At 73.9% G+C, this 57,671-nt stretch carries 47 protein-coding genes and 2 pseudogenes (1 of these 49 running past the window's edge); 32 read left to right on the forward strand and 17 right to left on the reverse strand.

The features are described from left to right. The 10 genes and pseudogenes from DEF28_RS27445 to DEF28_RS05145 all read left to right on the forward strand — a co-directional run. Positions 1 to 432: pseudogene (locus DEF28_RS27445) on the forward strand (hydrolase); the annotation flags it as partial. Positions 433 to 521: 89 nt separating this feature from the next. Beyond that, the gene (locus DEF28_RS05105) at positions 522 to 1,541 is read left to right on the forward strand and encodes a lysylphosphatidylglycerol synthase domain-containing protein (protein ID WP_181874297.1); all 1,020 of its coding nucleotides are present in this window, start codon (positions 522 to 524) and stop codon (positions 1,539 to 1,541) included. 11 nt (positions 1,542 to 1,552) lie between these two features. Beyond that, positions 1,553 to 2,263 (forward strand): class I SAM-dependent methyltransferase, encoded by a 711-nt coding sequence (locus DEF28_RS05110; protein ID WP_114397883.1) that lies wholly within the window; start codon positions 1,553 to 1,555, stop codon positions 2,261 to 2,263. A gap of 425 nt (positions 2,264 to 2,688) precedes the next feature. Then, positions 2,689 to 3,483 (forward strand): hypothetical protein, encoded by a 795-nt coding sequence (locus DEF28_RS05115; protein ID WP_233515108.1) that lies wholly within the window; start codon positions 2,689 to 2,691, stop codon positions 3,481 to 3,483. Then, positions 3,480 to 4,670, forward strand: coding sequence for a glycosyltransferase family 4 protein (locus DEF28_RS05120; protein WP_114397863.1), 1,191 nt, complete (start codon positions 3,480 to 3,482; stop codon positions 4,668 to 4,670). Before DEF28_RS05115 ends, DEF28_RS05120 begins: the two co-directional genes overlap by 4 nt. Positions 4,671 to 5,059: 389 nt before the next feature. Continuing rightward, the gene (locus tag DEF28_RS05125; protein ID WP_147280119.1) at positions 5,060 to 5,479 is read left to right on the forward strand and encodes a hypothetical protein; all 420 of its coding nucleotides are present in this window, start codon (positions 5,060 to 5,062) and stop codon (positions 5,477 to 5,479) included. Positions 5,480 to 5,640: 161 nt separating this feature from the next. After that, on the forward strand, positions 5,641 to 5,769 hold the full coding sequence (locus DEF28_RS28790; protein WP_258861897.1) for a zinc-binding dehydrogenase: 129 nt from the start codon (positions 5,641 to 5,643) through the stop codon (positions 5,767 to 5,769). A 126-nt stretch (positions 5,770 to 5,895) separates the two neighbouring features. Next, positions 5,896 to 6,762: a hypothetical protein gene (locus DEF28_RS05135; protein ID WP_147280120.1), complete on the forward strand. Its 867-nt coding sequence runs from the start codon at positions 5,896 to 5,898 to the stop codon at positions 6,760 to 6,762. 1 nt (position 6,763) lies between these two features. Then, positions 6,764 to 7,918 (forward strand): glycosyltransferase family 4 protein, encoded by a 1,155-nt coding sequence (locus tag DEF28_RS05140; RefSeq protein WP_114397866.1) that lies wholly within the window; start codon positions 6,764 to 6,766, stop codon positions 7,916 to 7,918. Positions 7,919 to 8,011: 93 nt separating this feature from the next. Next, positions 8,012 to 10,663 (forward strand): bifunctional FO biosynthesis protein CofGH, encoded by a 2,652-nt coding sequence (locus tag DEF28_RS05145; protein WP_114397867.1) that lies wholly within the window; start codon positions 8,012 to 8,014, stop codon positions 10,661 to 10,663. Positions 10,664 to 10,723: 60 nt separating this feature from the next. On the opposite strand, the gene DEF28_RS05150 is transcribed toward DEF28_RS05145, so the two are convergent. The 4 genes from DEF28_RS05150 to cofD all read right to left on the reverse strand — a co-directional run bounded on the left by DEF28_RS05150 (position 10,724) and on the right by cofD (position 15,524). Next, the gene (locus DEF28_RS05150) at positions 10,724 to 11,506 is read right to left on the reverse strand and encodes a DUF1266 domain-containing protein (protein WP_147280121.1); all 783 of its coding nucleotides are present in this window, start codon (positions 11,504 to 11,506) and stop codon (positions 10,724 to 10,726) included. A gap of 112 nt (positions 11,507 to 11,618) precedes the next feature. Then, positions 11,619 to 13,199 carry a Na+/H+ antiporter gene (locus DEF28_RS05155; RefSeq protein ID WP_114397869.1) on the reverse strand — a complete coding sequence of 527 codons (1,581 nt, stop codon included), beginning with the start codon at positions 13,197 to 13,199 and terminating at the stop codon, positions 11,619 to 11,621. Positions 13,200 to 13,281: 82 nt separating this feature from the next. Continuing rightward, the gene (locus DEF28_RS05160) at positions 13,282 to 14,559 is read right to left on the reverse strand and encodes a coenzyme F420-0:L-glutamate ligase (RefSeq protein ID WP_114397870.1); all 1,278 of its coding nucleotides are present in this window, start codon (positions 14,557 to 14,559) and stop codon (positions 13,282 to 13,284) included. Continuing rightward, on the reverse strand, positions 14,556 to 15,524 hold the full coding sequence (gene cofD, locus DEF28_RS05165; RefSeq protein ID WP_114397871.1) for a 2-phospho-L-lactate transferase: 969 nt from the start codon (positions 15,522 to 15,524) through the stop codon (positions 14,556 to 14,558). The genes DEF28_RS05160 and cofD overlap by 4 nt, the downstream gene beginning before the upstream one ends. Positions 15,525 to 15,863: 339 nt before the next feature. On the opposite strand from cofD, the gene DEF28_RS05170 reads away from it, so the two are divergent. The 4 genes from DEF28_RS05170 (at position 15,864) to DEF28_RS05185 (ending at position 22,846) form a co-directional block, all read left to right on the forward strand. Then, positions 15,864 to 17,303, forward strand: a complete 1,440-nt coding sequence (locus DEF28_RS05170; RefSeq protein ID WP_114397872.1) for a hypothetical protein — start codon at positions 15,864 to 15,866, stop codon at positions 17,301 to 17,303. Positions 17,304 to 17,519: 216 nt separating this feature from the next. Beyond that, positions 17,520 to 17,807: a WhiB family transcriptional regulator gene (locus DEF28_RS05175; protein ID WP_114397873.1), complete on the forward strand. Its 288-nt coding sequence runs from the start codon at positions 17,520 to 17,522 to the stop codon at positions 17,805 to 17,807. A gap of 366 nt (positions 17,808 to 18,173) precedes the next feature. Next, complete coding sequence (locus DEF28_RS05180) at positions 18,174 to 21,407, forward strand: glycosyltransferase (RefSeq protein ID WP_374058123.1); 3,234 nt, start codon at positions 18,174 to 18,176, stop codon at positions 21,405 to 21,407. Then, positions 21,404 to 22,846 carry a DUF5719 family protein gene (locus DEF28_RS05185; protein WP_114397875.1) on the forward strand — a complete coding sequence of 481 codons (1,443 nt, stop codon included), beginning with the start codon at positions 21,404 to 21,406 and terminating at the stop codon, positions 22,844 to 22,846. The genes DEF28_RS05180 and DEF28_RS05185 overlap by 4 nt, the downstream gene beginning before the upstream one ends. A 90-nt stretch (positions 22,847 to 22,936) precedes the next feature. On the opposite strand, the gene DEF28_RS05190 is transcribed toward DEF28_RS05185, so the two are convergent. Further along, on the reverse strand, positions 22,937 to 23,332 hold the full coding sequence (locus DEF28_RS05190) for a metallopeptidase family protein (protein WP_181874298.1): 396 nt from the start codon (positions 23,330 to 23,332) through the stop codon (positions 22,937 to 22,939). A 186-nt stretch (positions 23,333 to 23,518) separates the two neighbouring features. Between DEF28_RS05190 and DEF28_RS05195 the strand changes: the two genes are divergently transcribed. The 5 genes from DEF28_RS05195 to DEF28_RS05215 all read left to right on the forward strand — a co-directional run bounded on the left by DEF28_RS05195 (position 23,519) and on the right by DEF28_RS05215 (position 28,322). Continuing rightward, positions 23,519 to 23,917 carry a DUF3499 domain-containing protein gene (locus DEF28_RS05195; RefSeq protein ID WP_114397877.1) on the forward strand — a complete coding sequence of 133 codons (399 nt, stop codon included), beginning with the start codon at positions 23,519 to 23,521 and terminating at the stop codon, positions 23,915 to 23,917. Between the two features lie 149 nt (positions 23,918 to 24,066). Next, positions 24,067 to 25,431: a phosphomannomutase/phosphoglucomutase gene (locus DEF28_RS05200; protein ID WP_114397878.1), complete on the forward strand. Its 1,365-nt coding sequence runs from the start codon at positions 24,067 to 24,069 to the stop codon at positions 25,429 to 25,431. A 44-nt stretch (positions 25,432 to 25,475) separates the two neighbouring features. Continuing rightward, on the forward strand, positions 25,476 to 25,652 hold the full coding sequence (locus tag DEF28_RS05205; RefSeq protein ID WP_114397879.1) for a Trm112 family protein: 177 nt from the start codon (positions 25,476 to 25,478) through the stop codon (positions 25,650 to 25,652). A gap of 166 nt (positions 25,653 to 25,818) precedes the next feature. Continuing rightward, entirely contained in the window at positions 25,819 to 26,934 is a 1,116-nt protein-coding gene (locus DEF28_RS05210; protein WP_114397880.1) for an SIS domain-containing protein, read from the forward strand. Positions 26,935 to 27,014: 80 nt separating this feature from the next. Next, positions 27,015 to 28,322, forward strand: coding sequence for a serine/threonine-protein kinase (locus DEF28_RS05215; protein ID WP_114433201.1), 1,308 nt, complete (start codon positions 27,015 to 27,017; stop codon positions 28,320 to 28,322). 72 nt (positions 28,323 to 28,394) lie between these two features. Here the strand turns inward: DEF28_RS05215 and DEF28_RS05220 are convergent, their stop codons facing one another. Both DEF28_RS05220 and DEF28_RS05230 read right to left on the reverse strand, forming a co-directional pair. Next, the gene (locus DEF28_RS05220) at positions 28,395 to 29,657 is read right to left on the reverse strand and encodes a hypothetical protein (RefSeq protein WP_147281052.1); all 1,263 of its coding nucleotides are present in this window, start codon (positions 29,655 to 29,657) and stop codon (positions 28,395 to 28,397) included. Positions 29,658 to 30,632: 975 nt separating this feature from the next. Continuing rightward, a complete protein-coding gene (locus tag DEF28_RS05230; RefSeq protein ID WP_114398228.1) occupies positions 30,633 to 30,896 on the reverse strand; it encodes a hypothetical protein in 264 nt (87 codons plus the stop codon). A gap of 560 nt (positions 30,897 to 31,456) precedes the next feature. Here DEF28_RS05230 and DEF28_RS05235 point away from each other — a divergent pair. Beyond that, positions 31,457 to 33,544, forward strand: a complete 2,088-nt coding sequence (locus DEF28_RS05235) for an acyltransferase family protein (RefSeq protein WP_374058150.1) — start codon at positions 31,457 to 31,459, stop codon at positions 33,542 to 33,544. A 14-nt stretch (positions 33,545 to 33,558) separates the two neighbouring features. Here the strand turns inward: DEF28_RS05235 and DEF28_RS05240 are convergent, their stop codons facing one another. Further along, the gene (locus DEF28_RS05240; RefSeq protein WP_114398229.1) at positions 33,559 to 33,921 is read right to left on the reverse strand and encodes a MerR family transcriptional regulator; all 363 of its coding nucleotides are present in this window, start codon (positions 33,919 to 33,921) and stop codon (positions 33,559 to 33,561) included. 113 nt (positions 33,922 to 34,034) lie between these two features. On the opposite strand from DEF28_RS05240, the gene ahcY (DEF28_RS05245) reads away from it, so the two are divergent. Further along, the gene (ahcY, locus tag DEF28_RS05245) at positions 34,035 to 35,471 is read left to right on the forward strand and encodes an adenosylhomocysteinase (protein ID WP_114398230.1); all 1,437 of its coding nucleotides are present in this window, start codon (positions 34,035 to 34,037) and stop codon (positions 35,469 to 35,471) included. An 18-nt stretch (positions 35,472 to 35,489) separates the two neighbouring features. Further along, on the forward strand, positions 35,490 to 36,752 hold the full coding sequence (ahcY, locus tag DEF28_RS05250) for an adenosylhomocysteinase (RefSeq protein ID WP_114398231.1): 1,263 nt from the start codon (positions 35,490 to 35,492) through the stop codon (positions 36,750 to 36,752). A gap of 150 nt (positions 36,753 to 36,902) precedes the next feature. Here ahcY (DEF28_RS05250) and DEF28_RS05255 read toward each other — a convergent pair whose 3' ends face one another. Next, the gene (locus DEF28_RS05255; RefSeq protein WP_374058152.1) at positions 36,903 to 37,685 is read right to left on the reverse strand and encodes an RDD family protein; all 783 of its coding nucleotides are present in this window, start codon (positions 37,683 to 37,685) and stop codon (positions 36,903 to 36,905) included. A 136-nt stretch (positions 37,686 to 37,821) separates the two neighbouring features. Between DEF28_RS05255 and DEF28_RS05260 the strand changes: the two genes are divergently transcribed. Genes DEF28_RS05260 through DEF28_RS05270 form a run of 3 tightly spaced genes read left to right on the forward strand, consistent with a single transcriptional unit; the run spans position 37,822 to position 39,544 of the window. Next, on the forward strand, positions 37,822 to 38,817 hold the full coding sequence (locus DEF28_RS05260) for a stage II sporulation protein M (RefSeq protein ID WP_114398233.1): 996 nt from the start codon (positions 37,822 to 37,824) through the stop codon (positions 38,815 to 38,817). A gap of 41 nt (positions 38,818 to 38,858) precedes the next feature. After that, entirely contained in the window at positions 38,859 to 39,167 is a 309-nt protein-coding gene (locus DEF28_RS05265; protein ID WP_147280133.1) for a hypothetical protein, read from the forward strand. Then, a complete protein-coding gene (locus DEF28_RS05270) occupies positions 39,131 to 39,544 on the forward strand; it encodes a PIN domain-containing protein (protein WP_114398235.1) in 414 nt (137 codons plus the stop codon). Before DEF28_RS05265 ends, DEF28_RS05270 begins: the two co-directional genes overlap by 37 nt. Positions 39,545 to 39,880: 336 nt before the next feature. Here the strand turns inward: DEF28_RS05270 and DEF28_RS05280 are convergent, their stop codons facing one another. The 6 genes from DEF28_RS05280 to DEF28_RS05305 form a co-directional block, all read right to left on the reverse strand. After that, positions 39,881 to 40,306, reverse strand: coding sequence for a type II toxin-antitoxin system VapC family toxin (locus DEF28_RS05280; RefSeq protein ID WP_233515109.1), 426 nt, complete (start codon positions 40,304 to 40,306; stop codon positions 39,881 to 39,883). Positions 40,307 to 40,593: 287 nt separating this feature from the next. Next, on the reverse strand, positions 40,594 to 41,895 hold the full coding sequence (locus tag DEF28_RS05285) for a DUF58 domain-containing protein (protein ID WP_114398237.1): 1,302 nt from the start codon (positions 41,893 to 41,895) through the stop codon (positions 40,594 to 40,596). An 85-nt stretch (positions 41,896 to 41,980) separates the two neighbouring features. Further along, positions 41,981 to 42,979 carry an AAA family ATPase gene (locus tag DEF28_RS05290; RefSeq protein WP_114398238.1) on the reverse strand — a complete coding sequence of 333 codons (999 nt, stop codon included), beginning with the start codon at positions 42,977 to 42,979 and terminating at the stop codon, positions 41,981 to 41,983. 90 nt (positions 42,980 to 43,069) lie between these two features. After that, on the reverse strand, positions 43,070 to 44,284 hold the full coding sequence (locus DEF28_RS05295; RefSeq protein ID WP_114398239.1) for a DUF4350 domain-containing protein: 1,215 nt from the start codon (positions 44,282 to 44,284) through the stop codon (positions 43,070 to 43,072). Next, positions 44,281 to 44,934 (reverse strand): DUF4129 domain-containing protein, encoded by a 654-nt coding sequence (locus DEF28_RS05300; RefSeq protein ID WP_233515110.1) that lies wholly within the window; start codon positions 44,932 to 44,934, stop codon positions 44,281 to 44,283. Before DEF28_RS05300 ends, DEF28_RS05295 begins: the two co-directional genes overlap by 4 nt. Then, positions 44,931 to 46,244 (reverse strand): glycerophosphoryl diester phosphodiesterase membrane domain-containing protein, encoded by a 1,314-nt coding sequence (locus DEF28_RS05305; RefSeq protein ID WP_233515111.1) that lies wholly within the window; start codon positions 46,242 to 46,244, stop codon positions 44,931 to 44,933. The genes DEF28_RS05300 and DEF28_RS05305 overlap by 4 nt, the downstream gene beginning before the upstream one ends. Positions 46,245 to 46,724: 480 nt before the next feature. On the opposite strand from DEF28_RS05305, the gene mtrA reads away from it, so the two are divergent. The 6 genes and pseudogenes from mtrA to DEF28_RS28945 all read left to right on the forward strand — a co-directional run bounded on the left by mtrA (position 46,725) and on the right by DEF28_RS28945 (position 54,049). Then, on the forward strand, positions 46,725 to 47,402 hold the full coding sequence (gene mtrA / locus DEF28_RS05310) for an MtrAB system response regulator MtrA (protein ID WP_114398240.1): 678 nt from the start codon (positions 46,725 to 46,727) through the stop codon (positions 47,400 to 47,402). Between the two features lie 20 nt (positions 47,403 to 47,422). Further along, the gene (mtrB, locus tag DEF28_RS05315) at positions 47,423 to 49,159 is read left to right on the forward strand and encodes an MtrAB system histidine kinase MtrB (protein ID WP_114398241.1); all 1,737 of its coding nucleotides are present in this window, start codon (positions 47,423 to 47,425) and stop codon (positions 49,157 to 49,159) included. Beyond that, positions 49,156 to 51,030, forward strand: a complete 1,875-nt coding sequence (locus tag DEF28_RS05320; RefSeq protein WP_114398242.1) for an LpqB family beta-propeller domain-containing protein — start codon at positions 49,156 to 49,158, stop codon at positions 51,028 to 51,030. Before mtrB ends, DEF28_RS05320 begins: the two co-directional genes overlap by 4 nt. Before the next feature lie 114 nt (positions 51,031 to 51,144). Next, positions 51,145 to 51,900, forward strand: a complete 756-nt coding sequence (locus DEF28_RS05325; protein ID WP_114398243.1) for a ComF family protein — start codon at positions 51,145 to 51,147, stop codon at positions 51,898 to 51,900. 841 nt (positions 51,901 to 52,741) lie between these two features. Further along, complete coding sequence (hpf, locus tag DEF28_RS05330) at positions 52,742 to 53,431, forward strand: ribosome hibernation-promoting factor, HPF/YfiA family (protein WP_114398244.1); 690 nt, start codon at positions 52,742 to 52,744, stop codon at positions 53,429 to 53,431. A 224-nt stretch (positions 53,432 to 53,655) separates the two neighbouring features. Continuing rightward, positions 53,656 to 54,049 (forward strand): annotated as a pseudogene (locus DEF28_RS28945) (response regulator transcription factor). Between the two features lie 19 nt (positions 54,050 to 54,068). On the opposite strand, the gene DEF28_RS05340 reads toward DEF28_RS28945, so the two are convergent. Further along, positions 54,069 to 54,413, reverse strand: a complete 345-nt coding sequence (locus DEF28_RS05340) for a hypothetical protein (protein WP_114398245.1) — start codon at positions 54,411 to 54,413, stop codon at positions 54,069 to 54,071. Between the two features lie 218 nt (positions 54,414 to 54,631). On the opposite strand from DEF28_RS05340, the gene secA reads away from it, so the two are divergent. Next, complete coding sequence (secA, locus tag DEF28_RS05345) at positions 54,632 to 57,508, forward strand: preprotein translocase subunit SecA (RefSeq protein ID WP_114398246.1); 2,877 nt, start codon at positions 54,632 to 54,634, stop codon at positions 57,506 to 57,508. A 106-nt stretch (positions 57,509 to 57,614) separates the two neighbouring features. Here secA and DEF28_RS05350 read toward each other — a convergent pair whose 3' ends face one another. Next, a protein-coding gene (locus tag DEF28_RS05350) for a PTS transporter subunit EIIC (protein WP_233515112.1) crosses the window boundary here: on the reverse strand, positions 57,615 to 57,671 show its final stretch. The gene runs 1,332 nt beyond the window's last position; 57 of the gene's 1,389 nt are visible here — the last part of the coding sequence; its start codon lies beyond the right edge, outside the window; it ends in the stop codon at positions 57,615 to 57,617.

The raw sequence follows: 57,671 nt of genomic DNA on the forward strand, positions 1-57,671 counted from the left end.
GAGTACCTGCCCAACGGCGGATGGGGCGAGGCGGGACCGGCGATGTACCTGACCTCCTACGAGACCTACCAGGCCGACCCGTGGGAGGCCGACAATGTCTCCGACGCGGCGCGCGGCTCGTTCGCGGGCTGGCGCGACCTCCTCGTCCAGGTGTCCGGCGGGGTCGTCCGCTACCACGTCGACGGCGAGCTCGTGGCCGAGCACGGCGGCCGCTTCTATCCGGACTCGCCGATGTCGGTCAACTTCAACCAGTGGTTCGTCGACCTCGACGGGCACACCGGCGGGCGCAGCTCCTACACCCAGGACGTGGACTACGTCTACTACGCCGGCGGTGAGGTGCTGACCCCCGCGCAGGCCGCCGACCGGGTGGCGGCGCAGCGCGCGGCGGGGACCGAGCGGACCGACACGGTGGGGGAGGGCTGCGGGGCGTGACGCGCCCCCGCGGACCCGCCGCCCGCGGGCGCGCCGCCGGCCCCGCGGCACCCGGACGCGCCCCGGGCAGCCTCTAGCCTGGGACGACCATGCTGAGTCGTCTCCGTGCCAACCGGTGGCTGCGCGCCGCGATCGTCCTCGTCGTGCTCGGGTGCGCGGCCGTCGCGCTGCACGCCCGCTGGGACGAGGCCAGCGACGCGCTCGCCGCCCTCCCGCCATGGGCGGTCGCCGTCTCGCTGCTCGCCGGCCTGGCCGGACTCGGGGCGCAGATGATGGCCTGGCGGGCGCTGCTCGCCGACCTCGGATCGCCGCTGCCGGTACTGGTCGCGGCGCGGATCATGTTCGTCGGCCAGCTGGGCAAGTACGTGCCCGGATCGGTGTGGGCGTTCGTCGCGCAGGTGGAACTGGCGAAGGATCGCGCCGTCGCGCGCCGGCGGGGGCTCGCCGCCACGGTGCTCGCGGTGCTGGTGACGCTCACCGTCAACCTCGTGGTGGCGGCCGTCACCCTTCCCCTCGCGTCGGGCGCGGCGGCGCGCGAGTGGTGGTGGGCGCTCGCCCTGGCCCCCGTCCTCCTGGCCGCGCTGCACCCGCGGGTCGTGACGCGGGTGCTCGGCCTGCTGTCGCGCTGGTCCCGCCGCGACGGCGGCGCCGAGCCGGAGCGGGTGAGCGGGCGCGGCATGGCCGCCGCCATCGGATGGTCGGCCGTCGCCTGGGTGCCGCTCGCGGTGCACGTCTGGGCGCTCGTGGCGGGGACCGGCGGCGCCGGGTCCGCCGCCCTGCCGGCCGCCGCCGGGGCCTACGCCCTCGCCTGGACGCTCGGCGTCCTCGTGGTGGTGGCTCCCGCCGGGCTGGGCGTCCGCGAACTGGTGCTCGTCGTCGGGCTGGCACCCGTGCTGGAACCGGGTGCGGCGCTCGTGGTCGCCACACTGTCCCGGCTGCTGATGACGGCCGCCGACCTGCTGTGGGCGGGTGCGGCGGTGCTCGGTGCGCGGGACCGGGGCGCTCGCCCCGCTCCGGAGTACGGGGGTGCCGCGGGCCGGGCCCGCGGCGGCCGGCCGGGCCGGTTTTCCCGGGGCGGCCGTCCGGAGCCGCCGGAGTCGCTAGGGTGATCCCCGTGCGGATGCCTGACGTCGTCGCCTTCGCCGGCCACCAGATCCACGTGTGCCGCTACCGCGAGGCGGGAACCCTGTTGAACTGGCTCGGTGCCGACCTGCGAGGCCAGGTGGTACTCGACGTCGCGGGCGGCGACGGCTACTGGGCCGGCCAGGCGCGCCGCCGCGGGGCCCGGGCCGTGTCCGTCGACCTGGCGCGGCACAAGATGCTGCGCGGCCGCCGGCTCCGGCACGCCCCCGCGCTGCTCGAAGGCGACGCCCTGCGGCTGCCGCTGCGCGACGCCTCGGTGGACAAGGTGATGTCGATCTGCGCGATCGAGCACTTCGACGACGGCCCCGCCGCGCTGCGCGAGATGGCCCGGGTGCTCAAGCCCGGCGGCGACCTCGTCATGTCGGCCGACTGCCTGTCCCGCCGGGACGCGTGGCCGGCGCTGTTCGAGGCGCACCGCCGCCGCTACCACGTGCAGGCCACCTACACCCACCGGACGCTGGCCGCCCTGCTCGGCGAATGCGGCCTGGACGTGCGGGAGCACCGCTACCAGTTCCGCTCGCGCGCGGCCGAGCGCGGCTACCTCGCGCTGTCGGCGCACGGCGGCCGGTTCGGCTTCAACGCCGCGGCGCCGCTCATCCCGCTCGTCTCCCTCAGTGACGCCCGCACGCCCAACGACCGCGGCAGCATCGTGCTGCTGAGAGCCCGCAAGCGCGACGGCGGGACGTGACCCGCGCGCCGCACGGCGCGCGCCGGACCGCCGGCCGCGGCCGCTGGGCGGCGCACTTGGCGGCACCGGCGGCGGTCCCGGACGGTGCCGGCCGGATCCGGCCGCTCGCGGAGTGAACCGCCGCGGGCGTCGGTGCGATAGATACCACGGAGGGCCTCGGCGGTCACGCTCCGTCGAACTCGGCCGCCGAAATCTTAACTAGGCTTTAACCGCGGGGCGGTACCGTGCGCACGCATACGGGTTACGGAGGCGACGGCAGACAGCCGTCCGTCCGTGTGCCGCATTCGGAGGACCGTCCCGCTCACGGCCGAAGAGTTCACTGAAGCCCGGGCAGCGGTGCCACCGCCGTTCCACGACGACCACCGCGCGCCCAGACGCATGGGGGGACCGTGCAGGCAGAGTTGAGTCGAATCGACTCTCGGAACGTGTTGCGACTGCGATTCCGGGAGATCCTACCGGACAGATCCGAAGAGGACGCGGCCCGTCTGGCGCTGCGTTCGCGCGGGGACCAGCCGAAGACCGTCCACGTGCCGGGGCTGCGGCGGGAGGGTGACCAGATCCGCGCCGATCTGGCGACGATCCCGTTGCCGGACGGCACCTGGGACGTCATGTGGGTGTCCCGGGACGGCCGGTCCGAGCCCGTGGCGACCCGCGATCCGGGGTTCAGCCTGGCGGAGCGCGCCGCCTACCTCGCCGAACCGCGCGACCGCGAGCTGCGGGTGATCCGCGGTCCGGAGGGGCGGCTGCGGCTGCGCAGCGCGCCCGCCCGCCCCTACGCCGAGGTCGAGTGGGTGGACGTCACCGACTCCCACGTCGCGATCTCGGGAGTGCTCGCCTACGTGCCGCGCACCCCCGGCCGCCAGGAGGCGCGGCTGGTCGCCCGGCAGCGCGAGCTGTCCGGCGTGCTCACCGTCGACGCCGAGGTGGCCGACGGCGCCTTCAGCGTGCGCGTGCCGCTGGCCGACATGGCCGCCGCCCACGAGTCCGCCCGGGCCCACAACGAGTGGGACCTGTGGCTGACCACCCCCGCGGACGGCCGCGAGCTGCGACTGGCCTCGCTCGCCGACGACATCGTCGGCAAGAAGAAGCGCATCAGCTTCCCCTCGACCGTCCTCGCCGGTGCGGCCGGCAGGGTGCGGATCCGGCCGTACTACACGGTGCACGACCACCTCTCGCTGCTCGCCACGGAGGCCGGTGCGAAAGCGGGGGCCGGCCGGTGAAGATCGCCCTGATCATCGCCAACGCCTATGGCATGGGCGGCACGATCCGGACCGTTTTCAATCTGGCCGGCGGGCTGGTGGCCCGGCACGAGGTCGAGGTCGTCAGCCTGATCCAGCACCGGGAGCGGCCGTTCTTCACGGTGCCCGACGGCGTGGCCCTGCGCGCCCTCGCCCCCTCGCGGGAGTGGGCCGCGCGTCCCAAGCAGGGAATGATGGCCCGCTGGCGGGAGTCGCGCCCGTGCCGGGGCGTGCCCACCTCGGAGGCCGCGCGCAACGGCGCCTTCAACGGGCGGACCGAGTACGAGCTGCGCCGCTACCTGCGCGAGACCGACGCCGACGTCGTGGTGGGCACCCGGCCCGGCATCAACATGCTCATCGCGCAGTGGGCGCCGGAGCGGCTGACCACCATCGGCCAGGAGCACGTGCACCTCGGCAACCACAAGCCCGACGTGCGGGCCGCCGTGCGCCGGCTCTACCCCCGGCTGGACGGCCTGACCGTGCTCACCGAGGCCGACCGCACCGCCTACCAGGAGTTCCTGCCGGTCGCGGACGACTGGCTGTGCACGATGCCGAACGCGCTGCCGCCCGGCGACTACCCCCGTTCCACCCAGGAGAACCCGATCATCGCGGCGGCCGGCCGGCTCTCGCCGATCAAGCAGTATCCCAAGCTGCTGGAGGCGTTCGCGGTGGTCGCCCGCGAGCACCCGGAGTGGCGGCTGCGCATCTACGGGGGCGGTGGAAACGAGACCGAGCTGAAGGAGCACATCACCCGGCTCGGGCTGCACAACCAGGCGACCATCATGGGCCGGACCAAGGACCTCACCGGTGAGCTCGCCAAGGCGTCGATCCTCGCGGTGAGCTCGCGCACCGAGGGCTTCGGTATGACGATCATCGAGGCGTTCTCGGTGGGGGTGCCCGTGGTGAGCTTCGACTGCCCGCACGGCCCGCGCGAGATCATCACCTCGGGCCGGGACGGCCTGCTGGTGCCGGACCAGGACGTCGAGGCGCTGGCCGCCGGCCTGCTGCGGCTGGTCCGCGACGGCGACGAGCGCCGCCGCATGGGCGCCGAGGCGGTGCGCTCGGCGCGCCGCTACGACCTCGCGCCGGTCATCGAGCGCTGGGAGGAGTTCCTGAACGGGCGCCTGGCGGCCCGCTCGCGCGGTCGGCTCGCCGACCGGGCCGCCTGATCCCGGCGGCACCGCAGTCGCCCGGCCCGGCGCGCGCGGCCCGCGGGCCGGGACGTGTGCGGCGCCGCCCGTTCCCTCCGGTCGCTGGGTGCCGGCCCACCCGCCACGCGAGGCCGCTCCGGTTGACCGCCCCCAAGGCCGAGGTCGGCCGGGGCCGGATCCGCGGAGGGACGGCACGCGCGTGGTGCGGGCGAGGGCGTTCGGCGGGGCGGAGGTCCTGGAGACGGCCAAGGTCCCGGACCCGGCGGCCGGGCCCGGTGAGGTCGTGATCGGGGAGGCCTTCAGCGACACCCTCTTCGTGGAGACGCAGATCCGCGCGGGGGTGCCCGGCTTCCCGGTCGGGAAGCCGTACGCCCGCCGGTGGCGGGATCGCCGGCACGGTGCTCGCCGTGGGGGACGGGGTGACGCCGTCCTCGATCGGCGCGCGGGTCGTGACCACCCTCGGCTGGAGCGGCGGGTACGCCGAACTGGCGGTGGCCGCGGCCGCCGGGGTGGTCCACGACGCCGGCACCGCCGTCGCCCTCACGGACGCGGTGGCCCCCGGGCGGGGGAGACGGTACCGGTGCTGGGCGCCACCGGCGGCATGGGCGTGCTCCTCGTCCGGCTGGCGCGCTCCGCCGGCGCCCGCGTCCTGGCGGGCGCGCGCGGCGAACGCGAGCTGCGGACCGCGGCCGAGCTCGGCGCCGAACCCGTGGACGTCTCTCCCCCCCCCGGACCGGCCCCGACGGGTGGCCGGGGCCACCGGCGGCGCCGGAGCCGACGCGGTCCTCGACGGGGTCGGCGGCGCCCACGGCTCCGCGGCCGTGTGAGTGACCGCCGAGGGCGGCCGCTTCTCCGCGCCCGGTGCGCCCGCCGGAGGCTTCCCCGGCGTTGACCGGGAGGAGGCGCGCGGCGGCGCAGCATCGACCTGCTCGGCATCACCGACGCGCGGTTCGACCAGCCGACGCGGAAGCGGTGGACGGGCCTCGGGCTGGCCGCGGCGGCGGCCGGCCGGATCCGCCCGGTCATCGGCCAGACCTTCCCGCTGGCACGCGCGGTCGACGCGCACGCCGCCATCGAGGCCCGCACCGTCCTGGGCGAGACGCTGCTGGAGGTCTGACCTTCCCCGCGCCGCACCCGGTCGGGCCCGTCGGCCGCTCCGCGGTCTTGGCGGTCTCTTGACCGGGCGCGGTGGCGTGCCTGACCTGCGGATCACCCCCCGCGACCTAGGCTGACCCTCTATCGGATGCGACCGTCTCACGCCGGTTTCGGGGGGTCCATGCGCGTCCAGATGAGCCGGGTCCGGGTCGACGACATCCTCGAACTGGACCTGGCCGAACCCGCCCGCACGGGGGCCCAGGTGGTGCTGCGGCCCGTCGGCGGCCGGACCGCGCCGCTCCGCGGGCGGCGGATGCGGACCTGGGTCGGCGGGCGCCGGGCTTATGTGGACCTGCGGTGGGAGCCCCTGACCGAGGGCACCTGGGCGGTGCGCTGGTCCGAACCCGGCCGGTCCTCCCGCCAGATGTGGACCGACGACCCCTGCTACGACCTCGCCGCCCGCCGGGAGTACGCTGCGCGGCCCTCCCGCCGGGAGGTCGCCGCGCTGCGCGCCCCGGACGGCCGGCTGCTGGTGCGGGTGCGCCGGGTGCGGCCCTACGCCGAGGTGCGGGAGGTGGAGGTGCGCGACGCGACGGTGCGGATCACCGGGTTCCTCGCGCACACCGCGCCGCCCGACACGAGCACGGCCGCGGAACTGCTGGTCCGCCAGCGCGACCGGGCCACCGCGTTCGCCTTCCCGGCCGGGCTGGCGCAGGAGGTGTTCCGCTGCGCCGTGCCGCTGCCGCCGCTGGCCCGCGCGCACGCCCACGACCGGCCGCACAACGAGTGGGACCTCTGGCTGCGGGTGCCCGGCCGCGAGCGCGGGTACCGGCTTCGCGCGCTGTGCGACGACATCGTCGGCAAGAAGGGCCGCGTCGCGTTCCCGACGACCGCGGTGCGGACGGACTCCGGCGCGGTCGACCTGCGCCCCTACTTCACCGCTGCGGACGGCCTGTCGCTGCTCGGCACCGGAGCCGGGCCGCGCCCTCCGTCCGGTGGCGGCGCGGAGGACTGACGTGCGCATCACCTTCCTCATCGGCGACGTCCACGGAATGGGCGGCACCATCCGCAGCACCGTCAGCCTCGCGGGCGGCCTCGCCCAGCGGCACCGGGTGCAGATCGTCAGCCTGGCCCGCGGCGCCGCCCGCCCGTTCTTCCCGGTGGACCCCCGGGTGCGGCTGCGCTCGCTCACCGACAGCCGCGCCTGGGCGGGCCGGCCGGAGCCCAGTCGGCGGATCCGGGAGCTGGAGCTGCGCCCCGCCACGCTGGTCCCGCCCACCGAGGCGCGCCGGAGCGCGGTGTTCAACGCGGCCACCGAGGAGGCGCTGTGCGCGTTCCTCGCCCGCGCCCGCACCGACGTGGTCGTCGCCACCCGGCCGGGGCTGAACTCGCTGCTCGCGCTGCTCGGCTCCGACCACTACCTGCGTATCGGGCAGGAGCACCTCAACCTGCGGCAGCAGACCGAGGACATCCGCGACCACATCCGGCGGCACCACGCGCGGCTGGACGGCCTGACCGTACTCACCGACGCCGACCGCCGCGACTACGCCGCCCTGCTCGACCGGCCGGAGGGCTGGGCGATCACCATGCCCAACCCGCTGCCGGACGCCCGCTATCCCCGCTCCCGGCTGGTCAACCCGGTGATCGCGACGGCCGGGCGGCTGATCCCGGTCAAGCAGTACCCCGTGCTGGTCCAGGCGTTCGCGCGGGTCGCCGCCGCCCATCCGGAGTGGCAGCTGCGCGTCTACGGCCACGGACCGCAGCGCGGCCGGATCCGCGCGATGGCCGACGAACTCGGCCTGCACGGCCGGGTGGTGCTCATGGGGCGCACGCGCGACGTCACCGGCGAGTTCGCCAAGGCGTCCCTGGTCGCCCTCAGCTCCCGCCAGGAGGGCTTCGGGATGACCATCGTCGAGGCGTTCGCGGTGGGGGTCCCGGTGGTGAGCTTCGACTGCCCGCACGGGCCGCGCGAGCTGATCGAGCCGGGGCGGGACGGGCTGCTGGTACCCGACCAGGACGTGGACGCGCTCGGTGCCGGGCTGCTGCGGCTCGTCGAGGACGCGGCGGAGCGCCAGCGGATGGGCGCCGCCGCGCGGGAGAAGGCCCGGCGGTTCCGCGTCGACCACGTCGTGCGCCGCTGGGAGGAGTACCTCGTCGAGCGCCTGGGCTGACCGCTCCGCGGAGCTGCCGCGGCCCGCGCTGCCCGGGGGCGCGGCGCCACGAAGGGCGGCGCGCGGACGGGGTGCCCGCGTATCGTGCCCGTCATGAGTAGTGCGGGAAACGGGAAGCCGGAACAGACCCCGACCGCGTCCGCCATGCGGCGCGCCCTGGCACGGGCGCGGGACGGCAAGGCGCTCGACGCGACCGAGGCGGAGGTGCTGCTGCACGCGAGGGGATCCGACCTCGACACGCTCCTGGAGTACGCCGGGCGGGTGCGCGACGCCGGCCTGGAGGCGGCCGGCCTGCCCGGCGTCATCACCTACAGCCGCAGCGTCTTCATCCCGCTGACCCGGCTGTGCCGGGACCGCTGCCACTACTGCACCTTCGCGACCGTCCCCGGCGACCTCCCCGCGCCCTTCCTGTCGCCGGACGAGGTACTGGAGATCGCCCGCCGGGGCGCCGCCATGGGCTGCAAGGAGGCGCTGATCACCCTGGGCGACCGTCCCGAGGACCGCTGGTCGGCGGCCCGGCGGTGGCTGGACGAGCAGGGCTACGACGACACGCTCTCCTACGTGCGTGCCGTGGCGGTCATGGTGCTGGAGGAGACCGGGCTGCTGCCGCACCTCAATCCCGGCGCCATGAGCTGGTCGGACCTGCAGCGGCTGAAGCCGGTGGCGCCGTCCATGGGCATGATGCTGGAGACCACCTCCGAGCGGCTGTTCACCGAGCGGGGCGGGGCGCACTTCGGCAGCCCCGACAAGGACCCGGCGGTGCGGCTGCGGGTCCTGGAGGACGCCGGCCGCTGCGGCGTGCCCTTCACCAGCGGCATCCTCATCGGGATCGGCGAGACCGTCGCCGACCGCGCCGAGTCGGTCTTCGCGCTGCGCCGGATCGCCCGCGAGTACGGGGGCCTCCAGGAGGTCATCGTGCAGAACTTCCGCGCCAAGCCCGGCACCGCGATGATGCACCGCCCCGACGCCGACCTGACGGAGCTGGCCGCCACCATCGCGGTGACCCGGCTCGTGATGGGCCCGCGCGCCCGGGTGCAGGCCCCGCCCAACCTGATCGGGGACGAGTACGCGCTGATGCTGCGCGCCGGGGTCGACGACTGGGGCGGCGTCTCGCCGGTGACCCGCGACCACGTCAACCCCGAGCGGCCCTGGCCGCAGATCGAGGAGCTGGCCGCTCACACCGCGCGGGCCGGCTTCGAGCTGCGGGAGCGGCTGTGCGTCTATCCCGAGTACGTCCGCCAGGGCGAGCCGTGGCTGGACCCGCGGCTCCTCGGGCACGTGGCCGCGCTCGCCGACCCCGCCACCGGCCTGGCCCGCCCCGACGCGGTCGCGACCGGACGGCCCTGGCAGGAGCCGGAGGCGGGCGCGTCCGCCTCCGGGCGGACCGACCTGCACGTCGCGGTGGACACCGAGGGGCGGACCGGCGACCGGCGCGGCGACTACGACGCCGTCTACGGCGACTGGGACCGGCTGCGCGAGCGCGCCGCCCGGTCCGCTCCCGGCACCGGGGCGCCGCGCCGCTTCGACCCGGACGTCCGGGCCGCCCTGCGGCACGCCGAGAGCGACCCCGCCGGCCTGAGCGACGAGCAGGCGCTCGCCCTGCTGCACGCCGACGGCCCCGAGCTGGCGGAGCTCGCGGCCCTCGCCGACGGCGTGCGCCGCGACGCGGTGGGCGACGACGTCACCTTCGTGGTGACCCGCAACATCAACTTCACCAACGTCTGCTACACCGGCTGCCGGTTCTGCGCCTTCGCCCAGCGGCGCACCGACGCCGACGCCTACACGCTCTCGCTGGACCAGGTCGCCGACCGGGCCGCCGAGGCGTGGCAGGCCGGAGCCACCGAGGTGTGCATGCAGGGCGGCATCCACCCCGACCTGCCGGGAACGGCCTACTTCGACATCGCGCGGGCGGTCCGGGAGCGGGTGCCCGGCATCCACGTGCACGCCTTCAGCCCCATGGAGGTGGTGAACGGCGCGGCGCGGACCGACCTGCCGGTCCGCGAATGGCTCGTCCGCGCCCGGGAGGCCGGGCTCGGCTCCCTGCCCGGGACCGCCGCGGAGATCCTGGACGACGACGTGCGCTGGGTGCTGACCAAGGGCAAACTGCCCACCCGGGCGTGGATCGACGTGATCAGCACGGCGCACGACCTCGGCATCCCCACGACGTCGACCATGATGTACGGGCACGTGGACACCCCGGAGCACTGGGTGGCGCACATCAAGCTGATCCGGTCGCTCCAGCGGCGCGCCATGGAGCACAACGGCCGGCCCGGGTTCACCGAGTTCGTGCCGCTGCCGTTCGTGCACACCAACGCCCCGATCTACCTGGCCGGGCTGGCGCGGACCGGCCCGACGGTGCGGGAGAACCGCGCGGTGCACGCGCTGGCGCGGCTGCTGCTGCACGGCTACGTCGACAACATCCAGTGCTCCTGGGTGAAGCTCACCGACGAGACCTGCCGGCAGCTCCTCACCGGCGGGGTGAACGACGTGGGCGGCACCCTCATGGAGGAGACCATCAGCCGGATGGCGGGGTCGAGCAACGGGTCGTACCGGACGATCAGCGACATCGAGGCCATGGTGCGCCCGACCGGGCGCCCGCTGCGGCAGCGCACCACGCTCTACGGCGAGGTTCCGGCCGAGCGCCGCGCGGCCGCCGCGGCCAGCGACGGTGTGGCCGAGAGCATCCGCCGGGCGCGGCGGTCGCTGCCGCTGGTCCAGGACAGCGCGGGCGGGTGCCGCTCGTAGCCGCACGGCCGCGAGGGGCCCGCGCACGCGGCCCGGGCCCCTTCGCGGTGGCATCGGCGGCTACATCGCCCAGGGCAGGTGCAGCCACGGGCTCTGCGGGTTGCCCATGAGCGCGTGGTGGGCGGCGACCGACTCCGTGTAATAGGGCCCGTACTCGCCGTCGTCGAAGCGGAGCACCCGCCCCATGAGGTAGCTCGTGGACAGATCGGGCCAAGAGGTGAAGTAGCGCCGGCACTGCTCACCGGCCCGCATCACGTACCACTCGGCGGTGCGCGGGTCGGTGAACTCCGCGTGCACGCCCCAGCGGGCCATGTTGACCGCCCGCCCGAAGTCGTAGCCGATCATGTGGGTGACGAACGCTCCGGGCGGCAGCACGCCGTCGGCGACCATCCGCTTCTCGTAGTCGAGGATGCTCCCGGCGGTGCCGAGCAGCTGCTGGTAGACGTCGTTGCCGCGGCCGTTGTGCGTGCACCAGCGCTCGATGGCGGCCCGCCAGGTGCCGGCGTCCACCGGGCCGCCGTACTGGTGGGCGAGCTGGCGGCGCATCCCCAGCAGCAGGGTGGCGGCGTCGTCGCTGCTGTCGTCGTCCAGCAGCCGCTCCAGGGTCTGCCGCCACTCCTCGACGTTGGTGACCCCCCAGCTCTCGCGCAGCATGTCGCGCTTCTGCTGCGGGCCGCAGCACGAGCAGGACTTCACGATGGTGTTCCACGGGGCCTGGTTGTTGACGGCCATGGGCGCGCCGCACGCGAAGGCGTGCGCCATGGGGCCGTGGAAGTAGCCGTAGGGCTCCGCCAGCACGTCGGGCAGCTGGTTTCCCTGGTCGCGTCGGAACGAAAACGGCACGGCTCCCCCGTAGAGCTGGGCCGCCGGCAGGCGGCTCCGGCGGCGGTGGGCGAGCACAGAGGGTACAGCACCGGACGCACCTGTCAGGTCGGGCGCTTCGGGCGCCGCCGCGTCAGTGCGGGCGGTGCGGCTCCTGGAGGTCGAGTTCGCGCTGCAGGGCCTGGAACACCTCGTGGCTGATCTCGCCCTTGCGGTACAGCCGGGCGAGCGCGGCGCGCTTCGCCGTGCCGAGCTCGTGGCGCAGGAACACTGTGCCCTTGACGTGGTGCAGCGCCGAGTGGTCGCCGCCCGTCATGTCGAGCGTCGCCCGGGACTGCCGGACCCGCAGCTTGTACATCTGGCGGTAGGTCTCGGCGGCCAGCGAGTCCACCTGGTCGTCGGCCAGCAGCTCGTCGATGCGGGTCAGCGCGGCACGGCCCATGGCCACCTCCGCGAGCGCGATCTCGTGCCGGGCCCGGCTGTCCTGGGTCACCCGGAGGCGGCGCAGCACCAGCGGCAGCGTCATCCCCTGCCCGATCAGGGTCGCCAGCACCACGGCGGCGGCCAGGAAGATCAGTACGTTGCGGTCCTCGAAGGGGGCCGTGCCGATCGTCAGCGGAAGCGAGAGCGCGATGGCGAGGGAGATCGCGCCGCGCATGCCGCTCCATCCGATGATGGCCCGGTGGCGCACCGGCCCGGGGTCCAGGCGCAGCCGGCCGGGCAGCAGCCGCATCACCGGGGTGACCGCGATCTCCCACACCAGCCGGACCACCACGGCGGTGCCGATGACCGCGACCGACGTGACCGCCAGTTCGCCGAGCGGGCGCCCGGCGACGTCGTCCAGTACCTCGTGCATCTGCAGCCCGAGCAGCACGAACAGGACGGACTCCAGGAGCATCACCAGGCCCTGCCAGACCGTCCGCCCCGTCACCCGTACCCGGGGCGGCAGGATGCCCTCGCCGCGGGTGCCCAGGAGGAAGCCGGCGACGACCGCCGAGAGCACGCCGGAGAACCCCATCAGCTCGGCCGGGATGTAGGCGACGAACGGGGTGACCAGCGACACCACCAGCTGGGTATTGCCGTCGTGCAGCCGGCTCCGCGACCACATCACGAGCTTGGCGACGAGCAGGCCGAACGCGACCCCGCCGAGCACCACCTTGACGAGCTCCAGGACACCGTCGCCGAAGGTGAGCGGCGTCGTCATGGCGGTGACGGCCAGGCCGAACATGGTGAGGGCGACGCCGTCGTTGATCAGGCTCTCGCCCTCAAGGATGGTGACCACCCGGCGCGGCGCGCCCACCCGCCTGAGCACGGCCGAGGCGGCCACCGCGTCCGTGGGGGCGACGGCGGCGCCGAGCGCGATCGCGGCCGGCCAGTCGGTGTGCGGCAGCAGCACGAAGGTCGCGACGGCCACGGCGAGCGCCGTCACCAGGGTCATCCCCACGGCGAGCGCCACGATGGGGCGCGCCTCCGCGCGCATCTCCCGGGGCGAGGAGAAGAACGCGGCGTTGTAGATGAGGGGCGGGAGGAAGACCAGCAGCACGACCTCCGGCGAGACGTGCACCTCGCGCATCCCCGGCAGGAAGCTCACCGCGAACCCGAGCGGGACGAGCACGATCGCGTCCGGCAGCCGCAGCCGGGGCGCGAGCAGCCGGCCGACGAGCACCACGAGAACGACGAGCAGCCCAGCGAGGATGTATTCGTCTTCGGTCAAGCGCGCCCCCGGCCCCCGGATCCACCTCCGTGCCCCGGCCCCTCGGTGTCGTCCCTCTCTTCGACTCTACGCCGCCGGCACGCTAGCGCACCTCGATGAACGCCTCCGGGTCCCGGGGCGGCCGGTCGCGCGGCGGCGCCGCCGGATGCCCCACCGCCACGGCGCCCATGGGCCGCCACCCGGCGGGCAGCGCCAGCACGTCCCGGACCGTGTCGGGGCAGAACAAGGTCGAGGAGACCCAGGCCGACCCCAACCCCTCGACGGCCAGGCCGACGAGCAGGTTCTGCACGCCGGCGCCCATGGCCACCAAGAACATCGCCTGCTCGGCGGCGGCGCGCCGCTCGTCGGGATAGGGGTGGGCGCCCTCGGCGACCAGGCACGGAACGACGAGGTAGGGGGCGCGGCGCAGCACGTCGCCGCGGCGGGTCCGCCGGGCGATCGCGTCCTCGGCGAGACCGTCGGCCCGCAGGTCGGCCACCCAGGCGTCCAGCATGGCGTCGAGCAGCCGCTTGCGGGTCTCGGCGGACTCGACCAGCACGAACCGCCACGGCGTGGTGTGGTGCGGGGCAGGCGCGGTCAGCGCAGCGGCGACGGCCCGGCGCACCGCCTCGGGGTCGACGGGTTCGGCGGTGAACTCCCGGATCGTCCGGCGGGCGGCCGGCACGTCGCGGGACCCGTAGCGGAACAGGTCGGCGTCGGCCGGACGCACCAGCGCCGCCGCACCCGGGCCGTCGTCCTCGGTCACCAGGTGCGCCAGGCCGCGCAGCACCGCCACCGGCACCCCGGTGAGCTTGCCCTTGACCAGCTCGCCCGCGGCGGCGATCTCGTCGGCCACCGCGTTCATCGTGACGTCGAGCACGTTGCCGTGGGTGTCGACGCGGCCGCGCAGGTCCTCCAGCGGGTGGAGTCCGGCCGCGCCGATGGCGATGTCGGTCTGCCCGACCCGCCATGGCCGGCCGAACGTGTCGGAGACCACGACGGCGACCCGCACGCCCAGCCGCTCCCGCAGGCCGGCGCGCAGCCGGCGGGCCGAGGCGTCGGGGTCCTCGGGCAGCAGCAGGACGTGTCCGGGCGGGACGTTGGAGGCGTCCACCCCGGCGGCGGCCATGACCAGGCCGTGGCGGGTCTGCACGATGCGGGTGTCGCCGCGCCGGGCCACCACGCGCACCGTCTCGGCGTCGACCGCCGCCGAGCGCTCCATCCGGCGCAGCCGCCCCTCGGCCTTGCTGACCACCTTGGAGGTGACGACCAGGATGTCCCCGTCGCGCGGCGGCGCGGCCGCGGCGATGAGGGCGGCGAGGTCGTCGCCGGGGCCGATCTCGGGCAGGCCGGTCACTCCGTGCACGCTCAGCTCGGTCATGCGCGCCCCTCCTTCAACTCGACCGCGAGGTCCAGTGCCGCACGGGCGATCGCGGCGGTCGCCTCGGGGTCGGACATGTAGAGCGGGCGGGACCGCACGGCGACCCCCGCCACCTCGGTCCCGGCATCGGCGTCGTCCACGAGCCAGCCGTCCAGCAGGTCCGCGCCGTAGTGCTCGGCCACCGCCTGCGCGGTGGTGGCCACGCCGATCGCGGTCAGGCAGGCGTCGGCCATGCCCCGGACGGGAGCGCCCCCGATGATGGGGGAGACGCCGACGACGGTCTTGGCGGCCACCGCGTCGCGGATGCCGGGTACGCCGAGGATGGAACCGACGCTGACCACCGGGTTGGAGGGCGGCAGCAGCACGACGTCGGCCGCCTCGATCGCCTCCAGCACGCCGGGAGCGGGCTTGGCGTCGGCCGCGCCGACGCTGACGATCTCCTCGGCCGGGATCGCGGCGCGGTGCCGCACCCACCACTCCTGGAAGTGGATGGCCCGGCGCCCCTCGCCGTCGGCGACCACGACGTGGGTCTCGACCCGGTCGTCGGTCATGGGCAGCAGCCGGACGCCCGGGCGCCACCGGTCGCACAGCGCCTCGGTGACCGCCGACAGCGGGTAGCCGGCCGCCATCATCTGCGCGCGCACGATGTGCGTCGCGACGTCGCGGTCGCCCAGGCCGAACCACTGCGGCCGCATTCCGTAGGCGGCGAGCTCCTCCCGGACGGTGAACGTCTCCTCGGCCCGGCCCCACCCCTGCTCCTCGTTGATCCCGCCGCCCAGCGTGTACATGACCGTGTCGAGGTCGGGGCAGATGCGCAGACCGAACAGGGTGATGTCGTCACCCGTGTTGCCGATGACCGTTATGATCCCGCTGCCCGGGTTGTTCGTCTCCTCGGCCAGGGTCGACCGGAGGCCGCGCAGGAAGCGCGCCCCTCCGATGCCGCCTGCCAGCACGACTATCCGCATGGGCACAAGTCTGGCAGGGTGGTGCGGTGTATGTGCCGTGCCCCCATGGGCCGGGGCCGTGCCCCCGCGGTCGCGCGCGGGAGACGGCGGGCCCGTGCCGCGATCCCCTTCCGGAGCCGCGGAGCCGGCGGCGCCGCGGGGCGCGCGGCGGAGACTCCGTACCGCCGTGCCGCGAGCGGCCGGTCACCGTTCTGCCGGCCCCGGCGGGACCGACGCTGCCGGGCCGGGCCGAACGGACTGATCGTCCTCTTCTGCGTCTCCCGCCTGATTCACTGACAACCTGACGATATGCAAAGCTTCCACCGACGCGACAGCGAAGCAGCGGAGGGGAATCCTCTCTTGAACAACGACACCATCCAACGGTTGCGAGAGCCCGCCGCGTGGGTGCTGCTCGGCGCCGTGGCCGTGCAGATGCTCGCCGGCCTCATCTACGTCTTCGGATCCGCCGCCGGCTACGGCGGATCCCCGATCCCCGCGAACGTGGTCTCCCAACGGGAGACCTTCCTCGGCCCCGTCACGGTCGCCATGGTCCTCGCCGCGGTGGCCCTCGTGCTCACCGCGCGCGAGAAGTCCCCGCGCGTGTTCGGGGTCGTGCTCACCGCCCTCATCCTCCTGGGCGTGGGCGCGGTCTTCGGGATCATCACCCTGATCATGGGCTTCGTCGCCAACGTCTCCGTGATCGCCAACGGGTTCGGCGACTTCTTCCGCACCGGTGCCCAGCTCGGCGTGCTCGCCTTCGCCGGCCTGGTGCTCGTGCGGGTCTTCGGCGACCAGAACCTGGTCCCGCGCGTGCCCCAGCAGGCCGCCGGCCCCTACGGGCAGAGCGGTCCGCAGCCGGGCTACGCCCCGCCGACCGGTGCCCAGCCGTCGTTCGCCCAGCCCAGCCCGAACCAGACCGGCCAGGGCTACACGCTGGGGGCCCAGGGCTATCAGCAGCCGCAGGACTGGTCCGCCCAGCAGCAGCCCTACGGCGACCCGAACCAGACCGGTGCCGGCCGCCAGGGCTGGCCGCAGGAGGGCTACGCCCAGCCCAGCGGCGCCCAGCAGCCCTACCCGGCGCAGCAGCCGGAGGGCGCCGCCGACCCCGCGGCGCAGCAGGGCCAGACGGGCTACTCCACGACCGGGGGCCAGCAGCCCTACGGGCAGCAGTACGGGCAGGCGGCCGGCTACGGCCAGACCGGCGGGCAGCAACCGCAGGACTGGAGCTCCGCGTCCCCGGCGGAGTCCGCCCAGCAGCCCTACGGCCAGCCGCAGCAGCCGCCCTACGCGGGCCAGCCCGGCTACTCCGAGACCGGCGCGCAGCAGGCCGGGTACGGCTACGGCTCCGCGACCCCCGGCTACGGCGCGTCCGGAGAGCAGGCCGGGTACGGCGAGTCGCCGTACGCGGGCCAGCAGTCCGGCGGGTCGGACGCGGGCGTGCCCGGCTACGGGTCCGCCGACTCCGAGGCGACCATGGTGCAGCAGCCGGTCGCGGGCAACACCGGTGCGTTCCCGACGGAGCCGCCGGCGGCCCAGCACAGCGAGCGGGCCGCGCAGGACGCCATCCAGTACGGCTGGTACCAGCAGGGGTCCGGCGGGCAGGCGCAGGGCGACCAGGGCGACTCCGAGGCCACCATGCGGGTCGAGCCGGGCTACGGCGCGCAGTACGGTGCCCCCGGCTCCTACCCCGGCCAGCCGCACGAGACCCCCGGCACCTACGGCGGCGATCAGCAGCGACGCGCCGGCTCCGAGCACGACGAGCGCCCGCAGGGCTGGTACCGGGACGACGACCGCCGCTGAGCCCGCCCACCCCCGACACGCCACGGAAAACGCGTGGTAATCCGCTGAGTCGCCGCGCGCGAACGATGATCCATTGTTTGTTACGTGATATTCAGGGGATTACCACGCAACGTGCTTGACGTATAGCGAGACACGCGCGTGTAATTTCATGGTGTGATTCCACCCTCCCGGGGGCCGAATGGGAGGGTACATCGAGGGGGGCAATAGGAGGTGCGCATGAGCGAGGTTATCCCGCTGGCGCACGGCGCAGATGAAGATCTGGGCTGGCAAGAACGTGCCTTGTGCGCGCAGACCGATCCCGAGGCGTTCTTCCCCGAGAAGGGCGGCTCGACACGGGAGGCGAAGAAGGTCTGCCAGTCGTGCGAGGTGCGAGCGGAGTGCCTGGAATACGCGCTGGAGCACGATGAGCGCTTCGGTATCTGGGGGGGACTCTCCGAACGCGAGCGCCGCAGGCTCAAGAAAGCGGCCGGTCAGGATTTCGATTTCCTGACGGACATGCTGTAGCCGGCGGTCACCGCTCGACGCGGCCCGCGCTCCGGACGTTTTGTCCGGGGCGCGGGCCTTTTTTAGGTTTTCTTTACTGGAATGAATGGTGACGGGTCCGCCCGAATCGGCGCCCACCCCGGCGTTGACCAGCGGCTCCGGCCGGCCGCTTGCGCCCGGGTTCCGGCCCGGTTCCAGAACGGTTCCGGTTCGGCTGCGGGGGCCGCCGGGGCGGGGATGCAGCCACGCGGACACGCGCGGTGGCGTATCGTGATCTGCCGTTAGCGTCATGACCGCAATGGTCGTTTCGTCCACACCCTGATCCTCGAGAGCCGAACACCTGACGTGCTACCCCTGGACCCCGCTCGTCACATCGTCACGGCCGTCGTGGTCACGCATGACGGCGCCCGCTGGCTGCCCGAGACACTGGAGGCCGTGCGCGGACAGTCGCGGCCGGTGCAGCGGGTGGTGGGGGTCGATACCGGCAGCCGCGACCGCAGCGGCGCGATCCTCGCCGAGTTCATCGCCCCCGAGGCCATCCTCACCCTGCCCCGCGACACCGGCTACGGGGACGCGGTGCGCGCCGCGCTGGAGCACCCGCGCTCACGCACCGAGTACCCGTCGCAGGCCGAGGCGACCGAGTGGGTCTGGCTGATCCACGACGACTGCACCCCCGCGCCGGACGCCCTGGACCGGCTGCTCGCCGCCGCCGAGGACGACCCCCGCGCCGCCATCCTCGGCCCCAAGCTGCGCGACTGGTTCGACCGGCGGGTGCTCGTGGAGGCCGGTGTCACCATCGACGGAGCCGGGCGGCGCGAGACCGGCCTGGAGCCCCGGGAGTACGACCAGGGCCAGCACGACGGCACCCGCCAGGTGCTCGCCGTCTCCAGCGCCGGGATGCTCGTGCGCCGCGACGTCTGGGAGACCCTCGACGGGTTCGACCCCGGCCTCCCGCTGTTCCGCGACGACATCGACCTGTGCTGGCGGGCCGGGGGAGCCGGGCACCGGGTGCTGGTCGTCACCGACGCCGTCGCCTACCACGCCGAGGCCGCCGCCCGCCGGCGCCGCCGCATCAGCGCCGCCGCCGACCACCCGCGCCGCATCGACCGCCGCAACGCGCTGTTCGTGCTGCTGGCGAACATGCCGTTCGGCGCGATGGTCGGCGCCCTCCTGCGCAACTCGGTCGCCTCGTTCCTGCGGGTGCTGATGTACCTGGTCGCCAAGCAGCCGGCCAACGCGCTGGACGAGGCGGTCGCCATCACGCTGGTCTACCTCACGCCCGTCCGCCTGGTGCGGGCGCGGTTCCGGCGCCGCCGCAACCGGCGCCGCACCTACAGCGCGATCCAGCCCTTCCTCGCGCACGGCGTCGCCCTGCGGCAGTTCGCCGACCTCGTCGGCAACCTGCTGTCCGGCTCGCCGGCGCTCGACACCCCCGGCCGCCACCAGGCCGTTACCACCGGTCCGCCGGAGGAGGACGACCCGCTGCGCGACGACCAGAGCCTGCTGCGCCGCGCCCTCACCCACCCCGGCGTGCTCCTGGTCACCGGCCTGGTCGCCGTCTCCCTCGTGGCCGAGCGCTCGCTGCTGCTCGGCGGGCGGCTGGCCGGCGGCGCGCTGCCCCCGGTGACCGGTACAGCCGGCGACCTGTGGAGCATGTACGTCGCCAGTTGGCACGACGTCGGCCTCGGCTCGGCCGCGGTCGCACCGCCCTACGTGGGCATGCTCGCGGTGCTCTCCACCATCGCGCTCGGCAAGCCCGCCCTGGCCGTCACCGTGATCCTGCTCGGCTGCGTGCCGCTGGCCGGCTTCACCGCCTACCTCCTGGCGCGGCGGGTGCTGCACGGCCGCGCCGCGCAGCTGTGGATGGCCGGCTCCTACGCCCTGCTTCCGGTGGCCACCGGGGCGGTCGCGCAGGGCCGGCTCGGCACCGCGCTGGTGCACGCGATCTTCCCGGTCCTGGGCATCCTCGTCACGCGGATCCTCACGCTGCCACCGCGCCAGTCGCGGCGTGCCGCCTGGGCGCTCGCGCTGTTCCTCGCCGTGGCCACCGCGTTCGTGCCGCTGGTCTGGGTGCTCGCCCTGGTCACCGGCGCGCTCATCGCGGTGGCCTTCGCGCACGTCGGCCGGCGGCTGCTGGTCAGCCTGGCCATCGCGCTGCTCGCGCCGCTGGTGCTGCTGCTGCCGTGGACCCTGGACCTGTTCCGCCACCCGTCGCTGTGGCTCCTGGAGGCCGGCCTGCACCGGCCGGACCTCTCCGACGCCGGGCTGTCGGCCTCGGCGCTGCTGCTGCTCTCGCCCGGCGGCCCCGGGCTGCCGCCGATCTGGGTCACCGGCGGGTTCATCGCGGCCGCGCTGTGCGCCCTGCTGCTGCTCCGCCGGCGCATGCTCGTCGCGGTGGGCTGGAGTGTCGCGCTGTTCGGCATCCTGGTGGCGATCGCCGTCAGCCGGGTGAACCTCGCGCCGCCGCAGGGCGGACCGGTCGCCGCCGCCTGGCCGGGGGTGGCGCTCGCCTTCGCGGCCACCGCGATGCTGCTGTCCGCCGCGGTCGCCGCGCAGTCCTTCGGCCTCCTGTACCGGCTGGGCGGTCTGCGCCGGGTGTTCGCCTTGGCGCTCGCGGCGCTCGCGCTCACCACGCCGGTGGCGGCGGCCGGGGTGTGGATGTGGAACGGCGTCGAGGGGCCCCTCACCGGCCACGCCCGCCCGGCCATCCCGCCCTTCCTGGAGTCGCTGAGCTCCGACGGCACCCAGGCGCGCACGCTGGTCGTCGCCCCGGCACAGGACGGGTCCGTCCAGTACAGCGTCCTGCGCGGCCGGGAGCCACGGATCGGCGAACCGCAGATCCCCACCGACGAGAACGTGCGCACCCAGCTCGACTCCGTGGTGGCGGCGCTGACCGCCGGCCGCGGCGGCGACGAGGCCGAGACGCTCGCCCAGTTCGGCATCCGCTACGTGCTCGTCCCCGCGCCGGCGCTCGCCGACGGCGTGGACGTCACCCTCGTGGACACCATGGACGGCATCCCGGGCCTCAGCCGGCTGCAGCTCAACACCGACTTCGCCCTGTGGCGGCTGGACGAGCCGACCGGGCGGCTGCGCATCGTCGAGGCCGCGGCCGAGGGCGGCCCCGAGGCGGCGACCGCCGACGACGGCCAGGCGGTCCGCGGCGACGACGGCGACGCCGGGCCGGTGGTCCTGCGCTCCGGTCCGGTGGAGGCCGACGTCGAGGTGCCCGAGGGAAGCGGACCGCGCACCCTCGTCCTCGCCGAACCGGCAGACGGAGGCTGGCGCGCCACGCTGGACGGCACCGAGCTGGCCGGGGCGGCCTCCGCCACGGGGCTCCAGACGTTCGCGCTTCCCGCGTCGGGCGGCCAGCTGGAGATCACCCGCACCGGCATCGCGCGGCAGGTCTGGCTGGTCGTGCAGGGCGTGCTCTTCCTCGCGGTGGTCGTGCTCGCGCTGCCCGGGGCGCGCACCGAGGAGGAGGCGCGCCAGCAGGCGGAGCACCCGAGCCCCCGCCCGCGCCGGCCGCGCCGCCGGCGCGCCGCCGGAGGCGCCCGGTGGTGGGGACGCGGGACCAGGGGCCGCCGTGCGGCGAAGCGAGGAAGCAGGAGCGCAGACAGGTGAGACTGATCGTCGAGAACCGGTTCGCGCTGCTCGCGCTGGTCATGGTCGCGCTGGCGGCGCTGTTCGGCGTGGCCGCGCTGACCGCGCCGGCGGCCGACCGCGCCGCCAGCGAGCCGTCCGGTGTGGTCGCCACCGTGGAATCGGCCGTGCGCGCCTGCCCGGCGCCGCGCGGCGGTGACGGAGCGCGGAGCGCGATCGCCGCGTTCGCCCCCGCTGGCGGGGGCTCGGAGGCGGGCGCCCTGGCGGCGGCCGAGAACGGGGCCGCCGGCACGGCGGTCGGCGATCCCGGCACGGCCGGGAACCCGTGGCGCGCCGACACCGACGGCGACCGGCACACCGTGCTGCGCGCCGGCGGTGCCGCCGCCGCCGGCCTGGAGGTGGTGCAGACCACGGTCGGCGACGCCGACGGCGACGCGTTCGCCACGGAACTGCGCTGCCCGGAGCCCTCGGTGAGCACCTGGTTCGCCGCACCCGGGGGAGCGGAGCTGGACGACCTGCGGCTGTTCCTCGCCAACGTCGACGACAGTGCCGCCACCGTCAACGTCGACATCTACGCCACCGACGGTCCGGCCTTCTCGGAGGACACCCGCGGCGTGACCGTCCCCGCCCACGACGAGATCGAACTCCCGCTCAACGAACTGGTCGAGGCCACCGAGGCGGTCGCCGTGCACGTGCGCACCAGCTCCGGCCGGGTCGCGGCCTCGCTGTTCGCCGAGCGGACCGGTACGGGGGCGGACTGGGTGCCGCCCACGACCCCGCCCGCCGAGCGGCACGTCATCACCGGCATCCCCGCCGGCGGCGGCGACAAGCGGCTGATCGCCGCCACCCTCGGCGACGACCCCGCCTCGGCCACGGTGCGCATCATCACCGATGAGGGCGAGGTCACGGACGCGGTGCAGCGCCTGGAGATCCCGCCGGCCGCCTCCAGCACGCTCGTCGTCGAGGGGCCGATCGGCGACCGCCCCGCCACCCTGGTCGTGGAGTCCGACCAGCCGGTCGTGGTCGGAGCCGCCTACCAGCGCTCCGGAGGCGCGGACACCGCCTACACGGCGGCCACCCCGCCGCTCGCCGGTCCGTTCGACGGCCGGGCCGTGGTGCCCGCGTACCCGTCCGGTACCACGACCGACCTCGTCTTCGGCGCGCCCGGCCGGGGCGGCCAGGTCGTGGTCACACCGGTGGGCGCCGACGGCGAGCCGGGCACCCCGCAGGAGGTGGAGATCCCCGCCGAGCACACCGTGGTCCCCGACTTGGATCTTCCGAGGTCGACGCGGGCGCTGCTGGTGGACGTGGCCGACGGCTCCGGGCCGGTGCACGCCGCGCGGTTGCTCCGCCAGGGCTCCGGCGGCGGCCGGTCGACGGCCGTGCAGCCGCTGCGGCCGGCACCGGCGGAGGTCCGGCTGCCGGCGGCGTCGGACAGCCTGATCAGCGTGGTCCCGTAGGACGGGCGGTGGAGCGGGGAGCCCAGCCGCCCGCAGGCGGGCCGCAGCCGCCGCGGCGCGCGGGCGGCGGGCCCTCGGCCCCGCCAGGTGCTAGGCCTCGGGGTCGACGGTCTCCGGCTCCAGGCCGAGCAGGTTGGCGACCTCCTCGACCACGGTGTCGTACACCAGGAGCGCCATCTCCTCGGGATCCTTGGTGCGGATCTCGACGGGGCGGCGGTAGATGACGATCCGGGCCTGGCCGGACTTGGCCGGCTCAAGGCGGGAGAACGGGATGCCGTCCTCGGCGGTCACGCCGAGCGGCACGCGCGGAACATCCTCGACCAGGAACTCGACGTTGGCCAGCTCGCGGGCCCACACCCGTTCCAGCCGTTCGACGGCGTCGAGGACGAGGTCGTCGAAGACCTGCGCCCTACTCCGGGAAATGGGGAGTTCGGGCGGCGTCATCGGGCCGCGGATCCCGCGTCCGCGGCGGTCTCTGCGTCGCACTGGGTTGGCTTGAGGCCGGTGAAGGCGCACTCGTCGCACATCTATGAGCGTAAGCCATCGGCGGCCCATCGTGCAGCCCCTGGGTCGATCCAACGTGTCGACCTCGGGGAGCGGGCCGGCACCGGCCTCCGGACACAGCCCATCGATGCTGGCGCACCGGACGGTAAAGGCATACAGTCTGTGCCCGTGAGCGTTGTACGACGCTGCTCACGCACCGCGTGCAGGCAGCCAGCAGTCTTCACGCTCACCTATGTCTACGCCGACTCCACCGCGGTCCTCGGCCCGCTCGCCGCCTACGTCGAGCCGCACTGCTACGACCTGTGCGCGATGCATGCCGAGCGCCTCACCGCCCCGCGGGGCTGGGAGGTGGTCCGGCTGCCCGCCGACAACACCGGCGGACCCGGCAGCGACGACCTGGAGGCGCTGGCCAACGCGGTGCGGGAGGCGGCCCGCCCGCCGAAGGGCTCCGAGCCCGTGGGTCAGGGGGTCGAGACGCACCGCCGGGGGCACCTGCGGATGGTGAAGTCCGAGGCGGCCCGCCCGGAGCGCGAGCACCGCGACCCGCGGCCGCCCCGCGACGCCTGAGCGCCGGGGCCACCCGTCGGCGGGCCGCTGTCCGCCCGGTCTTGCTACGTTGGACTCCTGCGGGCCGCGTCCACGGGGGCAGCCCTTCCGCTGCGAGTGGACGGCGCGCCCCGCACCTCGGTCCGCCCATCGACCCGTCCGGAGCAGCTGTGGGTGATCTCGGTCAGATCTTCAAGGCGTACGACATCCGGGGAGTCGTCCCCGACACCCTGGACGAGGGCGTCGCCCGGTCCATCGGCGCGGCCTTCGCCCGGGTCGTCGGCACGGACCGCGTCGTGGTGGCCCACGACATGCGCCCCTCCTCGCCCGGACTCGCGGCCGCCTTCTCCGAGGGCGTGACGAGCCAGGGCGTCGACGTCATCGCGGCCGGGCTCGGCTCCACCGACCTGCTCTACTTCGCGGCCGGCAGCCTGGGCGTGCCCGGCGCCATGTTCACCGCGAGCCACAACCCCGCCCAGTACAACGGCATCAAGATGTGCCGGGCCGGCGCCGCGCCGATCGGTTCGGACAGCGGGCTGGCCGAGATCCGCGCCCTGGCCGAGGCCGGCGTGCCCCCGCACGACGGGCCGGCCGGCACGGTCACCGAGCGCGACCTGCTGGCCGACTACGCCGCCCACCTGCGCTCGCTCGTCGACCTCTCGGGGGTCCGGCCGCTCAAGGTCGTGGTGGACGCGGGCAACGGCATGGGCGGCTACACCGTCCCGGCCGTGCTGGGCGAGGGGCTGCTGCCCGCGCTGCCCCTGGAGATCGTGCCGCTGTACTTCGAGCTCGACGGCACCTTCCCCAACCACCCCGCCAACCCGCTGGACCCGGACAACATCGTGGACCTGCGGGCGGCGGTGCGCGAGAGCGGCGCCGACATCGGCCTGGCCTTCGACGGCGACGCCGACCGCTGCTTCGTCGTCGACGAGCGAGGGGAGGCGGTCGCGCCGTCGGCGGTCACCGCCCTGGTGGCCGTGCAGGAGCTCGCCAAGGAGCCGGGCGCGACCGTCATCCACAACCTCATCACCTCCAAGGCCGTCCCGGAGATCGTGCGCGAGCACGGCGGGAAGCCGGTGCGCACCCGGGTGGGCCACTCCTTCATCAAGGCGTCCATGGCCGAGACCGGCGCGGTCTTCGGGGGCGAGCACTCCGCCCACTACTACTTCCGCGACTTCTGGCGGGCCGACACCGGCATGCTGGCGGCCATGCACGTCCTGCGGGTCCTGGGCGGCGACCCCCGCCCGCTCTCGGAGATCACCGCCGAGTACTCCAGGTACGCCGCCTCCGGCGAGATCAACTCCGAGGTCGACGACCAGGCCGGCCGCACCGCCGCCGTCGAGGCCGCCTTCTCCGGCACGGCCGGGGCCACCGTCGACCACCTCGACGGGCTGACGGTGGACTTCGCCGACGGCAGCTGGTTCAACCTCCGCGCCTCCAACACCGAGCCGCTGCTGCGGCTCAACGTCGAGGCGCCCGACCACGCGGCCATGGCCAAGCTGCGCGACGACGTGCTCGGCATCATCCGCGGCTGAGGCGCCGCATCCACCACCAACCGGGAAGCACAGGGACCGACCTCATGACCACCAAGATCGACGACTGGCTGCTCGACATCCTGGCCTGCCCGAAGAGCAAGGCCCCGCTGCGCCTGGACGAGGAGGCCGGCGAGCTCGTCTGCGACGAGAGCGGGCTGGCCTACCCGATCCGGGACGGCATCCCCGTGCTCCTGGTCGACGAGGCCCGCGAGATCCGCTGACCGCTCCGGCCCTGACCGGTCCCGTGCGGGCGGCCGAACGGCCGTTCCGCCATGCGGCCATGCGGGGCCACGGGCGTGTGTCAGCCCCGCGTTCTGGGGCAAACTGGGAGAATCGAAAACCGCGCCCCCGCGGATCCACCGCTCGACGTGAGTGAGGGGGAGGCCGATGCCTCCGGAATTCGACGAGTCCCGCCTCGACGACCTCTCCGCGGAGACCGAGCACGGTCCGGGCGTCCTGCTCCGCCAGGCCGCGTCGGCGGCGGCGCAGGTCAGGGCCTCCCGGTCTGCCGCGCTGGAGGCGCCGCTGCGCGCGCTCGCCGACGAGGGCCGCCCGCGCTCCGTCGTGGTCGCCGGCACCGGGCCGGCCGCGTTCGCCGGCGACATGCTGGCCGTGCTGCTGGGACCCGGCTGCCCGGTCCCCGTCCACACGGTGCGCGACCACCCGCTCCCCGGCTGGATCGGCCACCACGACCTGGTCGTCGCGGTCGCCGCCGGCCGGGGCGAATCCACCGAGCGGACCATCGGGCTGGCGGCGGAGGCCGTCCGCCGGGGATGCCGGCTCCTCGTCGTCGGGCCGCCGGACGAGCGGCTCGCCGCCCTCGCCGACCAGGGGCGCGCCCCGCGCGTGGTCGTCCCCGAGAGCGGCGAGGAGCGGATGTCCCCGTGGGCGCTCGCGGTACCGCTGCTCACCGCCGCCGCCCACGTCGGCGGAGGGACGGTGCCGGACGAGACCTACGAGTCCACCGCGCGACTCCTGGAGCGCGTGGCGCACGACTGCCGGCCGACCGCGGAGGCGTTCGAGAACCCGGCCAAGACGCTGGCGCTGGACCTCGGCGGGACGCTGCCCGTGCTGTGGGGCGGCGGCCCGGTCGCCGAGCTGGCCGCCCGCAGGTTCGCGGCGCAGTTGGCGGCGAACGCGCGCTATCCCGCGCTGAGCGGCCGGCTCCCCGGTGCCGAGTACGACCAGTTGGCCGCGCTCGACGGGCCGTTCGGCGGCACCGGGCCGCGCAGTATCTTCGACGACCCGGCCGAGGAGGGGCCCACCCGGCTGCGCGTCGTCCTGCTGCGCGACCCCGGTCAGCCCGAGGAGGTCGCGCGGAGCCTGGCCGCCGTCGAGCGCTCGGCGACCGAGCGCGGGGTGCCCGTGAGTGACGTCTCCACGGACGGTCGGCATCCCATGGAACGCTTGGCCGGTTTGATCGCTCTAACGGATTACGCCACTCTGTATCTTGCTGTGGCATATGGCGTGGATCCACTGACACGTACGCTGGTCGTGCGCTAGGAAGTGTTCTCGGCTTCCCGGCCGGAAACCGCCGCGAAGGCCGCGTCCAGCGCCGCCCACCACCGCTCTGGAGGAGATTGATGCCCGGTCCCGAATCGCTGTCGCCGAACGACCCCACCGCGTTCGGCGACTACAGCGTGGTCGGACGCCTGGGGCGTGGCGGGCAGGGAATCGTGTACCTCGCCCGGGACCTCGACGGCGACGAGTACGCCGTCAAGGTGCTCAACGAGGAGTGGTCCCAGGACACCGACCTGCGCAAGCGGTTCGAGAAGGAGGTGCGCGCCGCCCAGAAGGTGGCCTCCTTCTGCACCGCCGCCATCCACGAGGCCAACCTCGACGCCGAGCCGCCGTACGTCGTCAGCGAGTACGTGCCCGGTCCGTCCCTCCAGGAGGCCGTGGCCAAGGAGGGCCCGCGCAAGGGTGCGGCGCTGCAGCGGCTCGCGGTCTCCACCGCCACGGCGCTGGTCGCCATCCACCAGGCCGGCATCGTGCACCGGGACTTCAAGCCCGGCAACGTGCTGCTCGGCCCGGACGGGCCGCGGGTGATCGACTTCGGCATCGCCCGGGTCGTCGACGGCACCGCCACCATGACCAACTCGATCGTCGGCACGCCGTCCTACATGGCGCCGGAGCAGATCGAGGGCCGCGGCATCACCGACAAGGTCGACGTGTTCGCCTGGGGGTGCGTCATGGCCTACGCGTCCACCGGGCACGCTCCGTTCGGCGCCGACAGCGTCCCGGCGGTCGTCCACCGGGTCATCTCCGCGCCGCCGGAGCTCACCGGCGTCACCGGGCCGCTGCGCACCATCATCGAGGACTGCCTCAACAAGGACGCGAACCGGCGCCCCACCGCCCAGCAGCTCCTGATGCGGCTGCTCGGCCACGAGGACACCGCCGCGGCCCCCTCCACCGACGAGGTCGTGGCCGAGGGCGAGCGCATCGCCGAGCACGGCGGGGTCAGCGGCCCGCAGTTCCCGCCCTACGGCCCCACACCCAGCGGCCCGCAGACCCCGTTCCCGTACGGGACCCCGCCGCACGGCGGCATGGGCGCCCGCCCGCTGACCGGCCCGCAGGCCCCGCAGAACAACTACGGGCCGCCGCAGCACCGCCCGATGGGGCAGCAGATGCCCGGTCCGGCGAACCCCGGAGTCACCGGGCACATGGGCATGGCGCCCCCGCCGCCGATGACCGGTCCGAACACGCGCTATCCCGGCCACCCCATGCACACCCAGGCCCCCCGCCCGCCGATGCCGCCCAAGCCCGCCGTGCGGCCGAACGCCGGGAGGACCGAGGACCCCGTCCTGAGCCAGGGGTGGGTTATCCCGGCGGTGCTCATCGCGATCATCATCCTGCTCCTGCTGCTGTTCCTGGTGGCCCTGAGCGGCTGATCCCGGGGGCACCGGGACCGCGTGCACACCCGGCCGCGCCGCTGACACCGGTCGGCGGCGCGGCCGCATCCTTCAGTGCATCGCCTGGGTCAGGCGGTGCATGGCGCGGGACACTACGTCGTCGACGAACTCGGCCACGTCCGGCCAGCGCTCGTCGGCGCCGTCGGTGGGGATGAGCGTGACGCAGTCGGTGCAGGCGAGATCGAGCGCGTCGCCCTGGCTGCCGGCGGTGCGCAGCTGCGCGTCGGCGGTCACCGCGAGCACTCCGGTCGCCGGGGCGCCCACGTCCTGCACGGCGACCAGCAGCCGCAGGGTGCCGTCGGTGACGGTGAGGTCCAGGGCCGCCCACCAGCAGCCCGGCCCGCGGGTGAACAGCGCGCGCTCCGCGGCGGCGTCGAGCCGCCCCCGGCGGGCGGCGTCGTCGTCCGTGGCGCCCGCGCTCACCGCGAACCTCGCGGAGGAGTCCAGCTCCCGCAGCACCAGGGCGAGGGAGTTGGCCTGGCGGCGCAGGTGCTCCACGATCCGCCGCTGCATGGCGGTGGCGAGCGGCGCGGTGTTCGCCGACGGCTGGTCCCGGTGCTGCGCGCTCCAGCTCAGCTCGCCGCGCAGCGCGGCGATCTCCAGGTCGGCGAGCAGCGCGGTGAGCTCCACCAGGCGGTCCTGCTCACTGGCCCGGAACCGGGCCCGGCGGTGCTGCTCGGCCAGCCGGTGGTCCATGACCAGCGGCGGGTAGTTCGACCGCATCAGCGCCAGTGAGGCCATCGCCCACGGCAGCGGACGCTGGTGGGGCTGCGGCCCGAGGGCGGGTCCCGCCGCGGGGGCGGGGGCGGGCTCCAGCACGGCCTCGCAGATCAGCTGGATGTGCGCGGCCCGGATGACCGGATGCGTCTCCACGGCCGCGGCTTCGGCGAGCGAGGCGGCGGCCTGATCGACCGGGAAGGAGGGATCGTCGAAGTCGGGGATCGTCAGGGCCAGCGCGGTGAGGTAGTCGGCCGTCAGCGGCTGGCCCGCCGTACACGCCGAGGCCATCTCCACCAGGGCCTCCTCCTCCCGGCGCAGGCGCTCCCGGAGCTCGGGGGTGATCTCCAGCCGGTCCCAGCCGTCCGAGAGCCGCTCGGCCCGGGCGACCTTCGCGTCCAGCAGCCCGGCGAGTGTCCGCAGCTCGACGACGTGCCGGCGGAAGAACCGCCGCCGGTCCTCCGCCCACCGGTGCCGAGGCCGGCGGGTCTGGTGTTCCGCCCATATCTCCCGCAGCCGGTCCAGCGCCGCCAGCCTGCGGCGCACGTCGTCGGGAAACCGGCTCGGGGCGAGATCAAGGCCGCGTGGGGTGCTCACGCCAGACACCGTAACCCGCGGCGCGGCGCGGAAACCTGAACGGCCGGAACCGGCACCGAGGCAGCCGCCACGAGGACCCGGACACCGCTCACGTACCGCGCCGGCGACCGGACGGTGCAGGAAGAGGAGTCGCGGGAAACGACTGTTCCGGCGAGGAGGTGGAGGACACAACCCCCGGCCTGTGCTTCGACCGTGAACAGGCCGCGGAGGACCCCCGCCTGATGCTGGCCGACCCCCACAGCCAGGCGGCCCCCTCGACCTCGTGGACACGCTGCGCGCCAGGCCGGTCGGCGAGCCGCTGCTGTATCCCGGGATCCGGAAGGTTCAGCAGCCCTACGGGATCCGGTCCCGGCTGGAGAACGGGAGTGCGCGGGTCAGCGCTCGGCCTACGCGCCAGGCCCGAAGCGCGATGGCGGACCGCCTGGCCGAAATCGAGGCCGGCGTGAGCGGTCGCCGTCCGTTCGAGAGCCCCAGAGTGGGCGAGGCCACGGCGGCGGCTGGCGGCGGGCGGCCGTCGGCGGGCGCGAGCACGTCGCGAGAGCGGTTGGCGCAGCGGAGGCGCGCCGGAGCTCGTACGACCAGGCGCTGAGGCGGGACGGCCGGACCGGGGCGTCGAGCGGCCGCCGAAGTTGGTCGCGCCGCTGCCCGGGCGCGGTTCGGGCGGACCCGCGGTGGTCGGGCTGGCCCGGCCGCGACGCCCGCATCAGGATGCCTGCGTCCGCTCCCGACCACCGCAGCGGGGACCACCGCGGCCGCGATCCGCAGGAGCTCCGCCGTGCCCGGTCGCTCCGGGGGAGGGACGGCAGCCCGGAGAGGTCGGCGGGGCTGCGCCGCGGACCGCGACGTGCCTGTAGCACCCCCACGTGCGCGAGGCTCGGACTTCCTCACCTGGGAAGACGCGGACCTTATTGATTTGGGACACGAAATGGCCGCCAGGCGAGAGTCACTGGAGCCGTTTAATGGCGGGCTGATCGCTCAGGAGATCGGGGCTCCGCGGTCCGTGGCGGGGTCGATGCCTTGGGAGCGCAGGTCGGCGCGGACCGTGTCGGGGGAGACGCCGACCGCGGCGGCGAGGGCGCGGGTGTTGCGGTAGCCGGCGCGCCACGCGGTGGCGATCCGCTCGGCGCGCTCGTCGGCCAGGGCGGCCGGGTCGGCTTCCTGGGCAGCGCGGTGGGCGTGGCTGGCGAGGGCGGTGCGGTGCCGCTCCCATCCAGCGCGGGTGGGCGGGTGGTGGTCCATACCCCCTACTGCTACCCCGGCCGACCGGACGGCATGGCCGGGGCGGTCCGCTCGGCCGGCGGGGAGAGCCCTCGCAGTAGCCCCTGTCGCCCGCAGCGGCCGGACCCCGCGGTGCCGCCGACCGGGCCGCGGTGCCGTGAGCCGTGTCCCGGTGCCCGGACTCCGGAGACCCGGATGCGGAGACCGACGCGGGTACGGGATGCGGTCCGGACCTCGGCCGTCCAGCGCGGGCCGGGTGGAGGTGCGGAGGGGCGGGCCGGTCTCCGTATGCCGTGGGCCGCCTCTGCCCGGCGTCCGCCGGCCGTTCGGCCGCGTGCCGTCGCGCGTCGCCACCAGCGGGAACCTCCGGGAAACCGCCGCTCCGTCGGGGGGGCGTCCGGCGCGTCATCCGGACGTGGCCGTGGATTCACCGGCCATTGGCGCAGTACACCCCGGTATGTCATGGTTGCCGCGCATCATGGCTGGCCGACATGCCCCGCGGGCCGACCGCCGGCGTGTCCTCGTGCCTCCCGCCGGGCCGTCCGTCCGGTGCCTCCCGTCCGCGAAGGTGAACCGCCGCAGTGGTGCACGCATCCCCGAGTACCTCGTCCGCGACCGGCCCGGTGCTGCCCTCCGCGCCGTCCGAGCCGGTACCGCGGGCCGCCGGGGACGGGTACCGGCCCGAGATCCAGGGGCTGCGGGCCGTCGCGGTGCTGCTGGTGGCCGTGTACCACGTCTGGCTGGGGCGGGTCTCCGGCGGGGTCGACGTGTTCCTACTGCTCACCGGGTTCCTCATCACCGGCTCGCTGGTGCGGATGGTGGAGCGGCGCGGCAGGATCGACGTGGTCGGGTTCTGGACGAAGCTGGTCCGGCGGCTGACCCCCGCCGCCGCCGTGGTGCTGCTCGGCGTGCTCGCGGCGACCTTCCTGTTCCTGCCGCAGGACCGCTGGCGGACCGCGCTCGGCGAGGTCGTCGCGGCGGCCCTCTACTACGAGAACTGGAAACTGGCCCTCGACTCCGTCGACTACCTCGCGCAGAGCACCGCGGCCAGTCCGGTCCAGCACTTCTGGTCGCTGGCCATCCAGGGGCAGTTCTACCTGCTGTGGCCGCTCGTCGTGGGGGCGGCGGCGTTCGCGGCGGCGCGCGCCGGCCGCTCGCCGCGGCCCGCGGTGGCGATCGCCCTCGTGCTGGTGTTCACGGTGTCGCTCGGCTACTCGGTGGTCATGACCGGGCTCGACCAGCCGTGGGCCTACTTCGACACCGGTGCCCGGCTGTGGGAGCTGGCGCTCGGCGGGTTGCTCGCGCTCGCGCTGCCGTACCTGCGGCCCCCGGCGTGGCTGCGGGTGCTGCTCGGATGGGCGGGGCTGGCCGCGCTGCTGTCCTGCGGCCTGCTGCTGCAGGTCTCCACCCTGTTCCCCGGCTACGTCGCGCTGTGGCCGACCGGCGCGGCGGCGCTCGTGATCGTGGCCGGGACCTCCGGCAGCCGACTGGGCGCGGACCGGCTGCTCCGGCTGCGCCCGCTGCACTATATCGGCGACATCTCCTACGCGCTCTACCTGTGGCACTGGCCGGTGCTCGTGTGCTACCTCGCGGTCACCCAGCGGACGGTGCCGAGCCTGTTCGGCGGGGCCTGCGTCCTGGCGCTGTCGTTCGTGCTCGCCGCGGCGACGACGCGGCTGGTGGACAGCGGGGTCGGCCGGATCACCCGGGACCGCGCCACGCCGGTGCGCTCGCTCGCGATCGGGCTGGCCTGCCTGCTGCCGGTGCTCGCCGGCGCGGGCGGCTGGTCGTGGCACCTCGCGGAGGAGCAGCGGGAGCGGGAGGCGTTCGTCGCGGACGCCGCGAACTACCCCGGCGCCCTGGTGCTCACGGGGGACGGCGCCGAGCGGCCGCTGCGGGACCTGCCGGTCTACCCGGACCCGGCCGAGGCCTCCGCCGACGTCCCGGTCACCTACGAGGACGGCTGCAACCAGGGAACCCGGTCGGCCGAGGTGCTGACCTGCGCGTACGGCGCGGACGACCCGGAGCGGACGATCGCCCTGGTCGGGGGCTCGCACGCGGCGCACTGGTTCCCGGCGCTGCTCCGGATCGCCGAGCAGAACGACTGGCGGATCGTCAACATCATCAAGGGCGCCTGCCTGTTCACCCCGGCGGAGCAGCGGTACCGGGGCGAGCCGTACACGACCTGCCACGAGTGGAACGACGGTGTCATGGCGGAGCTGGCCGAGCTGCGCCCCGACGCGGTGTTCACCACCGCGACCAGCAGCAGCATCGACAGCGACGCCGGGTTCGGCGGTGAGGTGGTCGTGGACGGCTACCTGGAGCGGTGGGCCGAGCTGGACCGGCTCGGCATCGACGTGCTGGCGATCCGCGACACGCCCCGGTTCGACTTCCAGGCGCCGGAGTGCGTGGCGACGCGCGGCCCGGAGGAGTGCGCGGGCTCGCCGACGCCCTCGCTGGCCCAGACGTCGCCGCTGGAGTCGGTGCGCGGGGTTCCGGACAACGTCGCGTTCCTCGACCTCAACCGCTACCTGTGCACGGGGGGCCGATGCCCGACCGTGATCGGCAACGTCCTGGTGTACTGGGACAACGCCCACTTCACCGCCACCTTCGCCCGGACCCTGGCCCCCGTGCTGGAGGAGGAGATCCGGCGCGTGGCCGGGTGGTGACCGGCGCGGTGCCGCTACCGGCGGCCGAGCAGCCGGAGCGCCTTCTGCTGGTCGAAGTCCAGCGCGCGGGCCGGCGGCGGGGTGAGCCGGCCGAGGCGCTCGCCGTAGGCGCGGACCCGGGCCATGGCGGCCGGCTCGGCCAGCACCCGCAGGGCGAAGGCGAGCGCCGCCGGGGTGACGTCGTAGTGGCGCTCCAGCTCCAGGCCGGCTGAGACCGTGCGCAGGTCGGCCTCGGAGAAGCGGCGGTGCCGGTGGCCCCGACCGGTGGGCGGTTCCTTGGTCACCGGGAGCAGACCGAGGCTCTCCCGGTAGCGCAGCATGCGCGGGGTCGTGTCCAGCCGGTCGGCGGCCGCGGAGATGGGGATGTCGCGCTCCATGGCGCGAAGCTAGTCAATCTGACAAAGCACTGTCAATCTTGCGCCCCGGCGCGTTCCGGAACGCCGGATCCGGCTCTAGACTCGGGACGCACCCAGAGGAGGAGTACAGACGCATGGCATTCGACTTCAAAGTCGCCGACCTGTCCCAGGCCGAGTTCGGCCGCAAGGAGATCCGGCTCGCCGAGCACGAGATGCCCGGACTCATGGCCACCCGCGCCGAATACGGCCCCTCCCAGCCGCTCAGGGGCGCCAAGATCATGGGCTCCCTGCACATGACCGTGCAGACCGCCGTCCTCATCGAGACCCTCGTGGCGCTCGGCGCGGAGGTGCGCTGGGTGAGCTGCAACATCTTCTCCACCCAGGACCACGCCGCCGCCGCCGTGGTGGTCGGCCCCGACGGCACCCCCGAGGACCCGAAGGGCGTCCCGGTGTTCGCCTGGAAGGGCGAGACGCTGGAGGAGTACTGGTGGTGCACCGAGCAGGCGCTGACCTGGCCCGGCGGTGAGGGCCCCAACATGATCCTGGACGACGGCGGGGACGCCACGCTGCTCGTCCACAAGGGTGCCGAGTACGAGAAGGCCGGGGCCGTCCCCGACCCCGCGACCGCCGAGAGCGAGGAGTTCGCGGTCGTGCTGCGGCTGCTGGGCGAGAGCCTGGCCGCCGACCCCCGGAAGTGGACCGCCATCGCCGAGCGCATCAAGGGCGTGACCGAGGAGACCACCACCGGCGTGCACCGGCTGTACGAGATGCAGCGCGACGGCAAGCTGCTGTTCCCGGCCATCAACGTCAACGACTCGGTCACCAAGAGCAAGTTCGACAACAAATACGGCATCCGGCACTCGCTGCCCGACGGCATCATGCGCGGCACCGACGTGCTCATCGGCGGCAAGGTCGCGGTGGTCTGCGGCTACGGCGACGTCGGCAAGGGCGCGGCCGAGGCGCTGCGCGGCCAGGGCGGGCGCGTGGTCGTCACCGAGATCGACCCGATCAACGCGCTCCAGGCCGCCATGGACGGCTACCAGGTGACCGTCCTGGAGGACGTCGTCGAGACCGCCGACATCTTCATCACCACTACCGGCAACTTCAACATCATCACCGCCGACCACATGACCCGGATGAAGCACCAGGCCATCGTCGGCAACGTGGGCCACTTCGACAACGAGATCGACATGGCCGGGCTCGCGCGGGTTCCGGGCGTCGAGAAGATCGAGATCAAGCCGCAGGTCCACGAGTGGCGGTTCGAGGACGGGCACTCGATCATCGTGCTGTCGGAGGGCCGGCTGCTCAACCTGGGCAACGCCACCGGGCACCCGAGCTTCGTCATGTCCAACAGCTTCACCAACCAGGTCATCGCGCAGATCGAGCTGTTCACCAAGCCGGAGGAGTACCCGACCGGCGTCTACGTGCTCCCCAAGATCCTGGACGAGAAGGTCGCGCGGCTGCACCTCGACGCCCTCGGCGTCAAGCTCACCACGCTCACCAAGGAGCAGGCCGCCTACATCGGCGTGGACGTGGCCGGCCCCTACAAGTCCGACCACTACCGCTACTGACGGGCGGACCGCAGCCGCATGGCACTTCCCCCGCATGACGTCGCGGACCTCGGCCTCGCGCCGGCCGGGGTCCGCCGCGTGGAATGGGCCGAGCACGCGATGCCGGTGCTGCGCAGCATCCGCGAGCGCTTCGACCGCGAGCGACCGCTGGCCGGACTGCGCGTCGCCGCGTGCATGCACGTCACGGCCGAGACCGCCAACCTGCTGCGCGCGCTGCGCGCCGGCGGGGCCGAGGTGGCGCTGGCGGCCTCCAACCCGCTGTCCACCCAGGACGACACCGCCGCGGCGCTGGTGGCCGAGTACGGCGTGACGGTGCACGCCCGCGCCGGCATGGACGTCGCCACCTACGACCGCAACCTGGTAACGGTGCTGGAGCAGCGCCCGCACCTGCTCCTGGACGACGGCTGCGACCTCGTCAACACCGCCCACCTGCGCCATCCGGAGCTCCTCGCGGAGACCGTGGGCGGCTGCGAGCAGACCACCACCGGCGTGATCCGGCTGCACCGGATGAGCGCCGAGGGGGCGCTGCGGCTGCCGATGGTGGCCGTGAACGACACCGCGACCAAGCGGATGTTCGACAACCGCTACGGCACCGGCCAGTCCACGATCGACGGCATCATGCGCGCGACCAACGCCCTGCTCTCCGGGCGCACGATGGTCGTCGCGGGGTTCGGCTACTGCGGGCGCGGCCTCGCCGAGCGCGCCCGGGGCATGGGCGCCCGGGTGGTCGTCACCGAGGTGGACCCCGTGAAGGCGCTCGACGCCGTCATGCAGGGCTACACGGTGCTGCCCATGGCGGAGGCCGCGCGGATCGGCGACGTGATCGTCACCGTCACCGGCAACCGCGACGTGCTGCGCGCCGAGCACATCGCCGAGCTCAAGGACGGCGCGGTGCTCGCCAACTCCGGCCACTTCGACGTCGAGATCGACCTGCCGGCCCTGGAGGCGCTCGCGGTGGAGGTCCGCCGCGAGGTGCGCCCGCAGGCCGACGAGTACCTGCTGGCCGACGGCCGGCGGATCGTCCTGCTCGCCGAGGGCCGCCTGGTCAACCTCGGCGCCGCCGAGGGCCACCCGGCCGCGGTGATGGACATGTCCTTCGCCGTGCAGGCCCTCACCGTGGAGTGGCTGGCCGCCCGCCACGCAGACCTCTCGCCGGGCGTGCTCGACGTCCCGGTCGAGATCGACACCGAGGTCGCCCGCCTGGAACTGGCCGCGCTCGGCGTGCACATCGACGAGCTGACCTCGGAGCAGGTCGACTACCTGGGGTCGTGGCGGGCCTAGGCTGCCTGGAGGGCGGGCGCGGGGACCGCGGACGGGGGATGTCCTCGCCGCGCTCGCGCATCAGCTCAGGACGGAGCCGGAGGGCGTCGCGCATCTCGCTGCGTGCATCGGCCCCGCCGTCGCCGAGCGGCTAGCCAGCGAGAGAGCTCCTCACCCCCGCTGCCGCGCCACCCGCTCCTCCTCGCGGCGGCGGCGCTCGGCCAGCACGGCGGCGAGGTACTCCACCGGCGAGACGCCCGGCGGCGGGGGCGGGCTGACCGAGCGGGCCACCGCGTCGGCGACCTGCACGCCCATCGTGTGGCGGGTCTCCTCGGTCAGTTCGTGGTAGCGCTGCACGTACTGCCGGGCCATCTGCGCGGTCTCGGGTGCCAGCCGGGACAGCTCCGCGGTGCCCGCCCACGCGGCCAGGCGCGGCGGCATCGCGATCGGGGCCGTGTCGGCGCGGCGGGCGCGCTCCTGCACCACCAGCGTGCCGGCCAGGAAGTCGCCGACCCGGCGGCCGTCCCGGTTGACGAGCGCCACGACGAGGGCCACCACTCCGGACGTCAGCCACAGCTCCACGAAACCGCAGAGCGCCCGCGCCAGCGCCTGGCGGAACCGCTCCGGCGACCCGTCGGTCCCCACCACCCGCAGGCCCAGCGCCAGCTTGCCGAGCGACCGGCCCCGCGTCACCGTCTCGAACGCCACCGGGTAGCCGACGATGACCAGCACCACCATGGCGAGCGTGATCGAGGCATAGGTGGCGGTGTTCACCTGCTGGCCCAGCAGGTCGACGAGCAGGCCGAGCCCCACCAGGACCGCCACCTGCACGACGACGTCGAGGAACAGGGCGAGCATGCGGGTGGCGAACCCGGCCGGCCGCAGGTCGAGGACGACCGCGTCTCCGGTCACCAGGTCGGTCTGCTGGTAGTAACCGCCGCTGGGATGCGCCACCGCCGCCTCTTCCGTCACGCCGTGCCGTTCTCCTTCCCAGTCTGGCAGTGCGCCACCGGTGGCCGGACCGCAGCTCCCCCGGACCGGGGCCGTCCGGGCGCTCCGCCCGCCGCCCGGCGTCAGTAGAGTCGGGGGCGTGGATCTCGACGTCTTCGCCGCCGCGCACCGCTCCGACTGGGACCGCCTGGAGCGGCTGGTCCGCCGGCGCCGCCGGCTGACCGGCCCCGAGGTCGACGAACTCGTCGAGCTCTACCAGCGGGCCTCCACCCACCTTTCGGTGGTGCGCTCCTCCGGCCAGGACCCGGCGCTGGTCGGCTGGCTGTCCGGCCTGGTGGCACGGGCGCGTTCGGCGGTCACGGGCGCGCACGCCCCGGCCTGGCAGGACCTCGTGCGGTTCTTCACCCGCACCTTCCCGGCCGTCGTGTACCGGCTGCGCTGGTGGTGGATCGCGGCGTCGCTCGGCACCGTCGCGTTCTCGACCGTGCTCGCGGCGTGGATCGTCGCCGACCCGCAGGTGTACAGCGCCCTCGGGACACCCGAGGAGATCCGCGCCTACGTCGAGCACGACTTCGCCAACTACTACGTGGAGTACCCGGGGGCGTCGTTCGCCGCCCGGGTGTGGACCAACAACGCCTGGGCCGCGGCCCAGGCGCTGATCTTCGGCGTGTTCCTCTGCGTGCCCACCATCTACGTGCTGGCGCTCAACGGCGCCAACCTCGGGCTGGCCGGCGGCATGATGTTCGCCAACGGCAAGGGCGACGTCTTCCTCGGCCTGATCATCCCGCACGGCCTGCTGGAGCTCACCGCGGTGTTCGTGGCCGCCGGCGTCGGCATCAAGCTCGGCTGGACGATCATCGACCCCGGCCCCCGTCCCCGGCTGCGCGCCCTGGGCGAGGAGGCGCGGGCGGCCGTGGCGGTGGCGCTCGGGCTGGTGGTCGTGCTGTTCGTCTCCGGGCTCATCGAGGGCTTCGTCACCGGGTGGGTGCACACCACCTGGCTGCGGATCGGCATCGGCGTGGTGGCCGAGGCGCTGTTCCTCGCCTACGTCTTCACCCTCGGGCGCCGGGCGGCGCGGGAGGGGGAGACGGGGGACATCGCGGGGCGGCCGGAGTCGGCGCCGGTAATCGGGTAAATACGCTGCGGAGTCGCTACAACTGTAGTACGGTCCGCCGCATGGAAGCAGTGATGGCCATGGAAAAGCCCAGGAGCAGGAGAAGCCACGAGGTCCGCAAGTACACGGTGTCGCTTCCCAAGGACATCGCGGAGGAGATCCGGGAGCGGGTCGGTCCGACCGGGTTCAGCGCCTACGTGACCCGCGCGCTGGAGGAGCTGCTGGAACGGGAGCGGCTGGCGGAGCTCGCCGCCGCGTTCGACGCGAAGTACGGATCCGCGCCTGATGAGGAAATCTCGGAGGCTGAGGAGGTCTTCCGGAAGGCGAGGGAGAAATGGGCGCGCCGGCGAGCGACGAACGAGAAGTCCTGATCCTGGACAGCGAAGGGCTTTCCCGGCTCATCCGCCTGGACAGGGAGCTGCACAAGTTCATCGCGTTGGCGAATCGCAGCGGTGTACGGGCCCTCTGCAGCGCAGTGACCCTGATCGAGGTCCAGCATGACCGCATCAAACCGAGCGAGTTCGCTTTCGCGCGATCCCGGATCAGAGTCGAGCCCGTCACGGAGGAGATCGCCAAGTCGGCGGTGGAGCTTCTCCGTGCTGCCGGAATGCACGGGCACCGTCATGCCATCGACGCGGTCGTGGCAGCGACCGCGCTGGAGCAGAAGGGGCCGGTCGTGCTCCTGACCAGTGACGTGGGGGACATGACGAAGCTGTGTGGGGACGAGGTGGAGGTCAGGAAGGTGTGAGCGGCCGCGGGCAGCCCCTGCTGTGAGGGACTGGAGGACGCCCTACCTCACAACCGCCCCTGCGCCTTCAGCGCGATGTAGGCGTCCGCCAGCGCCGGCGCGATCGTCTCCGGCGGTGCGTCGACCACCTCCACCCCGTGCCGGCGCAGCTCGGCCGTGACGCGGCGGCGGTCGGCCAGCGTGCGTCCGGCTGCGGTCGCGGCGGTGGGGTGGCTGAGGAGCTCTTCCTCGCCGACGTCTTCACCCTCGGGCGCCGTGCGATGCGGGAGGGGAGACGGGACATCGCGGGTCGGCCGGAGGCAGCGCCAACGGTCGGGCGATGACCGCGCTTCGCGATCACCAGGCTTCGGGAAGTAGCGTGAACGTGTCCGTGTGAGTCGGCCGGACCGTTGTGAAGTGGCGCCTGTCCAGCGTCGCAATTCTTGTGATGTCCAGCCGCTGTGCGACAGCGATGACCGAGGCGTCGACGAAGCCGATTCGCAGGGATGCGTAGTGCCGGATGATGCTGGACGCGCACACGAGGTCCTGCCTGTCCAATTCCACGATCTCTATGTCGCTCTGGACGAGGAAGTCCAGAAGATCGGACTCGGCTTTTGGGCCCAGTTTGCTCTCTAGGCACAGCGCCGTCTCGGTGACGACCGGTGAAGGCAGCAGTATCTGGCCTGGCATGGAGGTCAGGAGTCCGGCGCAGACGGGGTGGTACTTGTCGGAAGTATCGAGAGCGGCCCACAGGACGCCTGTGTCCAGCAGAGTGACGATCACTCCGAAAAGCGTAGCTGCTGACGAACGACCTCGTCGTGCCTGATGGAAATGTCCGACTCTCCTGACGAGAACATGCCTATAAACGGCATATTGCGGCGTGGTCGCTCGCCCTCACTCAGGAAGTGAGAAAGTTCCTGGTCGGATGCGATGAGGGAACGTAGGCGCCGTACGCCGGACGGCGTAAGCTTGTCTACCAGTTCGTGGAGTTCCTGGTAGTTGTGCGCTGGGCTCATAGCAGTAGTGTAACGTCCGAGGCTTCCGGAGCACCTTCGCGTTCGAGGCACCTCTCACAACCGCCCCTGCGCCTTCAGCGCGATGTAGGCGTCCGCCAGCGCCGGCGCGATCGTCTCGGGCGGTGCGTCGACCACCTCCACCCCGTGCCGGCGCAGCTCGGCCGTGACGCGGCGGCGGTCGGCCAGCGTGCGTTCGGCGGCGGCGGCGTGGTAGACCGCGCGGGCGTCGCCGCGGCCCGCCGCCATCTCGTGGACGCGCGGGTCGCTCACCGCCGCCACCAGGACCACATGCCGGCTGGTCAACGCGGGCAGCCGGGGGAGCAGGCCCGACTCCAGGGCGGCGGCGTCCAGGTCGGTGAAGAGCACCACCAGCCGGCGGCCGCGGTCGCGCCCCCCGATGATGGTGGCGACCAGTCCGGCCGGGTCGGACTCGACGAGCTCGGGTTCCAGCGGGGCCATCGCCTGGACGATCGCCGGCAGCGCGCTCGCCCGGCCGTGGCCGCGTACCCGGGCGCGGACCCGGCGGTCGTAGCCGAGCAGCTCGACCCGGTCGCCGGCCTTCGCGGCGAGGGCGGCCAGCAGCAGCGCGGCGTCCATCGAGTGGTCCAGCCGGGGCGTGTCGCCCACCCGGCCGGCCGACGTGCGTCCGGTGTCGAGGACCAGCAGGATGCGGCGGTCGCGCTCGGGCCGCCAGGTGCGGACGACCACCGCGTCGCGGCGGGCGGTGGCGCGCCAGTCGATGGAGCGGACGTCGTCGCCCGGCACGTACTCGCGCAGCGAGTCGAACTCGCTGCCCTGGCCGCGCACCAGCGCCACGTGCTGGCCGTCCAGTTCGCGGAGCCGGGACAGCTTGCCCGGCAGGTGCCGGCGGCTGGCGAACGGCGGCAGCGCCCGCACCGTCCACGGGACCCGGTGCGTGCACTGCCGCGCGGCCAGCCCGAGCGGGCCGAAGGCGCGCACGGTGACTCCGGCCGCGTGCTGGTCGCCGCGCCGGGACGGGGTGAGCACGCTGCTGATCCGGCGGCGCTGGCCGGCCGGGACGGCGACGTCGTGCGCCCGCGGCGCGGCCCGCGCGCTCGGCGGCCAGGCGTCCCGCACCCGGGCGCGCAGCGGGCGCCGCCCCGGGTTGGCCAGTACCAGGGTGACGGTCGCGGTCTCGCCGAGCCGGATCGAGGTGTCGCCGTCCCGCTCGAACTCCACCCGGCGGGGGCTGGGAGCCAGCAGCAGGTCGAGCAGCACCGCCGCCGCGAGCAGTCCCGCGTACCCCCAGAGCACCCAGTCGCCGGCGTTGCCGGCGATGAGCACCACCGGCACACCGGCGAACGCCAGGAGGACCGCCCGTCCCGTGACCGCCATCGCCTGTCCTCGTCTCCCTCGTCCCGTCGGGTGTCAGCGTCCGCCGCCGCGCGGGGCCGCCGCGACGGCCGCCCGTGCCCAGGGGTCAGCGCGGTACCTGGACCGACGCCAGCACGCCGTCCAGCAGGCCGTCCGTGGTCGCGCCCTCCAGTTCGGCCTCGGGACGCATCGCGATCCGGTGCCGCAGCGTGGCCTTGGCGAGTGCCTTGACGTCGTCGGGCGCCACGTAGTCCCGCCCGGAGAGCCAGGCCCACGCCCGGCTGGTGCGCAGCAGCGCGGTCGCGCCGCGCGGCGACGCGCCGAGCTGGAGGGACGGCGACTGGCGGGTGGCCCGGCACAGGTCCACGATGTAGCCGAGCACCTCGGGGGCGACCCGCACCGAGCGCACCGCCTCGCGGGCCGCGCGGAGCTCGGCCGGACCGGCCACCGCCCGCACACCGGCGGCGGCGAGGTCGCTCGGGTCGAAGCCGTCGGCGTGCCGGCTGAGCATGTCGACCTCGTGGTCGCGCTGGGGCAGCGGTACGACCAGCTTCAGCAGGAACCGGTCGAGCTGCGCCTCCGGCAGCGGGTAGGTGCCCTCGTACTCGACCGGGTTCTGGGTCGCGGCCACCACGAACGGGTCGGGCAGCGCCCGGGGCCGGCCCTCCACCGTCACCTGCCGCTCCTCCATGGCCTCCAGCAGCGCCGCCTGGGTCTTGGGCGGGGTGCGGTTGATCTCGTCGGCCAGGAAGAGGTTGGTGAACACGGGGCCGTCGTGGAACTCGAACTTCGCCGTGCGGGCGTCGTAGACGAGCGACCCCGTGACGTCGCCGGGCATGAGGTCCGGGGTGAACTGCACGCGCTTGTGGTCGAGCGCCAGGGCGGCCGACACCGTCCGCACGAGGAGGGTCTTGGCGACGCCGGGCACGCCCTCCAGCAGCACGTGGCCCCGGCACAGCAGGGCGACGACCAGGCCGGTCACCGTCTCCTCCTGACCGACCACGGCCTTGGCGACCTCGTCGCGGAGCGCGGTCAGCGCCGCGCGGGCCTCGTCCGCCGACGGCGGGCCGTCGGACGGTTGTCCGTCAGTGGTGAAGGCGGTCACGGCTGGAGTCACCTCTCTGTGGGGTCGGTCCGCCGCCGGATCCGGCGGGCGTGGTCGTTGGGGGCCGTTCCGGCCGGCGGCGCGGTCGGCTCACCGCAGCTCGCCCTCCAGCCGGTCGAGCTCGTCGGCGAGCCGCACCAGCCCCGCGTCGTCGGAGTCGTAGGGGTCGGCCCCGCCGGGCGGCAGCGGGCCGTACAGCAGGGCGCCCAGCCGCCGCGGATCCGCGCCGGTGCGCGCGGCGACCGCCTCGACGACCGCCTCGGGGGCGGCGTCCGGGCCGAGCCCCAGCAGCGGGCGGTTGCGGCCGAGGAACCCGTCGCGCAGCGCCGCGGCGGCCCGGTCCCGGGCCCGGCGCTCCGCGTACAGTCCGGCGCGCCCCTCGGTGGTCTCGGCGGCCCGCACGACGCTGGGGATCCGCTCGGCGACCAGCGGGCCGAGCCGGCGCCCGCGCCAGAGGGCCAGCAGCAGCACCGCCACCCCGAGCTGCCCGGCACCCAGGTAGACCGCGCGCGGCAGCAGCTCCCACAGCGATGCCTCGCCGGACGGCTCGCGGACGTCGGGGTCGAACCACACCACGTCGCGGCCGGCGAGCAGGTTCAGGCCGAGCGCGGCGTTGCCGAGCCGGCCGATCCGGGAGTTGCGCAGCGGTTCCCCGGTGCCGAGCACCGTCACCGTGCCGCCGGACTCGCCGGGCACCCGCACCAGGGCATGGCCGGAATCGGCCGGGTAGCAGGCGGCGGCACCGGGGCCGGCAGCGGTGTAGACCTCGCCGCCGGTGTCGGCACCGCCGGCGGCGACCGCCGCCGGCAGCCGGCACTCGGGCCGCAGCGTCCCCGCGTCGACGCGGCCGGACACCGACACGCCGGGGGCGAGCGCCGCGAGCACCTCGCTGGTCGGCTGCACGAGCAGCCGGTCGCCCGGCGCGGCGGCCAGCCGGTCCACCTCCTCGGGCAGCAGCCGGTGCGACTGCACGAGGACCAGCACGGAGTCCGGTCCGGCGGCGGCCAGCGCGGCGTCGGTGTCGCGCGCCACGGTGACGTCCGCGCCCCGCTCGCCCAGCAGCTGGACCAGGGCGCGCGAGCCGTCGGGGCTCGGCGCCTCGGGGTCGAGGTCTCCGGCGGGCAGCGGGCGGCTGCCCAGCGAGAGCACCACGGCGACCACGATCAGCAGAGCGAGGAACGCCAGCGGGCCGCGGGTCCGGCGCCAGAGGTCGCCCGGGGACGCGGTCAGCACACCGGACGCGGCGGCGGGGGCGGCGCCGGGCGCCGGGGACGCGGCGTCGGTCGAGGGGGTCGTCACGCTCATGGGGTCCGCTCCGCACGGAGGCGGGGAGTGCCCGCTCGCAGCCGGTCGTCCAGGTCGCGCAGCACCGCGTAGCCGTCGGCGGTGGCCGGGTGTTCACCGTAGCGGACGTCGTTGAAGACCCGCGCCGCCTCGGCCAGGGCGGCGCGGTGCTCGGGCAGCGCGGCGGTGGCCTCGGCGGCGAGCTCCGTGGCGGTGCGGCCGGCCCGGGGCACGATGACGGCCCGGTCCTCCAGCTCTCGGGAGACAGCGCGCAGCCGCTCACCGATGGCCTCCGCGTAGGCGCCCGCCGCGGCGTGCCGCTCGGCGAGCGCGCGGTGGTCGGCGGCCGAGAGCGGAGCGCCGGAGTCGACCACCGCGCCGCGCCGCCGGGAGCGCCGGGCCGGACGCAGGTACACCAGGAGTCCGGCGACGAGCAGCACGACGGCGGCGATCAGCGGTCCGAGGACCCACCAGCCCCCGGGCAGTGCGCCGCCGAGGCTGTCGACCAGTTCGGTCAGCCGGTCGACGACCCACGTGTAGATCCGCTCGACGAGGCTCGGTTCGGCCTGCCCGTAGACCGGGTCGGCCAGTTCCTCCCGGGCGAGCCGGGCGGCCTCCTCACGCCCGATCTCGGCGCCGGACGCCGGAAGCGGGGCCGGCGCGCCGGTCAAGCGGTGGTCCCGGGCGGCGGCGCGACCGGCGGTCCGTCGGTGCGGTAGACGTCGATGCCGACGGCCTCCCCGGCCGCCGCGGCGCCGCGCAGCTGGAGGTCGAACGCCTCGCGGCGCATGCGCAGGTCGATGTAGAGCAGGGTGGTGGCCCCGGCGATGAAGGGACTGGTGACGGCGCTCGACAGCACCGTTCCCACGTAGACGGCGGCGGCGTTGACGACCGGGACCCAGGCCGCGGTCTCGGCCACCACCAGGGTGACCGCGCTCACCAGCGAGAACGGGACGACCAGCAGCTGGGCGACCACGCTGGCGATGAGCTGGGCGAGCAGCAGGATGCCGAACAGCCGCCACCAGCTGCGCCGCACCAGCCGCCAGGAGCGCCCCATGGCGCGGAACGGCCCGACCCGCTCCAGGACCACGGCGGGCATGGCCATGGCCAGCTTGACGTAGACCCAGACGCCGAGGACCGCCACCAGCACCAGGCCGAGGAGGATCGATATCACGCCCGACACCGGTTCGACGGCGGTGAGTAGCAGCCCGCCGACCAGTACGGCGAAGAAGAGCAGGGTCCACAGCGTGGACAGCGCCACGGTGATGAGCCCGAGCCCGAGGACGGCCCCGATCCGGCCGCGCACCGTCCGGACCGCCTCGCCGAGGGTCACGCGCCGGCCGAGCACGGCGAAGCCGACCACCGCGGCCAGCAGCCCGCTGAGGATGGTGGTGGCGGCGAAGCTGACCAGCCCGCTGAGCGCCAGGCTGACCGACGTGGTGGTCGAGAAGGGGAAGAGCTCTTCGGGCGCGACAGTGGTCTGGCCGCTGACCTGCTCCTGGAGCGCGGTGAGGTCGCTGGTCAGCGATCCGTAGCCGAGCGCGGACGGGATGGCGGCGATGGCCATGACCACGAGGGACAGGCCGAGCGTCGCCCTGGGGTTGGCGCGGATGTAGCTGAAGGCGCCGTTGAAGATGTCGCCGACCGTGAGCGGCCGCAGCGGGACGGCGCCGGGACGCGGTGGGAGCGGCGGGCCGGCGTGCGGAGCGCCGTAGCCGCCGGGAGGCCCCCAGCCGCCGTGGTCCGGTGGGCCGCCGCCGGGGGGTCCCCAGCCGCCGTGCGCGGGCGGGCCGCCGGGAGGCCCGTACGGAGGCTGCGTGCCCGAGCCGCCAGGTGCGGCCCAGGACCCGGGCCGCTCCCCGGTGGGGCCGGGGTGGGGGGCCGCGCGCGGATCGTCCGGCTGGTCAGCGGGCCGCTGGTCCGCCGGTGGATGCGGTCGGCTCCCAGGGGCTCGCCAGAGCGGGCCGTCCTCCTGGGTCATCGATCCCTCCGATTCCGCTGCTGACCCCGTCTGGCGGGGCGTCCCGGGCGTGGCGTTACCCACGTTATGTGACTTCAACCTACTGCTGGACGAACCCCGCCGTAGCGCTTATTTGTCGCTTATCGCCCAGCCAATACTGTTCACTCTTTTTGTATGCTTTCGTTATCTGGCCACCGTGTCGCCCGCGGCCGGGCCGGGGCTCCCGCTCTGGACGCGGCGATGGGTCAGGCGGCAAGGTGTTCGGGGGATCGGGGCGGGTGACGTCCCACGGGGTCTACGCGGAGTCACCACCGTGCCCGCGACCATCAGGTCAACCAGCCGCGGTGCGGTGTGAATGATGGCAAGGTTAGGTGGCGGATGGTCGCTTCGGTGAGGGGACCCCGGCCGCAGGGTTCGAAGATGTGCCGCATGAGTGTCCGGAAAGGAGAAGGCGTTCGCGTCGCCGCCCCCCCGCGGGGCGCCACGAGCGCCGGTTAATCGATGAAGGGACGCGTACTGGTCGTCGACGACGACCTCGCTCTCGCCGAGATGTTGGGCATCGTCCTCCGAGGAGAGGGCTTCGAACCCTCGTTCGTCCACGACGGGGACAAGGCGCTGGAGGCATTCCGGGAGACCAAGCCCGACCTGGTGCTGCTCGACCTCATGCTTCCGGGCGCGGACGGCATCGACGTCTGCCGGCAGATCCGGGCCGAATCAGGGGTGCCGATCGTCATGCTCACCGCCAAGACTGACACGGTCGACGTGGTGCTCGGCCTGGAGTCCGGCGCCGACGACTACGTCGTCAAGCCGTTCAAGCCCAAGGAGCTGGTGGCCCGGGTGCGGGTGCGCCTGCGCCGCACGGAGGAGCCGGCCCCCGAGGTCCTCCAGATCGGGGACATCACGATCGACGTCGCCGGGCACTCCGTGCGCCGCGACGGCCAGCCCATCAGCCTCACCCCGCTGGAGTTCGACCTCCTGGTGGCGCTCGCCCGCAAACCGCGCCAGGTCTTCACCCGCGAGGTGCTCCTCGAACAGGTGTGGGGCTACCGCCACGCGGCCGACACCCGGCTGGTGAACGTGCACGTCCAGCGGCTGCGCGCCAAGATCGAGAAGGACCCGGAGCACCCGGAGGTGGTCGTCACCGTCCGCGGCGTCGGCTACAAGGCCGGCACGGCCTGACCGGGCCGGAGACGGCGTAGATGAACGGAACCGCCGGCGCGCAAGCGGCGCACCCGCCAGAGGGCGAGGTCGCCGCGCTGACGCGCTGGCAGTGGGTCGGCGGCCTGCTGCTGCGCGGCTACCTCGTCGCGCAGCGCGCCGCCCGGGCCCTGGTCCGCGGCGTGCACACGCGCTGGCGCAGGTCGCTGCAGCTGCGCGTGGTGACCAGCACCCTGGTGATCTCGGCGCTGGTCACCGCGGTGCTCGGGTTCTTCCTCATGCAGCAGGTCCGCACGGGCCTGCTGGACGCGAAGGAGAGCGCGGCGCTCAGCGACCACCACGCCGGCCTCACCTACGCGCTCAACGTCATGCAGGACAGCGACCAGTCCGACCGGGACCGGCAGCTGGACCAGATCACCGACGACCTGGGGGCGCGCAGCGGCGCCACCGGCCTGTACGAGGTGGTCATCCTGCCCACGGTGGGCGGCCTCACCGGCCGGGCCAGCGGGGACGTCTCCGAGGCCAGCGTGCCCGTGCAGCTCCGTGAGCAGGTGCAGAACTCCACGGACCTGGAGCGCCAGTACTACCGCTACACCGAGATCGTCCGCGGGCACAGCCGCGAGCCGGGGCTGGCGGTCGGCGCCCAGCTCTCCAGCGCCTTCGAGCTGTACTACCTGTTCCCGCTCGACCACGAGCAGGAGATGCTCGACCTCGTCCAGCAGACGCTGTTCCTGGTCGCCTCGGCGCTGATCATCCTGCTGGCGGCCATCGCCTACGTGGTCACCCGGCAGGTGGTGATCCCGGTGCGCCAGGCCGCCAGCTCCGCCGAACGGCTGTCCTCGGGCGACCTGTCGGAACGCATGCGGGTGCGGGGGGAGGACGACCTCGCCCGGCTCGCGGTGTCGTTCAACGACATGGCCGGCAGCCTGCAGGAGAAGATCCACGAGCTGGAGGAGCTGTCCAAGGTGCAGCGCCAGTTCGTCTCCGACGTGTCCCACGAGCTGCGCACCCCGCTGACCACCATCCGGATGGCCGGCGACCTGCTGTACGACGACCGCGACGACCTCGACCCCACGATGCGCCGCTCGGTGGAGCTGCTGCAGAGCCAGCTGGAGCGGTTCGAGGAACTGCTCGCCGACCTCCTGGAGATCAGCCGGCACGACGCCGGGGCGGCCACCCTCGCCGTGGAGTCGGTGGACATCCGCGACGCCGTCATGCGGGCGGTGGGCGATGCCGAGCAGATCGCCGAGCGGCGCGGGATCAAGGTGGTCCTGCGGCTCCCGGCGGAGCCGTGCGTCGCCGAGTTCGACGTGCGGCGCATCAACCGCATCCTGCGCAACCTCGTCGTCAACGCGATCGAGCACAGCGAGGGCAAGGACGTCATCGTCACCGCGGCCGGCGACCGCGACGCCGTGGCGGTCGCCGTGCGCGACTTCGGGGTCGGGCTGAAGGAGGGGGAGGAGCACCTGTGCTTCGACCGCTTCTGGCGGGCCGACCCCGCCCGGGCCCGCACCACCGGCGGGACGGGGCTGGGGCTGTCCATCGCCCGCGAGGACGCCCTGCTGCACGGCGGCTGGCTGCAGGCATGGGGCATGCCGGCCAAGGGCGCGCAGTTCCGGCTCTCGCTGCCGCGCAAGGCCGGCGCCGAACTGCGCGGCTCTCCGCTGCCACTGGCGCCGCCGGAGATGGCCATCGGCCGGGTCCGCCCCGCCTACCCGGCCGCCGCCACCGTCGAGCGGGCCCCCGGCTGGTCCGCCGCGCTCGGGGAGGACGCATGACCACCGCGACCCGCGCCCGCCGGCTGACGGCCCTGGGCGCAGCGGCCTCGACGACGTGCCTGCTCGCGGCGCTGTCGGCCTGCGCGACCGTGCCCACGGGCGGCCCCGTGGTGCAGAACGCGGGCGGCGACAACGCCGCCGAGCAGGACGGCACCTACGTCCGGCTGCTGCCGGCCGGCCCGCAGCCCGGCGTGGGCGAGATCGGCCTGATCCGCGGCTTCCTCAAGGACATGGGCAGCTTCGAGGAGAACCACCGGGCAGCCCGGCTGTACATGACCTCCGCGGAGCAGTCCGCCTGGTCGCCGGACGGCACCGTCCTCGTCTACGGCGAGCTCGACTCGGTCGGCCTGGACGTCACCACCGACGACACCGGCGAGCACGCCACGGTGCGCATGCGCACCCCGCGGGTCGCCACCATCGAGCCCAGCGGGCAGTACGTGCCGGCGGACAGCCGGGAGGTCGTCGACGTGACCTTCGAGCTGACCCGGGTCGACGGCGAGTGGCGCATCTCCGACCTGCCGAGCGAGCTCGTGCTCAGCCGCCGCGACGTCGACCGGGTGTTCCGCCCCCTGAACCTGTACTTCTTCAACCGGGACCTCAGCACGCTGGTGCCCGACCCGGTCTTCCTGCCGGCCAACACGAGCCAGCTGCCCACCCAGCTGGTGAAGATGCTCGTGAACGGTCCCACCGGGTGGCTGCGGCCCGCGGTGCGCTCGTCGTTCCCCGAGGGGACGTCGGTCGCCGCGGCGTTCGACTCCGGCAGGGTCACGGTGGAGCTGACCACCGACGCCGGGGCGGTGGAGGACCTCGCGTTCGGCATGGGCGCGCAGCTCGTGTGGACGCTCCGGCAGCTGCCCGAGGTGCAGGAGCTCGCGCTGCGGGTCAACGGTGAGGACGTCGAGATCCCCGGCGCCGAGGACGAGAACGTGCAGACCGGCAGCGGCGCGTGGGACTCGGTGAACCCCTCCGGTGTTTCCGAGGACGTCCGCGGCTACTTCATCCGGGACGGCCAGCTGTGGTCCCTGGACGGCGACCAGCAGGAGGCCCGCGCCGAGGGCGCCGCCGGGCGGGGCGACACCCCGCTGGAGGTCTACGCGGTGTCGCTGGCCGAGGACCGGGTCGCCGGTGTCGCGGCCGGCGGCAGTGCCGTCCGGGTCGCCGAGCTGGCCGAGGGCGGCGACTACCGCACCGTGCTGCACGACGGCGACTACAGCGCGGTGTCCTGGGACGGGTACGGCAACCTGTGGGTGGTGGAGGACACCTCCGCGGAGCGCGAGGAAGAGCCGGATCCCGACCCCGCCGGCTCGGCCGAGGACGACACCGAGCGCGGCAACGCCGCCGCGGACCCGGAGCCGAGTGCGGATCCCCGGCCCGGCACCCGCGTGTGGCTGGCGCCGGACGGCGCCGACCCCGTGGAGGTCGCCGCACCGGAGCTCGCCGGGCGGGAGGTCCTGCAGCTGCGCGCGTCGCGCGACGGCACCCGGGTCGCGGTGCTCACCCGCGAAGGCGAGGACTCCCGGGTCTGGGTGGGGCGCGTCGTCTACGGTGACGGCGGGGTGGCGGTGCAGGAGTTCATCCCGCTGGCGATGGACCTCGACCAGGTGGCCGACATCTCGTGGCGGGGCGCCGACCAGCTCGCGGTGCTCGGCCAGAAGGAGCGCGGCGCGCTCCAGGCCTACCTGGTGCCGCTGGACGGCAGTACCGAGTCCACCAGCGCCGGGGCCGCTCCGGGGGCCGACATGCGGACCGTCGCCGCGGCCCCGGGCGCGCCGCTGCTGTCCGGTGTCGAGAACGACAACGTCTGGCTGACCAACGACCGGCTCATGTGGCAGCGGGTGACGGACGGTACGAACCCGGTCTACCCGGGCTGAGGCCCGCCGGGGCGCCCGCCGCTCCGGCGGCACCCCCGTTCGGCCGCGCCCGGCCGTCCACAGCCGGGAGATTTCCGGTGGCGCGGCCCCGGGCACACCGCAGAGCCTGGGGTCATGCGACGACTCCCTTCCGCGCCCGCCGTCCGCCGCCGCGCCCTCCCCGTCCGCCGGGGGGCGGCCGCCGGACTTGCCGCCTGGCGCCGCCTCGCCGCCGCCACCGGGCTGGCCGAGCTGGTGGACCTGGCCATGGGCGAGCGGTGCGCGGCCTGCCACCGTCCGGGCGGCCCGGTGTGCGCCGCGTGCGCCGACCTGCTGGACCGGCGGCCGCGGCCCTGCCGGCCGCGTCCCGGCTGCCCGCCGGCGTGGGCCGGCGGACCGCACGCGGGGCGCGACCGCGCGGTGCTCATCGCCTACAAGGAGCACGGCCGGCGGGCGCTCGCGGGCCCGCTGGGCCGACGGCTGGCCCGGGTGGCCGCCGCGGGCGGCCACGCCGTGCCGGGCACCGTTTTCGTGCCGGTTCCGGCAAGCCCCACCGCGCTGCGCCGGCGCGGCGGGGATCCGCTGCGGCTCCTCGTGTCGGTGATGGCCGCGGAGCTCGCCGGGCGCGGCTCGCCGCCGCCGGTGGTGCCGGCCCTGCGCCACGTCCGCCCGGTGGCCGACCAGTCCCGCCTCGGCGCCGCGTCGCGCCGGGCCAACCTGGCCGGCGCCCTCGCGGTGCGTCCCGGCGCCGCTGCGCTGCTGGCCGGGCGGCGGGTGGTCATCGTCGACGACGTCCTCACCACGGGCGCGACCCTGGCCGAGGCGGCCCGCGCGCTGCGCGGGAGCGGGGTCCGGCCGCGGGGAGCGGTGCTGCTCGCGGAGCGCGGGTGAGCGCGCGGACGGGCGGGAGGTGCTCCCGGCCCGCGCGGAGCCGGGGAGCGTCAAGAAGCCTTTACCTGGTGCCCGGTTTGCGGCGTTTGGCGTGGTTTGCGGGTGCCGTGCGATGCCCCATCGGCCGGGTCCGTCGAAATTGCCACCTGACATCTGGTGAATCTCGGGCTAGCGTTCCAGACATGGCACCCGTCCGGGTCCGTGGTTGCGTCGGGCACGACGCCGTCCGCAGGGCGGCGTCCGTTCGGCAAGCCGATGCCAGCCGCAGGCGAAACGGCCCACGTAAGGCGACTTTTCGTCGACCGATCACGGTGCGGCTTAGAGGTAAGTCCTGCCTCGCCGGAGGTCCCGATGTCCTCCGGAACCGGGAGAAGGGCAGTAGTGGCGCTCAAGCGCCGCGAACTCCTCAGCAGGCGGATGTGGGGACGAAGACCAGGTCGGCCGGACGGGTGACATGCCTCTCTTCACATGCCCGGGGCAGCGGCCCCGGGCATTCCCCGAGCCGCGCGCGGCGCGCCCGGTCCAGGGCCGGTGAGCAGATCGGCGGCCGGACCGGCCGGCCGCCGAGCGCCGGGTCCGCGCTGAGAAACGCGGGCCGCGTGATCAAAGCCGTACGTGAGTACCGGAGTCCCGTGGGTATACCTACGGCTCCCAGGCAGTGGCCGCCGAACCCTCCGGGCACCGAAGGCGTTCGGACACACCCTGGCACTGGCTGTCGCCATCGGTGACGGCGGAGAGGAGGACGGCCACCTACGCCCTCCGCACGGGCCGCGAGGGCAACGTCACAACACGGAGCCGGCGTGCCGCCGCAGCGCGGCAGCCAGGCGACGAAGGGGGTCAAGTGGACATCATCGTCAAGGGTCGACGCACCGCAGTCAGCGAGAAGTTCCGACAGCACGTCGCGACCAAGCTGACCAAGCTCGCGAAATGGGAGCACAAGGGCATGAGCGTCGATGTGGAGGTGTCCAAGGAACGCAACCCGAAACTCGCCGACCAGCGCGAGCGGGTTGAACTCACGATCCACTCCAGCGGCCCCGTGATCCGGGGCGAGGCGTCCGCCGACGACCGCTACACCGCACTGGACCTCGCCATGACCCGGGTCGAGGCCCGGCTGCGCAAGCTCGCGGACCGCCGCAAGGTGCACAAAGGCAGCAACCGCGCCCCCGTCTCGGTCGCGGCCGCGACCGCCGAACTGGCCGGCGCGGCCCCGCAGCCGGTCCCCACCGCGGTGCCGACCGAGCCCGCGCCCGAACCCGCGCGCGCACCGGCGCCCGCTCCGCGCCGGCCGGCCCGGGCCGCCGACGCCGCGCCGGACGAGGAGTTGATCGAGCTCGACACCCAGGGCGAGGTCCCGGTAATCGTCCGCGAGAAATTCCACTACGCCAAACCCATGACCATTGACCAGGCGCTGATGGAAATGGAACTCGTCGGGCACGATTTCTACCTGTTCCGGGACGAGGAGCGCGACGCCCCCAGCGTCGTCTACCGCCGCAAGGGCTTCAACTACGGGGTTCTGCGCCTGATGGAATAAAGTGACACCCAGCTGATCCGGGCGTCCGGCCCGCGACCGTCCGCGTTCCGCCGGCGGTCGCGGGCCGCGCGATGCGGTGCGGCACCCTCCAAGTTCTCGGCGAATTCCACCCGAACATCAGTGGAAAAGACGCCTGCTGCGCGTGTTGCGGCTGGTCGATGACTCGCCGGACATGCGCGATCCCCCGCGTCGCCGGCGCCGCGTGGGAGGAAGGGACACGAGTCGTGAGCGGGACGCCCCCCACCCGTCGCGAGCCCATCAGGGTCCTCGTCGTGGACGATCACGCGTTCTTCCGGCGCGGGCTGGTCTCCGTCCTCGCGGAGGAGGCCGACATCGACGTCGTGGGCGAGGCCGGCGACGGCGAGCAGCGCCGCTCTCGCCCGGAAGGACAAGGGGCGCTCCCAGCAGGTCCCGGCGCCGCGGCTCACCGACCGCGAGCTGGAGGTGCTCCGGCTGGTGGCGCGCGGCCTGAACAACCGGGACATCGGTCAGAAGCTGTACATCTCCGAGAACACCGTGAAGAACCACGTCCGCAACATCCTGGAGAAGCTCCAGCTGCACTCGCGGATGGAGGCCGTGGTCTACGCGGTCCGGGAGAAGATCCTCGACGTCGACTGACCGGGCCGGCCGCCGGGTCTCAGGGCCCGCCCCACAGCTCGCGGTCCCGCCGCTTGATCCTGTGCAGGGGGGTCGAGTGCGGCTCCTCGTCCTCGTAGCGCGGGTCGTCCAGCACCACGTCGGTGAAGATGTCGGCCGCGAGGCAGACCAGGCCGCCGAGCGCCATCGCGGCCACGCCCGCGCCGAGCAGCCACCAGTTGGGGCCGAGCACGAGCGAGAGGGCGGCCAGGACGAACCCGACGACGATCAGCACCACCGCCACCCAGGACCCGGGACGGCCGCGGTGGCTGTTGGTCGGCGCCCACATGCCCCCCTCCGTCACGTAGCCGCGGATGTAGCGCGTTCCGTGTCTGCTGTAGGCCATGGTCGCCGTCCTCCTGGGCCGACGGAATCGCCATTCGTCTCTTCACGAGGGATAACCCGCACCGAAGCCACTAAACGCAGGCGGATCCCGACCCGGCCGCGGCGCGACATACATGTGGGCCCTCTGAGGCAATAGGCTCGCCTACGATGGAACGCTGGGGGTAACCGGACCGTCCCGCCTCCGGACGCGGGCAACGATCTGCGAGGAGCGGATAGGAAGTGCCAGGCATACTCGACAAGGTCCTTCGCGCGGGCGAAGGCAAGATCCTGCGCAAACTGAAGAAGCTGAAGGACCAGATCAACTCGATCGAGGATGATTTCGTCGATCTGAGCGACACCGAGCTGCGGGAGCTCACCGAGGAGTTCCGGCAGCGCCACAAGGACGGCGAGTCGCTGGACGATCTGCTCCCCGAGGCGTTCGCCACGGTGCGGGAGGCGGCCAAGCGCACGTTGGGCCAGCGGCACTTCGATGTCCAGCTCATGGGCGGGGCGGCGCTGCACCTCGGCAACATCGCCGAGATGAAGACCGGTGAGGGCAAGACCCTCACCTCGACGCTCGCCGTCTACCTCAACGCGCTGGCCGGCCGCGGCGTGCACGTCGTCACGGTCAACGACTACCTCGCCCGCCGCGACGCCGAGAGCATGGGGCGCATCTACCAGTTCCTCGGCCTCGAGGTCGGCGTCATCGTGCCGGAGATGAGCCAGGCCGACCGCCGCAAGGCCTACGCCGCCGACATCACCTACGGCACCAATAACGAGTTCGGCTTCGACTACCTGCGCGACAACATGGCGCTGTCGATCGAGGACTGCGTCCAGCGCGAGCACTACTTCGCCATCGTGGACGAGGTGGACTCCATCCTCATCGACGAGGCGCGGACCCCGCTGATCATCAGCGGCCCGGCCGAGCAGAACTCCCGCTGGTACGCCGAGTTCGCCAAGATCGCCCCGCGGCTGCGGCGCGACGTCGACTACGAGGTCGACGAGAAGAAGCGCACCGTCGGCATCACCGAGTCGGGTGTGGAGAAGGTCGAGGACTGGCTCGGCATCGAGAACCTCTACGAGTCGGTCAACACCCCCCTGATCAGCTTCCTGAACAACTCGCTGAAGGCCAAGGAGCTGTACCGGCGCGACAAGGAGTACATCGTCAAGGACGGTGAGGTCCTCATCGTCGACGAGTTCACCGGGCGCGTGCTGCGCGGCCGCCGGTACAACGAGGGCATGCACCAGGCCATCGAGGCCAAGGAGAAGGTGCGGATCAAGGACGAGAACCAGACACTCGCCAAGGTCACCCTGCAGAACTACTTCCGGCTGTACGAGAAGCTGGCCGGCATGACCGGTACCGCCTCCACCGAGGCGGCCGAGTTCAACCAGACGTACAACATCGGCGTCGTGCCGATCCCGACGAACAAGCCGATGGTCCGCTCCGACGAGCGGGACGTGGTGTACAAGTCGGAGGAGTCGAAGTTCGCGGCGGTCGTCGACGACATCGCCGAGTGCTACGAGAACGGCCAGCCGGTGCTCGTCGGCACGACCAGCGTCGAGAAGTCGGAGCTGCTGTCCAAGCTGCTGAAGCGGCGGGGCGTGGCCCACGAGGTGCTGAACGCGAAGAACCACGCGCGCGAGGCCGCCATCGTCGCCCGCGCCGGCAAGCTCAAGGCCGTGACCGTGGCCACCAACATGGCGGGCCGCGGTACCGACATCATGCTCGGCGGCAACCCGGACTTCATCGCCGACGAGGAGCTGCAGGCGCGCGGGCTCTCCCCGCTGGAGACCCCGGAGGAGTACGAGGAGGCCTGGCCCGAGGCGCTGGAGAAGGCCCGCAAGGAGGTCGAGAGCGAGCACGAGCAGGTCGTCGAGGCCGGCGGACTCTACGTGCTCGGCACCGAGCGCCACGAGTCGCGGCGCATCGACAACCAGCTCCGCGGACGCTCCGGCCGCCAGGGCGACCCCGGCCGGTCCCGGTTCTACCTGTCGCTGCAGGACGACCTGATGCGGCTGTTCAACAGCGCGCGGGTCGAGATCATCATGGACCGGCTGAACATCCCGGACGACCAGCCCATCGAGTCGGGCGTGGTGAGCAAGGCGATCCAGTCGGCCCAGGGGCAGGTCGAGCAGCAGAACTTCGAGATCCGCAAGAACGTCCTCAAGTACGACGAGGTCCTGAACCGGCAGCGCAAGGTCGTCTACGCCGAGCGCCGCAAGGTCCTGGAGGGCGCGGACCTCAAGGAGCAGGTCCAGTCGATGATCGACGACGTGCTCCAGGGCTACGTCCGCGTGGCCACCGCCGAGGGCGACCCGGAGGACTGGGACCTCGACCGCCTGTGGAAGGCGTTCAAGCAGGTCTACCCGGTCAGCTTCACCTCCGACGACCTCATCGAGGAGCACGGCGGCGAGCTGGGCACGCTCACCCCCGACATCATCATCCAGCGGGTGAGCGAGGACGCCCAGGAGGCCTACGAGCGCCGTGAGGAGGAGCTCGGCGCCGACACGATGCGCGAGGTCGAGCGCCGCGTCATCCTCCAGGTCATGGACCGCAAGTGGCGTGAGCACCTGTACGAGATGGACTACCTCCAGGAGGGCATCGGCCTGCGGGCCATGGCGCAGCGCAACCCGCTGATCGAGTACCAGCGCGAGGGCTACGACATGTTCCAGGAGATGCTGGAGGGCATCAAGGAGGAGTCGGTCGGCTTCCTCTTCAACGTCGAGGTGCAGGTCCGCTCGCGTCCGCAGGCCGAGGCCGGGGCGCTGACGGCGTCCAGTGCCGCGGCCACCGCCGCGGCGGTGCCGGTGCAGCCCGCGGCGGCCGAGGAGGGCGCCGCCGAGCCCGAGGCGGCCGCGGCCGCGGCGGACGAGGAGGAGGCCGTGCCGGCCGGGCCCGTCGAGGCGCCGGAGCGCCGGCCCGACGTCGTCGTGCCCGGGTTCGGCGCCGGGCGGCCCAGCCACCTGCAGTACTCGGCGCCCGCCGAGGACGGCACGGTGGAGCGGCACAGCGAGTCCGCCGACGACGAGTACGGCGACGTGCCGCGCAACGCGCCCTGCCCGTGCGGCTCGGGCAAGAAGTTCAAGAAGTGCCACGGGGACCCGGCGAACCGCTAGTCACCCGCACACCGAGGGGCCCCGCACGCGCGGGGCCCCTCGGTCCGTGTCCGGGGCCGCCCGGTCCGCGTCGGCCCGGCAGGTGCCGGCCGGCGCGGACCGGCGGTCAGGTCCGGGTGGCGCCGCCCTCCGGATCGGGGCCGGCGGCGCCGTCGGCCGGGCC

The sequence above is a fragment of the Marinitenerispora sediminis genome (genome assembly GCF_003336425.1).
Taxonomy (GTDB): Bacteria; Actinomycetota; Actinomycetes; order Streptosporangiales; family Streptosporangiaceae; genus Marinitenerispora; species Marinitenerispora sediminis.

Bases quoted from the DNA above. Each gene is read 5' to 3' on its own strand.
- mtrA (WP_114398240.1), top strand. From the start codon at position 46,725: ATGAAGGGACGCGTACTGGTCGTCGACGACGACCTCGCTCTCGCCGAG.
- DEF28_RS05160 (WP_114397870.1), bottom strand. From the start codon at position 14,559: ATGACCGAGCTGAGCGTGCACGGAGTGACCGGCCTGCCCGAGATCGGC.
- cofD (WP_114397871.1), bottom strand. From the start codon at position 15,524: ATGCGGATAGTCGTGCTGGCAGGCGGCATCGGAGGGGCGCGCTTCCTG.
- ahcY (WP_114398231.1), top strand. From the start codon at position 35,490: ATGGCACTTCCCCCGCATGACGTCGCGGACCTCGGCCTCGCGCCGGCC.
- DEF28_RS05325 (WP_114398243.1), top strand. From the start codon at position 51,145: ATGCGACGACTCCCTTCCGCGCCCGCCGTCCGCCGCCGCGCCCTCCCC.
- DEF28_RS05340 (WP_114398245.1), bottom strand. From the start codon at position 54,413: ATGGCCTACAGCAGACACGGAACGCGCTACATCCGCGGCTACGTGACG.
- DEF28_RS05105 (WP_181874297.1), top strand. From the start codon at position 522: ATGCTGAGTCGTCTCCGTGCCAACCGGTGGCTGCGCGCCGCGATCGTC.
- DEF28_RS05270 (WP_114398235.1), top strand. From the start codon at position 39,131: ATGGGCGCGCCGGCGAGCGACGAACGAGAAGTCCTGATCCTGGACAGC.
- DEF28_RS05230 (WP_114398228.1), bottom strand. From the start codon at position 30,896: ATGGACCACCACCCGCCCACCCGCGCTGGATGGGAGCGGCACCGCACC.
- DEF28_RS05110 (WP_114397883.1), top strand. From the start codon at position 1,553: ATGCCTGACGTCGTCGCCTTCGCCGGCCACCAGATCCACGTGTGCCGC.
- mtrB (WP_114398241.1), top strand. From the start codon at position 47,423: ATGAACGGAACCGCCGGCGCGCAAGCGGCGCACCCGCCAGAGGGCGAG.
- DEF28_RS05265 (WP_147280133.1), top strand. From the start codon at position 38,859: ATGGAAGCAGTGATGGCCATGGAAAAGCCCAGGAGCAGGAGAAGCCAC.
- DEF28_RS05240 (WP_114398229.1), bottom strand. From the start codon at position 33,921: ATGGAGCGCGACATCCCCATCTCCGCGGCCGCCGACCGGCTGGACACG.
- DEF28_RS05285 (WP_114398237.1), bottom strand. From the start codon at position 41,895: ATGGCGGTCACGGGACGGGCGGTCCTCCTGGCGTTCGCCGGTGTGCCG.
- DEF28_RS05175 (WP_114397873.1), top strand. From the start codon at position 17,520: ATGAGCGAGGTTATCCCGCTGGCGCACGGCGCAGATGAAGATCTGGGC.
- DEF28_RS05135 (WP_147280120.1), top strand. From the start codon at position 5,896: ATGCGACCGTCTCACGCCGGTTTCGGGGGGTCCATGCGCGTCCAGATG.
- DEF28_RS05320 (WP_114398242.1), top strand. From the start codon at position 49,156: ATGACCACCGCGACCCGCGCCCGCCGGCTGACGGCCCTGGGCGCAGCG.
- DEF28_RS05295 (WP_114398239.1), bottom strand. From the start codon at position 44,284: ATGAGCGTGACGACCCCCTCGACCGACGCCGCGTCCCCGGCGCCCGGC.
- DEF28_RS05145 (WP_114397867.1), top strand. From the start codon at position 8,012: ATGAGTAGTGCGGGAAACGGGAAGCCGGAACAGACCCCGACCGCGTCC.
- DEF28_RS05305 (WP_233515111.1), bottom strand. From the start codon at position 46,244: ATGACCCAGGAGGACGGCCCGCTCTGGCGAGCCCCTGGGAGCCGACCG.
- DEF28_RS05205 (WP_114397879.1), top strand. From the start codon at position 25,476: ATGACCACCAAGATCGACGACTGGCTGCTCGACATCCTGGCCTGCCCG.
- ahcY (WP_114398230.1), top strand. From the start codon at position 34,035: ATGGCATTCGACTTCAAAGTCGCCGACCTGTCCCAGGCCGAGTTCGGC.
- DEF28_RS05215 (WP_114433201.1), top strand. From the start codon at position 27,015: ATGCCCGGTCCCGAATCGCTGTCGCCGAACGACCCCACCGCGTTCGGC.
- DEF28_RS05210 (WP_114397880.1), top strand. From the start codon at position 25,819: ATGCCTCCGGAATTCGACGAGTCCCGCCTCGACGACCTCTCCGCGGAG.